Annotated in this window: 54 protein-coding genes, 1 tRNA gene and 4 pseudogenes (2 of these 59 cut by a window edge); 32 read left to right on the forward strand and 27 right to left on the reverse strand. The window is 69.8% G+C overall.

Annotated features, from left to right (window positions below):
• Both A0130_01990 and A0130_01995 read left to right on the forward strand, forming a co-directional pair.
• Positions 1-145, forward strand: partial view of a hypothetical protein gene (locus A0130_01990; protein ANF33257.1) — the final stretch only. The gene continues 581 nt to the left of window position 1, outside the view; only the last 145 of its 726 coding nucleotides appear in the window; the start codon falls outside the window, past its left edge; it ends in the stop codon at positions 143-145.
• A 45-nt stretch (positions 146-190) separates the two neighbouring features.
• The gene (locus A0130_01995) at positions 191-1,021 is read left to right on the forward strand and encodes an AMP nucleosidase (GenBank protein ANF30606.1); all 831 of its coding nucleotides are present in this window, start codon (positions 191-193) and stop codon (positions 1,019-1,021) included.
• Positions 1,022-1,044: 23 nt separating this feature from the next.
• Here the strand turns inward: A0130_01995 and A0130_02000 are convergent, their stop codons facing one another.
• The 6 genes and pseudogenes from A0130_02000 to A0130_02025 form a co-directional block, all read right to left on the reverse strand.
• Positions 1,045-4,434, reverse strand: coding sequence for an error-prone DNA polymerase (locus tag A0130_02000; GenBank protein ANF30607.1), 3,390 nt, complete (start codon positions 4,432-4,434; stop codon positions 1,045-1,047).
• Positions 4,434-5,999, reverse strand: a complete 1,566-nt coding sequence (locus A0130_02005; GenBank protein ANF30608.1) for a DNA polymerase — start codon at positions 5,997-5,999, stop codon at positions 4,434-4,436. The genes A0130_02000 and A0130_02005 overlap by 1 nt, the downstream gene beginning before the upstream one ends.
• Positions 6,000-6,692 (reverse strand): hypothetical protein, encoded by a 693-nt coding sequence (locus tag A0130_02010; GenBank protein ANF30609.1) that lies wholly within the window; start codon positions 6,690-6,692, stop codon positions 6,000-6,002.
• A 121-nt stretch (positions 6,693-6,813) separates the two neighbouring features.
• Positions 6,814-9,780, reverse strand: coding sequence for a hypothetical protein (locus tag A0130_02015; GenBank protein ANF30610.1), 2,967 nt, complete (start codon positions 9,778-9,780; stop codon positions 6,814-6,816).
• A 119-nt stretch (positions 9,781-9,899) separates the two neighbouring features.
• Positions 9,900-10,732, reverse strand: a pseudogene (locus A0130_02020) (hypothetical protein).
• A 67-nt stretch (positions 10,733-10,799) separates the two neighbouring features.
• Positions 10,800-11,090, reverse strand: coding sequence for a hypothetical protein (locus A0130_02025; GenBank protein ANF30611.1), 291 nt, complete (start codon positions 11,088-11,090; stop codon positions 10,800-10,802).
• Between the two features lie 101 nt (positions 11,091-11,191).
• Between A0130_02025 and A0130_02030 the strand changes: the two genes are divergently transcribed.
• Positions 11,192-11,683, forward strand: coding sequence for a hypothetical protein (locus A0130_02030; protein ANF30612.1), 492 nt, complete (start codon positions 11,192-11,194; stop codon positions 11,681-11,683).
• A gap of 9 nt (positions 11,684-11,692) precedes the next feature.
• Here the strand turns inward: A0130_02030 and A0130_02035 are convergent, their stop codons facing one another.
• The 4 genes from A0130_02035 to A0130_02050 form a co-directional block, all read right to left on the reverse strand.
• Entirely contained in the window at positions 11,693-12,781 is a 1,089-nt protein-coding gene (locus tag A0130_02035) for a rubrerythrin family protein (protein ID ANF30613.1), read from the reverse strand.
• Positions 12,782-12,791: 10 nt separating this feature from the next.
• Positions 12,792-13,793, reverse strand: a complete 1,002-nt coding sequence (locus tag A0130_02040; GenBank protein ID ANF30614.1) for a transcriptional regulator — start codon at positions 13,791-13,793, stop codon at positions 12,792-12,794.
• Between the two features lie 58 nt (positions 13,794-13,851).
• A complete protein-coding gene (locus A0130_02045; protein ANF33258.1) occupies positions 13,852-14,775 on the reverse strand; it encodes a cation diffusion facilitator family transporter in 924 nt (307 codons plus the stop codon).
• A 125-nt stretch (positions 14,776-14,900) separates the two neighbouring features.
• Positions 14,901-14,985, reverse strand: a tRNA-Leu gene (locus tag A0130_02050).
• Positions 14,986-15,118: 133 nt separating this feature from the next.
• Between A0130_02050 and A0130_02055 the strand changes: the two are divergent.
• A pseudogene (locus A0130_02055) lies at positions 15,119-16,437 on the forward strand (hypothetical protein).
• A gap of 43 nt (positions 16,438-16,480) precedes the next feature.
• Positions 16,481-17,344 carry a UDP-diphosphatase gene (locus A0130_02060; protein ID ANF30615.1) on the forward strand — a complete coding sequence of 288 codons (864 nt, stop codon included), beginning with the start codon at positions 16,481-16,483 and terminating at the stop codon, positions 17,342-17,344.
• Positions 17,345-17,356: 12 nt separating this feature from the next.
• Here A0130_02060 and A0130_02065 read toward each other — a convergent pair whose 3' ends face one another.
• Positions 17,357-18,292 carry a carboxylate--amine ligase gene (locus tag A0130_02065; protein ID ANF30616.1) on the reverse strand — a complete coding sequence of 312 codons (936 nt, stop codon included), beginning with the start codon at positions 18,290-18,292 and terminating at the stop codon, positions 17,357-17,359.
• A 171-nt stretch (positions 18,293-18,463) separates the two neighbouring features.
• On the opposite strand from A0130_02065, the gene A0130_02070 reads away from it, so the two are divergent.
• The 10 genes from A0130_02070 to A0130_02115 are packed head-to-tail and all read left to right on the forward strand — an operon-like array spanning position 18,464 to position 28,700.
• Entirely contained in the window at positions 18,464-19,108 is a 645-nt protein-coding gene (locus tag A0130_02070) for a hydrolase (protein ID ANF33259.1), read from the forward strand.
• On the forward strand, positions 19,105-20,148 hold the full coding sequence (locus tag A0130_02075; GenBank protein ANF30617.1) for an SAM-dependent methyltransferase: 1,044 nt from the start codon (positions 19,105-19,107) through the stop codon (positions 20,146-20,148). The genes A0130_02070 and A0130_02075 overlap by 4 nt, the downstream gene beginning before the upstream one ends.
• 43 nt (positions 20,149-20,191) lie before the next feature.
• The gene (locus tag A0130_02080; protein ID ANF30618.1) at positions 20,192-21,118 is read left to right on the forward strand and encodes a peptidylprolyl isomerase; all 927 of its coding nucleotides are present in this window, start codon (positions 20,192-20,194) and stop codon (positions 21,116-21,118) included.
• A gap of 22 nt (positions 21,119-21,140) precedes the next feature.
• A complete protein-coding gene (locus A0130_02085; GenBank protein ANF30619.1) occupies positions 21,141-22,196 on the forward strand; it encodes a WYL domain-containing protein in 1,056 nt (351 codons plus the stop codon).
• A complete protein-coding gene (locus A0130_02090) occupies positions 22,189-23,163 on the forward strand; it encodes a DNA-binding transcriptional regulator (protein ANF30620.1) in 975 nt (324 codons plus the stop codon). Before A0130_02085 ends, A0130_02090 begins: the two co-directional genes overlap by 8 nt.
• Positions 23,164-23,205: 42 nt before the next feature.
• On the forward strand, positions 23,206-23,565 hold the full coding sequence (locus tag A0130_02095; GenBank protein ID ANF30621.1) for a hypothetical protein: 360 nt from the start codon (positions 23,206-23,208) through the stop codon (positions 23,563-23,565).
• A 4-nt stretch (positions 23,566-23,569) separates the two neighbouring features.
• Positions 23,570-23,833 carry a preprotein translocase subunit TatA gene (locus A0130_02100; protein ID ANF30622.1) on the forward strand — a complete coding sequence of 88 codons (264 nt, stop codon included), beginning with the start codon at positions 23,570-23,572 and terminating at the stop codon, positions 23,831-23,833.
• 43 nt (positions 23,834-23,876) lie between these two features.
• Positions 23,877-24,629: a preprotein translocase subunit TatC gene (locus A0130_02105; GenBank protein ID ANF30623.1), complete on the forward strand. Its 753-nt coding sequence runs from the start codon at positions 23,877-23,879 to the stop codon at positions 24,627-24,629.
• A 36-nt stretch (positions 24,630-24,665) separates the two neighbouring features.
• Entirely contained in the window at positions 24,666-27,098 is a 2,433-nt protein-coding gene (locus tag A0130_02110; protein ANF30624.1) for an RNA helicase, read from the forward strand.
• 42 nt (positions 27,099-27,140) lie between these two features.
• Positions 27,141-28,700: an apolipoprotein N-acyltransferase gene (locus tag A0130_02115; protein ANF30625.1), complete on the forward strand. Its 1,560-nt coding sequence runs from the start codon at positions 27,141-27,143 to the stop codon at positions 28,698-28,700.
• Positions 28,701-28,748: 48 nt separating this feature from the next.
• Here the strand turns inward: A0130_02115 and A0130_02120 are convergent, their stop codons facing one another.
• The 4 genes from A0130_02120 to A0130_02135 all read right to left on the reverse strand — a co-directional run bounded on the left by A0130_02120 (position 28,749) and on the right by A0130_02135 (position 31,477).
• Complete coding sequence (locus A0130_02120) at positions 28,749-29,120, reverse strand: electron transporter (GenBank protein ID ANF30626.1); 372 nt, start codon at positions 29,118-29,120, stop codon at positions 28,749-28,751.
• 100 nt (positions 29,121-29,220) lie between these two features.
• A complete protein-coding gene (locus tag A0130_02125) occupies positions 29,221-29,970 on the reverse strand; it encodes a glycerophosphodiester phosphodiesterase (GenBank protein ANF30627.1) in 750 nt (249 codons plus the stop codon).
• Positions 29,967-30,986 carry a hypothetical protein gene (locus A0130_02130; protein ID ANF30628.1) on the reverse strand — a complete coding sequence of 340 codons (1,020 nt, stop codon included), beginning with the start codon at positions 30,984-30,986 and terminating at the stop codon, positions 29,967-29,969. Before A0130_02130 ends, A0130_02125 begins: the two co-directional genes overlap by 4 nt.
• The gene (locus tag A0130_02135) at positions 30,983-31,477 is read right to left on the reverse strand and encodes a hypothetical protein (GenBank protein ANF30629.1); all 495 of its coding nucleotides are present in this window, start codon (positions 31,475-31,477) and stop codon (positions 30,983-30,985) included. The genes A0130_02130 and A0130_02135 overlap by 4 nt, the downstream gene beginning before the upstream one ends.
• Positions 31,478-31,584: 107 nt before the next feature.
• Between A0130_02135 and A0130_02140 the strand changes: the two genes are divergently transcribed.
• Both A0130_02140 and A0130_02145 read left to right on the forward strand, forming a co-directional pair.
• Positions 31,585-32,382, forward strand: coding sequence for a short-chain dehydrogenase (locus tag A0130_02140; GenBank protein ID ANF30630.1), 798 nt, complete (start codon positions 31,585-31,587; stop codon positions 32,380-32,382).
• Positions 32,379-34,373 carry a peptidase S9 gene (locus tag A0130_02145; protein ID ANF30631.1) on the forward strand — a complete coding sequence of 665 codons (1,995 nt, stop codon included), beginning with the start codon at positions 32,379-32,381 and terminating at the stop codon, positions 34,371-34,373. The genes A0130_02140 and A0130_02145 overlap by 4 nt, the downstream gene beginning before the upstream one ends.
• Positions 34,374-34,430: 57 nt before the next feature.
• Here the strand turns inward: A0130_02145 and A0130_02150 are convergent, their stop codons facing one another.
• Positions 34,431-35,072, reverse strand: a complete 642-nt coding sequence (locus A0130_02150; GenBank protein ID ANF30632.1) for a hypothetical protein — start codon at positions 35,070-35,072, stop codon at positions 34,431-34,433.
• Positions 35,073-35,515: 443 nt separating this feature from the next.
• Between A0130_02150 and A0130_02155 the strand changes: the two genes are divergently transcribed.
• Positions 35,516-36,259 (forward strand): hypothetical protein, encoded by a 744-nt coding sequence (locus A0130_02155; protein ANF30633.1) that lies wholly within the window; start codon positions 35,516-35,518, stop codon positions 36,257-36,259.
• Between the two features lie 188 nt (positions 36,260-36,447).
• Here the strand turns inward: A0130_02155 and A0130_02160 are convergent, their stop codons facing one another.
• Positions 36,448-37,206 (reverse strand): hypothetical protein, encoded by a 759-nt coding sequence (locus tag A0130_02160; GenBank protein ANF30634.1) that lies wholly within the window; start codon positions 37,204-37,206, stop codon positions 36,448-36,450.
• Positions 37,203-37,982 carry a hypothetical protein gene (locus A0130_02165; protein ANF30635.1) on the reverse strand — a complete coding sequence of 260 codons (780 nt, stop codon included), beginning with the start codon at positions 37,980-37,982 and terminating at the stop codon, positions 37,203-37,205. Before A0130_02165 ends, A0130_02160 begins: the two co-directional genes overlap by 4 nt.
• Before the next feature lie 141 nt (positions 37,983-38,123).
• Here A0130_02165 and A0130_02170 point away from each other — a divergent pair.
• Positions 38,124-38,944 (forward strand): annotated as a pseudogene (locus A0130_02170) (oxidoreductase).
• Between the two features lie 21 nt (positions 38,945-38,965).
• On the opposite strand, the gene A0130_02175 reads toward A0130_02170, so the two are convergent.
• Positions 38,966-39,424, reverse strand: coding sequence for an activator of Hsp90 ATPase 1 family protein (locus A0130_02175; GenBank protein ID ANF30636.1), 459 nt, complete (start codon positions 39,422-39,424; stop codon positions 38,966-38,968).
• A 60-nt stretch (positions 39,425-39,484) separates the two neighbouring features.
• Between A0130_02175 and A0130_02180 the strand changes: the two genes are divergently transcribed.
• Complete coding sequence (locus A0130_02180) at positions 39,485-40,267, forward strand: hypothetical protein (GenBank protein ID ANF30637.1); 783 nt, start codon at positions 39,485-39,487, stop codon at positions 40,265-40,267.
• A 353-nt stretch (positions 40,268-40,620) separates the two neighbouring features.
• Here A0130_02180 and A0130_02185 read toward each other — a convergent pair whose 3' ends face one another.
• From A0130_02185 to A0130_02200, 4 genes are all read right to left on the reverse strand, one after another.
• Positions 40,621-41,049, reverse strand: coding sequence for a hypothetical protein (locus A0130_02185; protein ID ANF30638.1), 429 nt, complete (start codon positions 41,047-41,049; stop codon positions 40,621-40,623).
• Between the two features lie 1,430 nt (positions 41,050-42,479).
• On the reverse strand, positions 42,480-42,908 hold the full coding sequence (locus A0130_02190) for a hypothetical protein (GenBank protein ANF30639.1): 429 nt from the start codon (positions 42,906-42,908) through the stop codon (positions 42,480-42,482).
• Entirely contained in the window at positions 42,905-43,258 is a 354-nt protein-coding gene (locus A0130_02195) for a hypothetical protein (protein ID ANF30640.1), read from the reverse strand. The genes A0130_02190 and A0130_02195 overlap by 4 nt, the downstream gene beginning before the upstream one ends.
• 52 nt (positions 43,259-43,310) lie before the next feature.
• Positions 43,311-43,652, reverse strand: a complete 342-nt coding sequence (locus tag A0130_02200) for a hypothetical protein (GenBank protein ID ANF30641.1) — start codon at positions 43,650-43,652, stop codon at positions 43,311-43,313.
• Positions 43,653-43,752: 100 nt separating this feature from the next.
• Between A0130_02200 and A0130_02205 the strand changes: the two genes are divergently transcribed.
• Both A0130_02205 and A0130_02210 read left to right on the forward strand, forming a co-directional pair.
• Positions 43,753-45,033, forward strand: a complete 1,281-nt coding sequence (locus tag A0130_02205) for an MFS transporter (GenBank protein ID ANF33260.1) — start codon at positions 43,753-43,755, stop codon at positions 45,031-45,033.
• A 22-nt stretch (positions 45,034-45,055) separates the two neighbouring features.
• Positions 45,056-46,162 (forward strand): annotated as a pseudogene (locus tag A0130_02210) (phospho-N-acetylmuramoyl-pentapeptide-transferase).
• A gap of 349 nt (positions 46,163-46,511) precedes the next feature.
• On the opposite strand, the gene A0130_02215 reads toward A0130_02210, so the two are convergent.
• Positions 46,512-46,949 carry a hypothetical protein gene (locus A0130_02215; GenBank protein ANF30642.1) on the reverse strand — a complete coding sequence of 146 codons (438 nt, stop codon included), beginning with the start codon at positions 46,947-46,949 and terminating at the stop codon, positions 46,512-46,514.
• A gap of 183 nt (positions 46,950-47,132) precedes the next feature.
• On the opposite strand from A0130_02215, the gene A0130_02220 reads away from it, so the two are divergent.
• The 4 genes from A0130_02220 (at position 47,133) to A0130_02235 (ending at position 50,200) form a co-directional block, all read left to right on the forward strand.
• Positions 47,133-47,984, forward strand: coding sequence for a pterin-4-alpha-carbinolamine dehydratase (locus tag A0130_02220; GenBank protein ANF30643.1), 852 nt, complete (start codon positions 47,133-47,135; stop codon positions 47,982-47,984).
• 66 nt (positions 47,985-48,050) lie between these two features.
• Positions 48,051-48,173, forward strand: a complete 123-nt coding sequence (locus A0130_02225; GenBank protein ANF30644.1) for a 50S ribosomal protein L36 — start codon at positions 48,051-48,053, stop codon at positions 48,171-48,173.
• Positions 48,174-48,299: 126 nt separating this feature from the next.
• Entirely contained in the window at positions 48,300-49,772 is a 1,473-nt protein-coding gene (locus tag A0130_02230) for a cardiolipin synthase A (protein ID ANF30645.1), read from the forward strand.
• Positions 49,773-49,795: 23 nt separating this feature from the next.
• Complete coding sequence (locus A0130_02235) at positions 49,796-50,200, forward strand: hypothetical protein (protein ID ANF30646.1); 405 nt, start codon at positions 49,796-49,798, stop codon at positions 50,198-50,200.
• A gap of 15 nt (positions 50,201-50,215) precedes the next feature.
• On the opposite strand, the gene A0130_02240 is transcribed toward A0130_02235, so the two are convergent.
• Both A0130_02240 and A0130_02245 read right to left on the reverse strand, forming a co-directional pair.
• A complete protein-coding gene (locus A0130_02240; GenBank protein ID ANF30647.1) occupies positions 50,216-51,646 on the reverse strand; it encodes an FAD-dependent oxidoreductase in 1,431 nt (476 codons plus the stop codon).
• 98 nt (positions 51,647-51,744) lie between these two features.
• Entirely contained in the window at positions 51,745-52,341 is a 597-nt protein-coding gene (locus A0130_02245) for a TetR family transcriptional regulator (GenBank protein ID ANF30648.1), read from the reverse strand.
• A gap of 76 nt (positions 52,342-52,417) precedes the next feature.
• Here A0130_02245 and A0130_02250 point away from each other — a divergent pair, with 76 nt between their 5' ends.
• Positions 52,418-52,870 (forward strand): hypothetical protein, encoded by a 453-nt coding sequence (locus A0130_02250; protein ANF30649.1) that lies wholly within the window; start codon positions 52,418-52,420, stop codon positions 52,868-52,870.
• Here A0130_02250 and A0130_02255 read toward each other — a convergent pair whose 3' ends face one another.
• Positions 52,871-53,173: a hypothetical protein gene (locus A0130_02255; protein ID ANF30650.1), complete on the reverse strand. Its 303-nt coding sequence runs from the start codon at positions 53,171-53,173 to the stop codon at positions 52,871-52,873.
• Positions 53,174-53,340: 167 nt separating this feature from the next.
• On the opposite strand from A0130_02255, the gene A0130_02260 reads away from it, so the two are divergent.
• From A0130_02260 to A0130_02280, 5 genes are all read left to right on the forward strand, one after another.
• Positions 53,341-54,138: a cytochrome C oxidase assembly protein gene (locus A0130_02260; protein ANF33261.1), complete on the forward strand. Its 798-nt coding sequence runs from the start codon at positions 53,341-53,343 to the stop codon at positions 54,136-54,138.
• A gap of 111 nt (positions 54,139-54,249) precedes the next feature.
• Positions 54,250-54,582, forward strand: a complete 333-nt coding sequence (locus tag A0130_02265; protein ANF30651.1) for a PadR family transcriptional regulator — start codon at positions 54,250-54,252, stop codon at positions 54,580-54,582.
• A gap of 2 nt (positions 54,583-54,584) precedes the next feature.
• Positions 54,585-54,965 (forward strand): hypothetical protein, encoded by a 381-nt coding sequence (locus A0130_02270; GenBank protein ANF30652.1) that lies wholly within the window; start codon positions 54,585-54,587, stop codon positions 54,963-54,965.
• Entirely contained in the window at positions 54,962-55,753 is a 792-nt protein-coding gene (locus A0130_02275) for a glycosyl transferase family 8 (GenBank protein ID ANF30653.1), read from the forward strand. Before A0130_02270 ends, A0130_02275 begins: the two co-directional genes overlap by 4 nt.
• A protein-coding gene (locus A0130_02280; protein ANF30654.1) for an ABC transporter permease crosses the window boundary here: on the forward strand, positions 55,750-56,275 show its 5' portion. It continues 239 nt past the right edge of the window; the window shows 526 of its 765 coding nt (coding positions 1-526); its start codon is at positions 55,750-55,752; its stop codon lies beyond the right edge, outside the window. The genes A0130_02275 and A0130_02280 overlap by 4 nt, the downstream gene beginning before the upstream one ends.

Consider the following 56,275-nt stretch of genomic DNA (forward strand, 5'->3'; position numbering starts at 1 on the left):
CCTCGCGATCACCGGGTACATCGCCGCATGGATCGGCGGCAGCTCCCGCGGCCGCGCCATGATCCGGGTGGTGATCGGCGGCGCGCTGGCCCTCGCGGCGACGTTCCTCGTGGGGTCGCTCCTCGGAACGTCCGTCGCCGGGTAGCGTACGAGCAACGGCGCGTCGGCGCCCGAGAGGAGAGTTCCGGCCGTGGTGGATGCGGAGAACACGATCGACACGACGCCCGCTCCCTCCGAGCACGCGATGCGCGACAAGGCGGGGATCGTCCGGGACTGGCTGCCGCGTTACACCGGGACGCCTGTGGAGGAGTTCGGCGAGTACATCCTGCTGACGAACTTCGCCGACTACGTGCAGCGTTTCGCCGAGTGGTATGAGACGGACGTGCGCGGCCTCGACCGGTCGATGCCCAACGCGACCGCGGACGGCATCACGATGATCGACTTCGGCATGGGCAGCCCGAACGCGGCGACCGTGATGGATCTGCTGTCGGCGGTCTGCCCGAAGGCGGCGCTCTTCCTGGGCAAGTGCGGCGGGATCAAGCCGAAGAGCCGCGTCGGCGACCTGGTCCTGCCGATCGCGGCGATCCGCGGTGAGGGCACGTCGAACGACTACCTTCCGCCGGAGGTGCCCGCGCTGCCGGCGTTCCAGCTGCAGCGTGCTGTGTCGTCGACGATCCGCGACTTCAAGCAGGACTACTGGACCGGAACGGTCTACACGACGAACCGGCGCGTCTGGGAGCACGACGACACGTTCAAGGACTACCTGCGCCGCACGCGGTGCATGGCGGTGGACATGGAGACGGCGACGGTGTTCGCCGCTGGGTTCGCGAACCGCATCCCGAGCGGCGCGCTGCTGCTCGTGTCGGACCAGCCGATGACGCCGGAGGGTGTGAAGACGACCGAGAGCGATGCCGGGGTCACGCGCGACTACGTCGAGCGGCACATCCGCATCGGGGTGGAGGCGCTGCGGCTGGTGCGCCGCAACGGCCGCAGCGTGCGGCACCTGCGCTTCGACGAGTAGCGGCCCGCGCCGGGCGGCGCCGTTCACCGGAAGTCCCGCGAGACGGTGCGGATGCCGGTGTCGAGCGCTTCGAGCTTGTCGGCGACGATGTTGACGACGCCCTCCTCGCTGCGCTCCAGGATGCCGCGGACGATCATCGCCGGCGCCTGCCGCGCCACCCGGCGGTAGCGGTTCCAGACACCGACCGGGCAGATGACGTTGACCATCCCGGTCTCATCCTCGATGTTGAGGAAGGTCACCCCGGCCGCCGTCGCCGGCCGCTGCCGGTGGGTGACCACACCGCCGACCTCGATGCGGCGGCCCGACTCGCCGTGGATGAGCGTGTCGGCCGGGTAGACGCCGCGCGCGGAGAGCGCCGGGCGCAGGAACCGGATCGGATGGTCGTCCGTCGAGATGCCGGTCGACCAGAGGTCGCTGGCCAGCTGCTCGGCGGGGGAGAGCAGGGGCAGCAGCGGCGGCTGCACGGTGATCGCGGTGCCCGCCAGGTACTCGGGACGCTCCTGCGCGGCGTTGCCCGCCTCCCAGATCGCCTGGCGCCGGCTCAGGTCGAAGCCCTCGAACGCGCCGGCCGCGGCGAGCGCCTCGAGCTGGGCGGTGTTGAGCCCGGTGCGGCGGGCCAGGTCGGAGAGGTCGCGGTACGGGCCGTACGCCTCGCGCTCGGCGACGATCCGCTCCGCGAGCTTCTCGCCGATGGAGGTGACGCCCGCGAGCCCCAGCCGCACGGCGTGGCCTCCGTCGCGGCGGTGGGCGTCGACGTCGAGCGGGATACGCGGGTCGAACGGGTCGATCGGCGGCTGCTCGGGGTCGAGGCACGCGTCGGAACCGGTCGGCCCCGGGCGCGCCGCGTCGAGCGGCTCGAGCAGGGGAAAGACGCCCGAGCGCTGGATGTCCGGCCGCTGCACCACGACGCCGTGCCGGCGGGCGTCGGCGGTGAGGGTGCGCGGCGAGTAGAAGCCCATCGGCTGCGCCCGCAGCAGCCCGGCGAGGAACGCGCCGGGGTAGTGCAGCTTCATCCACGAGCTGACGTAGACGAGCAGGGCGAAGCTGATGGCGTGGCTCTCGGCGAAGCCGAAGCTCGCGAACGCCTCGATCTTGCCGTAGATCGCGTCGGCATCGTCGCCGGTGATGCCGTTGTGCGCCATGCCCTCGTAGAGCTTGGCTTTGAGGGCGTCGATCTTCTCGACACCGCGCTTCGATCCCATCGCGCGGCGCAGCTGGTCGGCGTCCTCGGCGGTGCAGTCGCCGACCGCGACGGCCATCTGCATCAGCTGCTCCTGGAACAGCGGGACCCCCATCGTCCGCTCCAGCACCGGCACCAGCGCCGGGTGCAGGTAGGTGACCTCTTCTTTGCCGAGCTTGCGGCGGATGTACGGGTGCACCGCGCCGCCCTGGATGGGGCCCGGGCGGATGAGCGCGATCTCGATCACGAGGTCGTAGAACCGGCGCGGCTGCAGCCTCGGCAGCGTGCCGATCTGGGCGCGGCTCTCGACCTGGAACACTCCGATGGAGTCGGCCCGGCAGAGCATGTCGTACACGCCCGCCTCTTCTTTCGGGATGGTCTCGAGCGTCCACTTCTCGCCGAGCGACGCCTCGATCGTGCGCATCGAGTAGTCGAGCGCCGACAGCATGCCGAGACCGAGCAGGTCGAACTTGACCAGGCCCATCCAGGCGCAGTCGTCCTTGTCCCACTGCAGCACCGTGCGGCCCTCCATGCGGGCGTGCTCGATCGGGCACACCTCGCCGACGGGCCGGTCGGTCAGCACCATCCCGCCGGAGTGGATGCCGAGGTGCCGCGGGAACTTCAGCACCTGCTGCGCGAGACCGACCACGTCGTCCGGGATGTCGTGGTCGTCGCTGGTCTGGACGCTGCCCCAGGAGTCGATCTGCTTGCTCCAGGCGTCCTGCTGGCCGGTGGAGTAGCCGAGGGCCTTCGCCATGTCGCGCACGGCGTTCTTGGGCCGGTAGGTGATGACGTTGGCGACCTGGGCGGCGTTGTGCCGGCCGTACTTCGCGTAGACGTACTGGATGACCTCTTCTCGCCGGTCGGAGTCGAAGTCGACGTCGATGTCGGGCTCCTCTTCTCGCATGCTGGAGAGGAACCGCTCGAACGGCAGGTCGTACTTGATCGAGTCGACGGCGGTGATGCCGAGCAGGTAGACCACCGCCGAGTTCGCCGCGGAGCCCCGGCCCTGGCAGAGGATGCCGCGGCTGCGGGCGAACCGGACGATGTCGTGGACGATGAGGAAGTAGCCGGGGAAGTCCTTGGCCTCGATCACGTCGAGTTCGCGCTCGATGCGCTCCCGCTTGGCGGGGTCGCGGTCGAGGTCGGGGTAGCGCTCGGCGGCGCCGCGCCAGGTGAGCTCGCGCAGCCAGCTCATCGGCGTGTGCCCCTCCGGGACGTCCTGCTTCGGCAGCCGCGGCCGGGCGCTCCGCAGCCGGAAGGCGAGGTCGTCGGCGATCCCGACCGTGCGCTCGACCGCGCCGGGGTAGCGCGCGAAGCGCCGGGCCATCTCGGCGCCGCTGCGGAGGTGCGCCGCGCCGGCCGCGGGCAGCCAGCCGTCGAGCTCGTCGAGGCTGCGCCGGGCGCGCACGGCCGCGACTGCGGTCGCCAGCGGGTACTGCCGGGGGCTCGCGTAGTGGACGTTGTTGGTCGCGACCGTCGGCAGGCCGAGGCGCCCGGCGATCCTGGTCAGGATGTCGTTGTCCGTGGAGTCGCGCGGGCCGCCCTGGTCGATCAGCTCGACGAGCACGTTGTCGTGCCCGAACAGCTCGGCCAGCCGGGCCACCTCGCGCTCCGCGGCCCGCTCGCCGTGCTCGGCGAGGGCGAGGCGCACGTCGCCCTTGCGGCAGCCCGTCAGGACCATCCACTCGCCGGCCGCGCGCTCGGACAGCTCCTCGAGCCGGTAGACCGGCCGCCCCTTCTCGTCTCCGGCGAGCTGCCCGTCGGTGATCGCGGCGGCGAGACGGTGGTAGCCCTCCTGCCGCCGGGCCAGCAGGACGAGGTGGCTGCCCTCCGGGTCGGGCTCGCCGTTCTGCGGCTTGGTGAGCGAGAGGGAGAGCTCGGCGCCGAAGACCGTCTTGACCCGGTCGTAGGCCTCCGCCGCCTCGGCCAGGTGCACGACGCCGTACATGCCGTCGTGGTCGGTCAGCGCGAGCGCGTGCAGATTCAGGCGCGTCGCCTCTTCGAGCAGCTCTTCCGGGGAGGAGGCGCCGTCGAGGAAGCTGAAGTTGCTGTGCGCGTGCAGCTCCGCGTACGGGACGGCGCCGTCGGCGGGCTCCTCCGGGATGGCCTGCGGGACGTACTTCTGCCGCTTGCGCGACGAGGGCCGCTCGTCGGTCTGCTGGCCGGTGCGTCGGCCCGAGAGCCGCCGCTCGAACTCGGCCCAGGGGATGGGCGGGTTGTCGAATCCCATCAGTCGTACCTCGCCTCTGCGAACCAGGCCTCGCCGGTGAGGGCGAGCAGCCACGCCGTGCCGTCGGCGTCGACCAGCTGGAAGCGGTGCAGAGCGCGGGCGAGGGAGGCGTCCCACCACCGCTCCTTCACCGGCCATGGACCTGCCCACGAGTCGACCGGACGTGCATCTGCGGGCCGGCCGGTGGGGGAGAACCGCGCGATCGGAGCCGTCACATCGCCGCGGTCGGTCACCTCGACCGTCGCGCCCTCGTCCGTCAGGACGGCGACGGGTCGGGGCACCTCGAACACGGTGGACGGCGCGGGCGCGGGCAGCGACCCGGGCCACGGCCGGTCGGCGCGGGCGACGCCCACCGGCCGGTCGCCCCACGGCACCAGCACCTGCCGCTCGGCGGGCGCCCGGCCTCCCGCGATCGTGGCCGTGACCACCGCCTCGTGCCCGAGCATGCTCTGCACGCGGGTGAGGCCGTGGTGGATGCGCTCGTCGGCTCCGCCGCCCCACAGTCCGTCTTCGTGGTGCCCGATGTCGTCGACCGCCACGGGCTCGAGCACGACGCGGGCGATCGGCGACGAGAGGCCGGAGTCGATCGCCCCCGCCCCCTGCAGCTGCCAGCGCACGCGGTCGACCACGTCGGGCGCCGAGAACAGCCGCGGGTGCAGCCAGGTGCGATCGCTCACCCGGCCGGTCTCGTCGGTCACCTCGACCCGCAGCGACGTGCAGACCAGCCCGGCTTTGGTGAGGGCGGCGACGAACTGCTCGGCGGTGCCCCGGACGGCGAAGGTCACCTGATCGACCCGGTCGAGCGGCGGCTCGAACTCGATGGCCCGCTCGAGCTGCGTCGGCGGCGTCCGCGGCACCACGGCCGCGCCGTCGAGCCCGCTGGCGAGGGTGTGCGCGTGCTCGCCCCGCTCGCCGAAGCGCTCGCGCATGTCGACCCTCGAGAGCGCGGCGATGTCGCCGAGGGTGTGCAGGCCCAGCCGGCGCAGCAGAGGCGTCAGGTCGGCGAGGCCCAGCTGGGACACCGGCTGCGGCGCCAGGAACGCGGGGGAGCCCCCGGCCGGGATGACGCGCACCCGGCCGCGGCCGGTCGAGCGGGCGGCCTGCTCCGCCGCGAACGGGCCGTCGGCGATGCCGACGCGCGCATCCGGCAGTCCGAGGCCCTCGAGGCAGCGGAGCAGCTCGGCGGCCGCCTCGTCCTCTCCGCCGTAGTAGCGGGCCGGCCCGCGCGCTCGGAGCACGCACGTGCCGGGACGCACCGGTTGGACACCGGGAGTGATCTCCTCGATCGCGGCGAGCACCGGCTCGAACGCGCGCGCATCCTGCACCGGGTCGTAGGGGACGACCTCCAGCTGCGGGCAGCGGGCCTGCGCCTCGCGCATCCGGAGGCCGCGCTTGACGCCGTCGGCGCGGGCCGCGTCGGAGCAGGCGAACACCAGCCCCTTGTCGACCAGCGCCAGCGGCAGGTCGGCGGGGAGGTCGAGCGCCTGCCGGGAGGCGATCACCGGCCAGTCCGGGCACCACACCACGATGGCGCGGGTGACGGCGGGGTCGTGCACGCCGGCCATTCAGCTCACCGCCTCGAGGCGGGTGGGGGCGGAGACGCGGAAGCTCTCGTCGACGGCCGGCAGCCAGAGGTCGGCGGTGCGGCGCGGGCCGGAGCCGCCGCGTGGGGCGGACTCCACCGTCACCCGCCGTGACGAGAGATAGCCGTCGCCCGCGCCGAGGCCCGCCCAGCCGCTGCGTGCGACGGTGAGGGTGGCCTCGACCTGCGGCCAGTCGCCCGCGACGATGAGGGTGGCCTCGCGCTGCCGCAGCCGGGCGGTGAGCCGGGCGACGTCGCCGTCCCGGGCGCGGGACGGCGGTGCGACCACCACCACGCTGAGCACGTCGACCACCGCAGCGGTCACGGTCAGCCAGTCGTCGCCGGGATGCGGCACCAGCACCAGCCGCTCGAGGTCGATACCGAACCGCCCGGCCGCCTCGGCGCCGAAGTCGGGCATGCCGACGACGCCGCACCAGGCACCGGCGGCGCTCGGGCCGGCCAGCATGGCCATCAGCAGCGTGGTCGACCCGCGGACCGAGTACGCCGCCCCCGCCTTGAGCGCTCCACCGGGGAGAAGCGGGGAGAGCGCGGGATGCGTCTGCAGCGCGCGGCTCTCGAGCTTGGTGGCCTGCATCTGCCGGATGCGGGTCTGCAGCTCGTGCACCTGCGCCCGGTCGGCGACCGGTTCGCTGAGGTGTTGGGCTGCGAGTGACACCCTCCTATTTTCGAACATATGTTCGAACAGTGCAAACGCAATTTGCCACCCCGAGAGAGGGGCAGAGGCCGTGCACGAACCCTACGCCGAGCCTCCGACACCGTTCATCACGCGGTGCCGATCACGCCAGTCGGCGGCGTCGGATCAGGGACCAGAGGGCGAACCCGACCGCCAGGACCAGCACACCGCCTCCCGCCAGCTGCAGGTGCTCCGCCCCCAGGCCGCCGGTCAGCGGGATCAGCGGGACCGGAGCCTGCCGGTTCACCACGTCGGGCAGGGTCACCGTGGACGAGGCCGCGGTGATCGTCACCGGGATCGGCGTCGGGTCGAGTCGGTAGCCCACCGGTGCCCGCGTCTCCGTCAGCCGGTAGGAGCCGACGCCGAGGTCCGTCACCCGGAACGCGCCGCCCAGAGGGTCGACGTCGGCGTCGGTGCAGGCGGCCGGCGACGCCGCTACGCAGTCGGTCACCGTCAGCGCGGTGCCGGTCGGCGCACCCGAACCGTCCACCCGGGTCAGCGTCCATTCCGCACCGGTGAGGATGTTGTGGGCGGCCGTGTCGTCGATCTTGCGCCAGACGAGCTCGGTCACCGCCACGACCACCGTCGCGGTGCACGCCCGATCGCTGGAGCCTGCGGCGCAGTTGCTCTGCGGCGACGCCGACACGACGGTGTTGACGAGCGTGCGGTCGCCGGCCGCTGGATCGTCGATGCGCAGCGAGTACGTGACGGTCGCCGCGGCGCCCCCTGTCAGCGCACCCGACCAGCTCAGCACCGGGGCGCTGTAGCCGACGGACCCACTCGACGCGGTCTGATCGCCGAGGAACGAGGCGTCTTTCAGGGCGTCGGTCAGGTCGTCGGAGAACAGTGCGGAGTCGTACGCCAGCGTCCCGGTGTTCTTCACCGCGATCGTGTACACGACCCGGTCTCCGGGATCTGCCGTCTGCACCGATGATGTCTTGGCGACGGACAGTCCGCATTGGGATGCCGTCGGCGTGACCGTGAAGGACGCGCGCCCGGTCGAGTTGCCGGGGGAGTCGGATGTGCTGCCGTAGCTCGTCACCGCCGTCGCCGAGTTCGAAATCGTCGACGGCGCCGCATCGCAGCTCATGGTCGGCACCGTGGTCTCGAAGCACATCTCCGGCGGCGCCCCCTGCCAGGCGATCCGCACCGCGCCGCCGGTCACCCCCGACGGCGTCGTCACGCCGTTGACCCGCACTGTGGCGGTGAGCGAGGAGACGCCTGCTTCGATCGTCGAGAGGTCCAACCCGCCGGCGGGCACGACCACCTCGGTGAAGCCGCTGAGCGTCGCGCCGCTCTGGTCTGCGAGGGTCACCGTCACATTCCGGTACGTGCCGGCCGTGAGCCCGGCGACCGTCAGCGTCCCCCACCGGGCGAACGACGCCGCCCCGCTTCCGCAGTAGCTCGCCACGGGATCGACGCGGACGTCGACGGTCGACGTGGCGGTGCAGGCGGCACCGGTCATCGCATCGAAGAAGCGGATCTGCCCGGTGTCCCCGGTCGCCACGAGGCAGTCCTGCGCGATGCCGGGCGTCTCGCGGACCGTGTAGTTGATCGAGTTGGCGACGTTCGCGAACCCCGCGCAGGGCGGCACAGCGCCTGTGCCCGACCAGCCGGCGAAGTCGCGGCATATGACCTGGTTCCCGTTGGACAGGTAGACCCTGGTGCCGCGCACGAGCACGTCCCCGGTTCCGTTGCCCCCGCCGATGTACTGCGCTGATGTGCCCGAGTACGCGTTCCCCGTGGGGGAGCCGGCCAGGTCGAAGCAGTTCGAGGACGAGTTCGGACCGTTGACGATGGTGCACACACCCGTCACCTGGCCCTCCGGCGAGAGCAGGGGCGCGAACGGCGTGCCGACCCCCACGATCGACCCGCCGGCGGACGAGTCCCTCGGCCAGCTCCCCGGGCACAGCGCGGATGTCCTGGTGTCGAAGCAGAAGGTCTGCCAGGTGCTGAAGTTGTTCTGCCCGACGCTGGCGAACACGAAGTCGCCGAAGGCCGCTGAGGTGAACGCGAACTCGTTGGTGACTCCCGAGTCGTAGAAGGTCGCTCCGGGACAGGCGGCGTTCGTCGACGTGAGGCAGACGAGGGCGGCCCTGCCGCCGCTGATCGCAGCGAAGTAGCGGTTGCCGTTGCGTGCGGGCATGCCTGTGCCTCCGATCTGCGCCGACCAGCTGCTGTTGTTGTTCGACTGCCCTGTGAGCGCGGTGTACCCGCAGCTGACGGGCGGCGTGACAGCGAGGTCGAGGCAGGCCATGCCGTTGCTGGAGTTGTCCAAGGGAGCGGCCAGCCAGTACAGGCGGTCCCCGACGAGCCAGGTTGCGCCTTGGATCGCCGTCTTTCCGGGGAACGACGTCCCGGTGCCGATCGCTGCGCCCACGGTCGCCGACCAGTACTGCACGTTGGCTCCTGGCGGCCATCCGGGGCAGATGCCGCCGTCGAAGCGGGCGCAGAAGACCACGGGGCCGGTGCGATGGTGATAGATCGTGTAGATCAGGCGCTTGTGCTCCACGACGCTGTAGCCGTCGCCGCCGGTGAGGGCGAGCGCGCCGACGGACGTCGGCGTCGGAAAGGTCGGCGACCGCTGCTCGGTCCCCGACGGCATGAGGCTCGACCGGTACCCGATGCCCGTGGGGGCGCTTCCGGCGGGCGGCGTACCGCTGGTCCATGCTCCGGTCGTCCGGTATTGCGGCACCAGGCTGCCCGTGCCCCCGCTGCGATCGGGCGGAAGCACGAGGGAGCCGGCTACATAAGCGCCGGCGGAGGTCAGCCCGTCGGTGAGGTCGACCGACGCGTCGCTCCCGGTCTCGTTCTGGTACGGCACCACCCACCTCACCGTGTCGCCGGGTGCCGCTGTCCCGGTGAGTGCGCCGCCCGGGGCATCAGACGAAGCCGCTCGTGAGCCGTTCTGGACGTCGGAGCCGGTGGTGGTGACGGTGGAGAACGCGGTGGTCGCCGCGTGCACCGACGACTGGGGCACGATCGCGAATGCGAGCAGCACCGCCGCGGCGGCGCCGGCGATCCACCCGACGACGGAACGTCGTGACGGATCGTCTTCGCGGTGGCGCATCGCCCGTGCCTCCCCGTGTGCAGAGTCGGAAGGGAGGCGATCGCCTCCACCCTCCTAGACGAGGTGGGAACGTGGTGTCTGACGTCAGCGGGGGGCCAATGACGTCATTACCTGTGACGTCAGTGCTCGGTGACGAAGTCGATGAGCTGCTCCACCCGGCCGAGCAGCTCCGGCTCGAGGTCGGAGTACGACCGCACCTGGCCGAGGATGCGCTTCCAGGCCCGGGCGATGTCCGCCTGCGTTTCGTGCGGAAGGCCGAGCGCTGCGCAGATCCCGTGCTTCCAGGGGACCGAGTGGGGGATCGTCGGCCACGCCTTCAACCCGACGCGCGCCGGCTTCACCGCCTGCCAGATGTCGACGTACGGGTGTCCGACCACCAGAACGTGCTGCCCGTACGGTCCGCGGGCCACCTGCTCGGCGATCCGGCTCTCCTTCGAGTTCGGCACCAGGTGGTCGACCAGTACCCCGATGCGGCGGTTCCGATCCGGCCGGAACTCCTTCACGATGGCGTCCAGGTCGTCCACGCCCTCGAGGTACTCGACCACGACACCCTCGACGCGCAGGTCGTCGCCCCACACCCGTTCGACGAGCTCCGCATCGTGCCGGCCCTCGACGAAGATGCGGCTCGCCCGCGCCACCCGGGCCTTCTGCTCGCCGACGCTGAACGAACCGGAGGCGGTCCGGGCGCGCCCGGCGGGAGCCGTCGACGGCGCGACCAGCCGGACCGGCTCGCCGTCGATCAGGAAGGACCCGCCCAGGGGAACACACGCTTCTTGCCGAAGTAGTCCTCCAGCTCGACGGTCTGCGCTTCGAGCCGGGTGACGGCTCCGCAGAACCCGGTCGCGGCCTCCTCGATGACGAGGTCCCTCACCGCTTCGACGGTCGGCACGGGCTTGCGCCCCGCGTTCCTCCAGTCACCGGCCAGCACATCGGATCCGTAGCGGTCGTCCATCACCCGAAGGAGGCTATGCGACCGGATGCGCGCCGCGTGGATGCCACGCGGACCGTTCGCGGAGCCGTCAGTCGAACACCCGCACCAGCCGCCACGACCGCTCCACCGCGTCGTGCCGGACGTCGAACACCAGCGCGGCGCCGTCGTCGCTGGTGCCCTGGAAGCGCCAGCCGCCGATCTCCCGCGGCAGGCTCCCGATCGCGTACCGGTGGGCGCCGAACGGACGCCACCAGGCGCAGACCTCCGCCCAGACCGTCGGCGTGTCCGAGACCCGGTACCGCGTCGCCCGCCAGACCAGCCTCGTCGGCACCCCGTCGTCGGTCGTCCACACGGCGACCGCCTCGTCGATCTCGGTCATGCAGCTCACCTCATCCATCGAACATATGTTCGAACACGAGTGTAGCCGCGAGCCGCCGACATCGCACCCCTCGGTCGCGCCGCGCTGCCATACTGACCTCTATGGCGGACTTCACGGATCCATCGAGCGCATCCCTGCGCCTCAGCAACGATGAGCGCGAGCGGGCTGTCGCAGCACTCCAGTCCCAGGCCGCGCAGGGGCGCCTCACCGACGAGGAGGCCCAGGCCCGCACGACGGCGGCGCGGGCGGCCGTCACTCGCGGCGACCTCGCTCCGCTCTTCGCGGACCTCCCCGGAGGCGTCCAGCTCGACCCGCACCCACGACCTCAGCTCCAGCCCGACCCGGCCGCGGCCTACCCCGGCCCGCAGCAGTACCCCGCACAACCGGATGCGCGGGCCTGGGACGGGAACGGACGCCGCGAGCCGGCCAGCCGTTGGGGACTGCTCGCGGTCTCGATCATCCCGTTCGTGTCGGTGATCCTGTTCTTCCTCACCGGGATGGTGTGGGGCTACCAGTACAGCTGGCTGTGGTTCCTGCTCATCCCGCTCGTCGGCGCGATCACCTACGGAACGGACGCCGGGCGCCGACGCTAGCGCCGGGCGTCAGCCGACGGTGGCGCCGAACAGCAGGCCGAGCAGGTACGTGGCCCCGGCCGCGCCGTAGCCGATCAGCAGCTGCCGGATCGCGCGCTTGAGCGGCGACGCCCCGGACAGGAGGCCGACGACGGCTCCGGTGCCGAGCAGCACGATGCCGACGAGCAGCGCAGAGACCACGATCGCCGCGGTGCCCGTGAGTCCGAACAGGAACGGCAGGATCGGGATGAGGGCCCCCGACGCGAAGAAGCAGAAGCTCGAGAGGGCCGCGCTCCAGCCCGTGCCGATCGCCTCGTGCTCGTCGTCGCCGTTCGTCGGCTGGATCGGGATGGGCGACGTCACCGCCTGGAGGCTCTGGAGCACCTCCCGCGCGTGCGACTCCGCCTCCTCGGTGGACATGCCGCGGGCGCGGTAGACCAGGGTGAGCTCGTTCGCGTCCACGTCGAGGTGGGGGAGTGCGGAGCCGGTGGCGGGGTTGGGCGTCGTCGCCTCGAGGAGTTCGCGCTGCGACCGCACCGAGACGTACTCGCCCGCACCCATAGACAGCGCCCCGGCGAGGAGGCCCGAGATGCCTGTGAGCAGGACCACGTGGGTCGGGACGCCGCTCGCGCTGATGCCGAGCACCAGGGCGAGGTTGCTGACCAGGCCGTCGTTGGCGCCGAAGACCGCAGCGCGGAAGTTGCCGGAGAGCCGCTGGCGGCCGCGGGCGGCGAGAGCGCGGACGACCTCCTCGTGCACCTGCTCGTCGGCGGCCATCTGCGGGGTGGCGTCGCGGTCGTCGGCGTAGGGGGAGCGCGCCTCCGCCCGCTGGGCCAGCGCCAGCACGAAGACGGAGCCGAAGCGGCGCGCGAGCCAGCCCAGCAGCCGGGTGCGGACGTCGCCGCGCAGCGGCTTGCCGGCCTGCGGCCCGAGGAGGTCGATCCAGTGCTGTTCGTGGCGACGCTCGGCCTCGGCCAGGGCCAGGAGGATGTCGCGTTCCTCGCCCTCGCGGCGGCTTGCGAGGTCGCGGTAGACCGCTGCCTCCGCGCGTTCGTCGGCGAGGTAGCGTCGCCACCTCTTGATGTCGGCGGGGCTCGGGGTGCGGGCTGCGATCGTCATCGACTCCAGTCTACCGGGGGTCGGGAAGCTGCACGTCGGCCGAGCCGTCGATGCCCAGCGCGGCAGCCGACCGCGTGAAGCGCTCGCCCCAGTCGGCTGCTGCGAGCACGGCCTCCTCGGGGCCGGAGATCCGGAAGGGGGCATCGACCGCTGCCAGGCCGAAGAGCGCCCACTCGGCGCTTTCGGCGGTGATCCGGACGGCGCTCGTGCCGTCGCCGTTGTCGTCGACCGTCGCCCAGCGGCCGAGCACGTCGACCACACGGTCGTGCGGGGCCTCGATCACCGCCTCGACGAGGAGCGGCTCGATGGCGGTGTGGAGGGACGCGCGAACGTACTCGGCCGCATCCTCGGCGGGGAGCGCGCGCGGGCGGAACCGGTGCCCGGTCGGCTTGGGCTCGGCGATGCGGTCGAGGCGGAAGCTGCGCCAGTCGAACCGGGTGAGATCGTAGGCGACGAGGTACCAGCGGCGTTCGATCGAGACCAGTCGGTGCGGCTCGACGGTGCGCGTGGAGGCCTGGCCGTCGCGTGCGACGTAGGCGAACTCGATCCGCTCCTCGTCGCGGCAGGCCTGCGCGAGCGCGGTGAGGACCCCCGCGTCGGCGGAGGGGCCGGGCCCGAGCGCGGTGGACAACGTGGTCATCCGGAGCGCGTCGACCCTGCGCCGCAGCCGTGGGGGCATCACCTGCACCACCTTGGCGAGCGCGCGCACGGAGGCCTCGTCGACGCCGGCGATCCCGCTCTGGGCCGCGGTGCGCAGCCCGACCGCGAGCGCGACGGCCTCGTCGTCGTCGACGACCAGGGGCGGCAGCGAGGCTCCGGCCGCCAGCTGGTAGCCGCCGGAGACGCCGCGCGTGGCGTCGACGGGATAGCCCAGGTCGCGCAGGCGCTCGACGTCGCGACGCAGGGTCCGCGGGGAGATGCCGAGCCGATCCGCGAGTTCGTGGCCGGGCCAGTAGCGGTGGTTCTGCAGGAGCGACAGGAGCTGGAGTGCTCGGGATCCGGTGCTTGCCATGGATCCATTGTGCCGGGCTTGCGGTCGGGTCCTGGCCGCTATGACCGCAATACCGGCATTACGGCGCGGACGCTGGTATCAGCGCTTCGGCACCTGGACGGGAGAGGGTCAGCACGGCTTCCATGATCCACGGCGACTCCTCCAGCGAGGCCTCAACGTCCCGGAGGTCGACCGCGACGTCGGCTTCGCGGTCGTTCCCGCGCAGGTCGATCGCGGCCACCAGGTAGAACCGCTCCGGCCCCACGTACTCGAGGTGCAGATACGTGACCTTCTCGACCTCGGGATGCTCGAGCAGCGCGGTCAGAGCCGCGTGCCACGCGCGGTCCGACCCGGGCTGGCCGACGAGGAACCGCCGGTTCCGCTCGATGAGCACGACGGCGACGACCGCGAGCAGCACCCCGACGAGGATGGAGCCCAGCGCATCCCAGAACGCGTTCCCGGTCAGCTCGTGCAGCAGCAGCCCGAGGAACGCGATCACCAGGCCGACGAGTGCCGCCGAGTCCTCGGCGAAGACGGCGCGCAGCGTCGGGTTCGAGGTCCGGAGGACGTGCTCGAACGTGTTCGTGCCCGCGTCTGACGCCTTCGCGTGCGCCTGCCGGTACGACTGGATGAACGAGACGCCCTCGAAGACGAAGGCGACGGCCAGCACGATGTAGCCGATGAGGTAGTTCGTGTCCTCCTCGTCGGAGGACAGGGCCGAGACGCCGTGCATGATCGACACGACCGCGCCGGCGGTGAAGAGCCCGACGGCCGCGAACAGGCTCCACACGTAGGCATCGCGTCCGTAGCCTCCCGGATGCGAGTCGTCCCGCGGCTTGGCGGCGGCGCGCTCGGCCTGGATGAGGAAGATCTCGTTGCCCGCGTCGGCCCACGAGTGCGCCGCCTCGGCCACGAGCGACGCCGAGCCGGTGATCACGGCGGCGAACGTCTTCGCGACGGCGACGAGGATGTTGGCGCCGAAGGCGAGCAGCACTGTGAACAGGCTGGACGACGAACGCTTCTCACCGGGCACAGCGACACCATAGCCCCGTCTCGCAAACGCAGCGCCGAGAACGCGGAAGGCCCCGGTCACTGTGAACTGATCACTGCGACCGGGGCCTTCGTCTGTGTCCGAGGGGGGACTTGAACCCCCACGCCCTATACGGGCACTAGCACCTCAAGCTAGCGCGTCTGCCATTTCCGCCACCCGGACAGGTGTTTCCGGCCTCCGGATCGCTCCAGCTGCCGAAGAAAGACGATAGCACGGTTTTCGCCCTCTCCCTCACTCCTCCACACACCCCGGGCGTGGCGGGGCGGGGGCGTGCGGCGCCCGGTAGCGTAAAGGGATGACCGACGAACTCCGTACTCCTGAGCCCGGGCTCGACGAGACCGCGATCATCGCGCGCGACCTCATCCGCTTCGACACCACCAACTACGGCGAAGGCCGGTCGAACGGCGAGGCGGACGCGGCGGAGTACGTCGAGGCGAAGCTGGCGGCGCTGGGGCTCGCGCCGCAGGTGTTCGAGTCCGATCCCGGCCGCGCGAGCGTGGTCGCCCGGGTCGAGGGCGCCGACCCCGGCAAGCCGGCCCTCGTGGTGCACGGACACCTCGACGTGGTGCCCGCCGACGCCCGCAACTGGACCGTCGACCCGTTCGGCGGCGAGATCAAGGACGGCCTGCTCTGGGGTCGCGGCGCGGTCGACATGAAGAACATGGACGCGATGATCCTGACCGCGGTCGGCGACATCCTGAGCGCGGGGAGCGGCCGGCGCGCGACCTCGTCGTGGCCTTCTTCGCCGACGAGGAGGACGGCGGCCGCCGCGGCTCGCACCACCTGGTGGACAACCATCCCGAGCTCTTCTCGGGTGCGACCGAGGCGATCAGCGAGGTCGGCGGCTATTCGATCGACCTGGCGGGGCGGCGCGCCTATCTGCTGCAGACCGGCGAGAAGTCGCTGGTCTGGATCAAGCTGATCGCGCGCGGACGCGCGGCGCACGGCTCCCGCCTGATCCGCGACAACGCGATCACGAAGCTCGCCGAGGCGGTCGTCACCATCGGTCGCGAGGAGTGGCCGATCCAGCTGACCGCGACCACGACGTGCCTCATCGGCGAGCTCGGCCGGCTCCTCGACGTCGACCCGCAGCGCGTCGGACCGGACGAGGTCGTGATCCGCACGGGCACCGCCGCGGGCTTCATACTGGCCACCTTGCGGACGACGACGAACCCCACGCTGCTGGAGGCCGGTTACAAGCACAACGTGATCCCGGACACCGCGGAGGCGCTCGTCGACATCCGCACGCTGCCGGGCGAGGAGGACGCAGTCCTCGCGCGCGTGCGGGAGCTCGTCGGAGACGACGTCGAGATCCAGGTCATGCATCGTGACATCGGCCTGGAGTCGGAGTTCGGCGGCGGCCTCGTCGACGCGATCACGAGTACCCTCAACCAGCACGACCCGGAGGCGCCGGTGCTGCCGTACCTGCTCTCCGGCGGTACGGACAACAAGGCGCTCAGCAAGCTCGGGATCACCGGCTACGGCTTCGCACCGCTGCGGCTACCCGCGGAGCTCGACTTCCCGGGCATGTTCCACGGTGTCGACGAGCGCGTGCCGCTCGACGCGCTAGTGTTCGGGAGGACCGTGCTGCGCGACCTCCTGCGCAGCTACTAGGCCCGCCCGTCCGCCACCGACCCCCGGGACCGACTACACGACCATGGAATTCATCAACGCCCTGATCCTCGGCTTCGTGCAGGGACTCACCGAGTTCCTCCCGATCTCGTCCTCTGCGCACATCCGCATCGTCGGGGAGCTGCTCGGCACCGGCGCCGACCCGGGCGCCCGCTTCACCGCGATCATCCAGCTCGGCACCGAGGCGGCCGTGCTGCTCTACTTCTGGCGCGACATCACGCGCATCGTCGCGCAGTGGTTCCGCGCGCTGTTCGGGCGCATCCCGCGCGACGACCCGGACGCCCGGATGGGCTGGCTCGTGATCGTGGGCAGCATCCCGATCGTGGTGCTCGGCCTGCTCTTCCAGAACCAGATCGAGACCGTCTTCCGCTCGCTGTGGATCGTCGCGACGACGCTGATCGTCTTCGGCATCCTCCTCGGCATCGCCGACTGGGTGGGCGCGAAGACGAAGCGGCTGCGGGAGCTGACCTGGGGCGACGGCATCATCTACGGCCTCGCCCAGTCGCTCGCGCTGATCCCGGGCGTGTCCCGGTCCGGAGGCACTATCACCGCCGGACTGTTCATGGGCTACCAGCGCCGCGCCGCCGCCCGGTACTCGTTCCTTCTGGCGCTGCCGGCGGTGTTCGGCAGCGGCCTCTACCAGCTGTACAAGGCGGTCAAGGAGCCGTGCACCCAGGCGCTCGCCCAGGCCGGCACCTGCACCGTCGAGGTGTTCGGACCGGTCGAGACGGCCGCGGCCACCGTCGTCGCGTTCGTGGTCGGGCTGCTCGTCATCGCCCTCTTCATGGGCTACATCTCGCGGCGCAGCTTCCTGCCGTTCGTCATCTACCGCATCGTGCTCGGTGTGGTGCTGATGATCCTGCTCGCCACCGGCGTGCTCCAGGCCTGAGCCGGGAGGGCGTCAGCCGCGGCGCGGGTCGTCGGGCGCGCGCCCGGCCGTCCCGCCGTCGCGGCCGTCGCCGCGCCGGCGCAGGTAGCGCTCGAACTCCTGCGCGATCGCCTCGCCGCTCGCCTCGGGCGAGTCGACGGTGTCGCGCGCCTGCTCCAGCTGCTGGATGTAGGACGCCATCTCCTCGTCGTCCGCGGCGAGCGCGTCGATCCCCGCCTCCCACGCGGCCGCCTCGTCCACGAGGGTCCCGCGGGGGATGGTCACGTCGACCAGCTCCTCCAGCTTGTCGATCAGCGCGAGCACCGCCTTGGGGCTCGGCGCGTTGTGCACGTAGTGGGGCACGGACGCCCAGATCATCATCGTGGGGATCCCCACGTCCTCCGCGCCCTCCGCGAGCGCGCTCAGGATGCCGACCGGCCCCTCGTAGGTCGACCGCTCCACGCCGAGCTCGGCGCGCACGGCGGCGTTGTCGCTGGAGGCGAAGACCGAGATCGGCCGCGTGTGCGGCACGTCGGCGAGCATCGCGCCGAGGAAGACGACCGCTCCGATGTCGGCGGCGAGCGCCACATCCATGATCTCGGCGGTGAAGCTGCGCCAGCTGCGGGACGGCTCGGTGCCGAGGAGCAGGAAGATGTTGCCCGCGTTGTCGCCGGTCACGGTGAGCTCCGCGTCGCCCGCGAGGTCCTCTCCCGTGCGCCCAGGAAGCGAGGGGCCGTACACGACGGCGGACGGCCAGATGAGCCGCCTGCGCCCGTCGTCGTCCGTCACCACGGGCCGGTTGAACTGGAAGTCGAAGTAGAGCTCGGGATCGACCTCGGCGATCGGCACCACCTCGAGTTGTTCCTTGAGCGTCTTCACCGCGCCGCTGGCCGCCTCACCGGCGTCGTTCCACCCCTCGAACGCCACCACGAGGATGCGGCCACCGAGGATGTTCTGTCCGTCAGTCACGAAGTCGTCCCTCGTCCTTCCCGGCGACCGGTCGGGCCGCCATCCCTCAAGGATAGGCCCGCCCCTGTCCCGATAGACTTGCCCGTTGTGACCGCGTCTTCCCCCCGCAGCGAACAGGCCCCCACGGTGTCCCATCCCGACGACGGCCTGCCCGCCGCCGTCCTCTGGGACATGGACGGCACCCTCGTCGACACCGAACCGTACTGGATGGCGTCCGAGCAGGAGCTCGTCGGCTCCTTCGGCGGCACCTGGACGCACGACGACGGTCTGCTGCTCGTGGGTCTCGGGCTGTGGAACTCCGCCGAGATCCTGCGTTCGCGCGGCGTCGCGATGGAGGCCGACGAGATCGTTCACTGGCTGACCGACCGCGTGCAGCGCAAGCTCGACGAGGAGGGCGTGCCCTGGCGTCCCGGTGCCCGGGAGCTCCTCGAGTCGCTGCGCGAGCGCGGCATCCGCACGGCGCTGGTGACCATGTCGGTGCGCCGGATGGCCGAGCAGATCGTGTCGCACATCCCGTTCGACGCGTTCGACGTGATCGTGAGCGGTGACGAGGTGGAGCAGCCGAAGCCGGCTCCGGAGCCGTACCTGCGCGCCGCCCGGCTGCTCGGGATCGATGCCGCCGACGCGGTCGCGATCGAGGACTCGCTGGTGGGCCTGGCGTCCGCCGTCGACTCCGGCGCCACCACGATCGGCGTGCCGCACATCGTCCCGCTGCCCGAGTCGGACGAGCACACCCTGTGGGAGTCGCTGGCGGGCCGCACCGCCGACGACGTGATCGCCGTGGCGCGGGCGCGCCGCGAGGAGGCCGGCCGATGAACGAGACGCGACGCAACTCCGGGCCGTTCCGCGTGGGCGACCGGGTGCAGCTCACCGGGCCGAAGGGCCGGATGAACACCATCACGCTCGAGCCGGGCAAGCTGTTCCACAGCCACCGCGGTGTGCTCGAGCACGACGCCATCATCGGGCTGCCCGACGGCTCGGTCGTCACGAACAACGCCGGCGTCGAGCACCTGGCGCTGCGTCCGCTGCTCACCGACTTCGTCATGTCGATGCCGCGCGGCGCCGCGATCGTCTACCCGAAAGACGCCGCCCAGATCCTCGCACTGGCCGACATCTTCCCGGGCGCGACCGTCGTGGAGGCGGGCGTCGGCTCCGGCGCGCTCTCCCTCTGGCTGCTGCGCGCGATCGGTCCGGAGGGCCGGCTGCTGTCGTTCGAGCGGCGCGAGGAGTTCGCCGACGTCGCCCGCGGCAACGCGGCCACCTTCCTCGGGGCCGATCCGGAGAACTGGACGCTGACGGTCGGCGACCTGCAGGACGCGCTCCCCGCGGCGGTCGAGCCCGGCTCGGTCGACCGCGTCGTCCTCGACATGCTCGCTCCGTGGGAGACGCTGGATGCGGTGACGACCGCCCTCAAACCGGGCGGCGTGGTCATCTGCTACGTCGCGACCGTGACCCAGCTGTCGCGCGTCGCCGAGGCCATCCGCGCGTCCGGCCACTACACGCACCCGCAGTCGAACGAGACGATGGTCCGCGGCTGGCACGTCGAGGGACTCGCGGTGCGCCCGGATCACCGCATGATCGCGCACACCGGATTCCTGCTCACCGCGCGCCGGCTGGCTCCGGACACGGTGCTCCCCGAGCTCAAGCGCCGGCCGTCCAAGTCCGACTACTCGGACGAGGACGTCGAGGCCTGGACGCCGGGCGCGCTGGGGGAGCGGCAGTCCAGCCCCAAGAGCCTGCGAAAGCGGATGCGCGAGGCCGCCGCGAGCGCCGATCTCGCCCGCGGGCGCGACGCGGATCACGACTCGGTCTCGGACTCCCCGGAGGCGGGCGAGGACACATCCGGCGTCCGTTAGCATGAACTGGCCGATCGCCAAGCCCCCGACTGAAAGAGAACCCGTGCGCAGAGTCACCATCGGAAGAACGTCCGCCGTCGTGGTCGCCGTCGGCCTGGTGGCCGCCGCGCTCACGGGATGCTCGTCCAACCCGAACGCGGACTGCGGCACGGCGCTCCCGTCGGGCGGCGCCTCCCAGCTCGTGGAGGCGACCGGCAAGATCGGCTCGAAGCCGGACATCACAGTGCCCGCCCCCGTCGACACGACGAAGTCGGAGCGGACCATCATCAGCGAGGGCACGGGCGAGCCGGTCCACAAGGGGCAGGTCGTCGAGATCCAGTACACGCTGCTGGACGGCAAGACCGGCGAGGTCCAGCAGAGCTCGGTCGGCACCGGCGACTCCTACCCGCTGGCGCTCAGTTCGAGCAACAGCACGGTCGCGACGCTGAGCAAGGGTCTGCAGTGCGCTCCTGTCGGCTCGCGTGTCGCGGTCGTCATCTCCCCGAAGGACGCGGGCGGCGATGCGACCGGCAGCTCCGGCATCTTCGTGGTCGACATCCTGAAGGCCTACCTGTCGCAGGCGAACGGCGCCGTGCGTCCCTCCGCTTCGGGCTTCCCGACCGTCGTCCTCGCGCCGACCGGCCAGCCGGGCATCACCATCCCGTCGTCCGGGTCGGCGCCGAAGTCGATCCGCAGCGAGGAGCTGAAGGCGGGCGACGGCGCGACGGTCACCGCCAAGTCCGACGCGATCCTGCACTACACCGCCGTCGGCTGGGAGAACAAGAACGTCGTGCTGTCGAGCTGGCAGTCCGGCTCGCCCGACCTCGTGTCCATCGGCACCGGTCAGAGCCAGCTCAACCAGGCGCTGCCGCAGAGCGTGCTGAAGCAGCTGGTGGGCAAGAAGGTCGGCTCGCAGGTCGTCGTCGAGGCGCCCGCCGACGGGCAGGTCCCCGCCGCCGCCTGGGTGGTCGACATCCTGGGGATCCGCTAGCCGCTCGGACTAGGATGGACGGGTGTCCCGTTCCTCCTCCTCGCCCGCGCGCGTCCCGGTCGAGGAGCGCCTGTTCAGCCTGGTGCTGGCGCTGCTCGCGACCGAGAACGGGCTGACCAAGAGCGAGATCCTCTCGACGGTCCAGGGCTACCGCCAGCGGTACGAGCCGCACGGCGACAACAGCAGTCTCGAGCGCCAGTTCGAGCGCGACAAGGACGACATCCGCGAACTCGGCGTCCCGCTCGAGACGGTGGAGGCGCCCGAGGCGGCGGGCAACAACCAGCTGCTGCGCTATCGCATTCCCAAGGGGGCATACGACCTCCCGTCCGACGTCAGCTTCTCGCCCGAGGAGCTCACGCTCCTGGGGCTCGCCGCCGCCGTCTGGCGCGAGGGGTCGCTGTCGGGGGAGTCGCGCCGTGCGCTCATGAAGCTGCGTTCGCTCGGCGTCGAGGCCGACGACCCGGTGGTCGGCTATGCGCCCCGCCTGCGCGTGCGCGAGAGCGCGTTCGAGCCGCTCAGCCAGGCGCTGGAGCGGCACGTCATGGTGCAGTTCCCGTACCTCAAGCCCGGCGAGAGGGACTCCCGGCAGCGCACGGTCGCGCCGCTCGCGCTCGTCCAGCACCAGGGCCGTTGGCACCTGCAGGGCATCGACCAGGAGGCCGGCGCGTCTCGCACCTTCCTGCTGTCGCGCATCGTCGGCGCGGTCAAGCTGACCTCGCGCGTGTTCGACCCGGAGCAGTACCGGGTCGCGGGTGAGGCGTTCGCCGAGCGGGCGCTGCTGGAGCTCGAGCGCATCTGGGAGTCGAACGTCGCCACGATCGAGGTCACCGCGGGCACGGACGCGGCCACGCGGCTCGGCAAGCGGTACGGCGACGCGGTGCCCGTCGGCGCAGAGGGCGAGCCGGTGCGGCTCACCGTGAACTTCTCCGACAGCAACATCCTCGCCGACCAACTGGCGTCGTTCGGGCCCGAGGTGCTGGTCATCGCACCGCCGGAGCTCCGCGAGCAGGTGCTGCAGCGGCTGGAGGCCGTGGTCGTCGCGCACGGCGGTACCGATGTCGAGGAGTCCCATGGCTGAGCGCCGCAAGCCGATGCAGGCGCAGGACAAGCTGGCGTTCCTGCTCGCGCTCGTCCCGTACCTGATGGACCGCGACCGCGTGAGCGTCGCCGAGGCCGCCGAGCACTTCGGCGTGGAGCAGGAGCAGCTGCGCGACGCCGTGCGGCTGATCGCCGTGTCCGGCATCCCGGGCGAGACCAACGCGTACCAGCCCGGCGACCTGTTCGACATCGCCTGGGACGATTTCGAGGACAACGACCAGATCGTGCTGACGCACCAGGTCGCGATCGACGATTCGCCGCGCTTCTCGGCCCGTGAGGCGGCAGCGCTGATCGCCGGCCTCCAGTACCTCACGGCGCTGCCCGAGAACGCGGACCGCGACGCGATCGGCTCCCTCATGGCCAAGCTCGCCCGCGGGGCGTCGGCCGCGCCGAGCCAGCTCGCGGTCGCCCGCTCGGAGACGGACGACGCGCTCGCGACCATCCGCGACGCCGTCATAGCGGGCGTCCAGGTGGAGTTCGACTACCTCAGCTCGCGCGGCGAGCGGGAGCGGCGCCGCGTCGACCCGTTGCGCATCGAGTCCGTCGACCAGGACTGGTACCTGCGCGGCTGGGACCACCTGCGCACCGCCATCCGCACCTTCCGGCTGGACCGCATCGACGACCTCGTCGCCACCGCCGAGCCGATCACGTACCGGCCGGGCGACGTCAAGCTGCCCGAGACGCTGTTCACCGGAACCGACGAGGACCAGCTGGTGACGGTCGAGGTGTCGGCGTCGGCCATCCCGCTCATCGAGGACTACATCCCCGAGGGAGCGGCACGCGAGGAGCGCGGGGGAGTGATCCGCACCAGCGTGCGCGTCGCCCACTTCCACGGGCTGAAGCGCCTGGTCGCCGGTCTCTCCGGTGTGCTCACCGTGCTCGACCCGCCCGAGGCGCGGCAGGTCGTGGCCGGCTGGGCGCAGGCCGGCGTCGACCGCTACCGCTGACCCCTGCGGCGGCCCGCGGCACGCGCCCGCTAGGCTGGGCGCATGCCCTGGTGGTCGTGGCTGGTGATCTGGACCGTGCTCGTGCTCGGTCTGCTGGGCATGCTCGCGTTCTTCGCGTGGTGGCTGTTCCGCAAGGTGGTCGCCGCGGGTCGCGAGGCCGCCGCCCTCATGGAGAAGGCCGAAGTGCTGTCGCGCCGCGCCGACGAGCTGCACGAGCGCTTCGAGCCGGCCGTCCTGGCCGATGCCGACGAGCTCCGCGCCGAGCGCGAGGACGAGCGCACCCGGCGCGCCTATGCCCGGCAAGCTCGCAGGGATGCGCGGGTCCGGCGCGGTAGACTACTGGTCGATGTGGATCCGGCGACGGTTCCGGATCGCTTCGCCCACCTTTTGAGAAGGACCTGATCTCATGTTCGCAGGACTGACCGGATGGCATCTGCTCATCATCCTCGCCGTGATCCTGCTGCTCTTCGGTGCGCCCAAGCTCCCGGCCCTCGCCAAGAGCATCGGCCAGTCGATGCGCATCTTCAAGGGCGAGGTCGACGAGCTGAAGAAGGACGGCAAGGACAACGCGTCCGACACGCCCGCCGACGGCACCCAGAACGCGACGCCGGCCCCCACGGTCGCTCCCGCGCCGGTCGACCCCTCGACCGAGCCCAAGCCGAAGTCCTAACGCCGTGGCCTCCACAAAGCGAGGCAAGAACCGCGAAGGACGGATGACGCTCGCCGAGCATTTCGTCGAGCTTCGCAAACGCCTCTTCCGCTCCGCCCTGGCGCTGCTGGTCGGCTCCGTCGTCGGCTGGTTCCTGAGCGGCTACGTGATGGATGCCCTGCGCGGCCCCATCACCGAGATCGCGAAGCAGCAGGACCGCGTCGCGACGCTGAACTATGACAGCATCACGGGCGCGTTCGACCTGAAGATGCAGGTCGCGATCACCATCGGCGCGATCATCTCGAGCCCGGTCTGGCTGTACCAGATATGGGCGTTCTTCGTCCCCGCGCTGACGCGGAGGGAGCTCAAGTACGGCTTCGGGTTCTTCTTCACCGCCGTGCCGCTGTTCATCGCGGGAGGCGTGACCGGCTGGCTCCTGGTGCCGCACATCGTGACCCTGCTGACGAGCTTCGCTCCCGCCCCGGACACCGCGATCATCGGGGCAAAGACCTATTTCGACTTCATCCTGAAGCTGGTGATCGCGGTCGGGATCGCGTTCGTTCTCCCGGTGTTCCTCGTGCTGCTGAACTTCGTCGGGGTGCTGAGCGCGAAATCGATCATCGCGTCCTGGCGCTGGGCGCTCATCCTGATCGCCCTGTTCACCGCGATCGCGACCCCGGCCGCCGACGTACTGTCGATGTTCCTGCTCGCGATACCGATGGTGGGGCTGTACTTCGCGGCCTACGGCGTCGCGTGGGTACACGACCGTCGCGCCGCCAAGGCCGCGAACCGGCTGGAGGCCGAGCTCGCCGCCTGATGCGGGCCCCGCTGACGACAGGCATAGGCTGGTGGGGTGACCGACCAGACGCTCTCGCCGGCGGAGCGGTACGCCGCCTCCCGCGACCGGGCCCGCCAGCCCCTGCTCGAGACCTTCCGCGAGGGCCTGCGGTTCGATCTCGACCCGTTCCAGCGTGAGGCGTGCGCCTCCCTCGAACGCGGACGCAGCGTCCTCGTCGCCGCTCCCACCGGCGCGGGCAAGACGATCGTCGCCGAGTTCGCCGTGTTCCTGGCGATGCGCGAGGCGAATGCGAAGGTCTTCTACACGACGCCGATGAAGGCGCTCAGCAACCAGAAGTTCCAGGAGTTCGTCGAGGCGTACGGACCCGAGTCCGTCGGCTTGCTCACCGGCGACACCAATATCAACTCGCACGCCCGTATCGTCGTCATGACGACCGAGGTGCTGCGCAACATGCTCTACGCCGACTCCGACCTCCTCGGCGACCTCGCCTACGTGGTCATGGACGAAGTGCACTACCTGGCCGACCGGTTCCGCGGGGCGGTGTGGGAGGAGGTCATCATCCACCTGCCGTCGGAGGTGCGGATGGTGTCCCTCAGCGCCACCGTGTCCAACGCGGAGGAGTTCGGCGACTGGCTGCAGGCGGTTCGCGGTGACACCGACGTGGTGGTGTCGGAGGAGCGTCCCGTGCCGCTCGAGCAGCACATCCTGATGCGCTCCAAGCTGATCGACCTGTTCGACTCGTCGGGGCTCGCGGCCACGAACCGCGTCAATCCGGAGCTGGTGCAGATGGCGCGCTACGGCGGCCGCGTGCTGAGCAGCCGCCAGATGCGGGATGTGGGCCGCTACCACTCGAAGGGCGGTCGGCCCGACAGCTTTCGGATGAACCGCGCCGACCTCGTCGCGCTGCTCGACGACCGCAATCTGCTGCCCGCCATTTTCTTCATCTTCAGCCGCAACGGTTGCGACGCCGCGGTCAACCAGGTCCTGCGCGCCGGCGTGCGGCTGACCGAGCAGCACGAGCGCGAGGAGATCCGCGCCATCGTGGAGGAGCGCTGCCGCACCCTCCTCGACGAAGACCTGGCCGTACTCGGCTACTGGGAGTGGCTGGAGGGCCTGGAGCGCGGGGTCGCCGCCCATCACGCGGGGCTGCTGCCGGCCTTCAAGGAGGTCGTGGAGGAGCTGTTCCGGCGCAAGCTCGTCAAGGTCGTGTTCGCGACCGAGACCCTGGCGCTCGGCATCAACATGCCCGCGCGCACGGTCGTGCTCGAGAAGCTGGAGAAGTTCAACGGCGAGGCGCGGGTCCCGATCACGCCGGGGGAGTACACGCAGCTCACCGGACGCGCGGGGCGGCGCGGCATCGACGTCGAGGGGCACTCGGTCATCCAGTGGGAGGACGGGCTCGACCCGCAGTCGGTCGCCTCGCTGGCCTCCCGTCGCAGCTACCCCCTGAACTCGAGCTTCCGACCGACGTACAACATGGCGGTCAACCTGATCGACCAGTTCGGCCGGGTTCGGACCCGCGAGATCCTGGAGTCGTCGTTCGCGCAGTTCCAGGCCGACCGCGCGGTGGTCGACCTCGCCCGGAAGGCGATGCAGCAGGAGCAGTCGCTCGCCGGGTACGAAGAGGCGATGACCTGCCACCTCGGCGACTTCAAGGAGTACTTCGCGATCCGCCGCGAGCTGACCGACCTGGAGCGCAAGGGCTCCCGCATCGAGTCGGCGTCCAACGAGGAGCGCGAGAAGCGGCAGCGTCAGCTGGCCGCTCTGCGCAAGCGGATGAAGGACCACCCGTGCCACCGCTGCACCGAGCGCGAACAGCATGCCCGCTGGGCCGAGCGCTGGTGGAAGCTGAAGCGCGACACCGACCGGTTGCGGGCGCAGATCCAGTCCCGTACCGGGGCCGTCGCGAAGGTGTTCGACCGCGTCTCCGACGTGCTCCTCGAACTCGGCTATCTGACCGAGGAGGACGGCGAGACGGCGCTCACCGTGCACGGCCGCACCCTCAAGCGCATCTACGGCGAGCGGGACCTCCTCGTCGCCGAGTGCCTGCGCCGGGGCGTCTGGAAGGACCTGGATGCGCCCGGCCTCGCGGCGATGGCGTGCGCGCTGGTATTCGAGCCGCGCCGCGATGAGGGGCTGGCCAGCGAGCGCACGCTGCCGCGCGGCGCGTTCCGTCCGGCACTGGAGAAGACCACCACCCTCTGGAGCAAGCTGGACGACCTGGAGCAGGACCACCGCCTCCCGGGCAGCGAGCCGCCGTCGACCGCCATCTCCCTCGCCATGTGGATGTGGTCGCGCGGCTCCGGGCTGGACGCGGTGCTCCGCGAGGCGGACATGGCGGCCGGCGATTTCGTCCGCTGGACCAAGCAGACGATCGACCTTCTCGACCAGCTCTCGCTCGTAGCGCAGGGCAACGTGGGTCGCGTCGCGCGGCAGGCGCTGGAGTCGATCCGGCGCGGCATCGTCGCCTACTCGTCCGTGGCGTAGCCTGAGCGGCGCCCACGGCCGGATGCCATAAGCTCTCCCTTCGTGCACATCCTCCCGCGAGCCCCGCTTCCGCTCTGGCTCGCGGTGATCGTGGCCGCGACCGCCGGGCCGGTGCTCGATGCGGGATTCCCGGCGCTCGACTGGTGGCCGTTCACCTTCATCGGGATCGCGATGGTGCTGCTGGCCCAGCGCGGGCGGCGGGCGGGTTCGGCGTTCCTTGTCGGGTTCGTCGCGGGCGAGGCGTTCTACCTGGTCCACGTCGCCTGGACGGCGCTGTACCTCGGCCCGCTGCCGTGGATCGCGCTCTCCACCCTGGAGGCGCTGTTCTGGGGCGTCGGCGGCATCCTGATCACCCTCGCGTACCGCTGGGTCCCGCGCGCGTTCCCGACCCGGCTCGGGAGGCTCGGACTGCTGCCGGTGGTCATCGCCGGGCTCTGGGTGCTGCGGGAGTTCGTGACCGGCACCTGGCCGTACGGCGGGTTCTCGTGGGGACGCGTGGCCGAGTCCCAGTCGACGAGTCCGCTCGCGCCCCTGGTCGCGTGGCTGGGCATCTCGGGCCTCAGCTTTACCATGGTCTGGCTGGTGGCGTTCCTGATCGAGCTCGACGGAACTGTGGATGTTCGCAGGAGCTCCCGTGCTTTCCTCGCCGGTATCGCCATCGTCCTGCTGTTCGCCATCCCGGCGTGGCCTGCGACGACGAACGGCACGACGCGCATCGCGGCCGTGCAGGGCAACGGGCCGGCCGGGTACTTCGACAACGCTCCGCCCGGCGCCGTCTTCGACACCCAGGTGACCGAGACGCTGCGGATCCCGGCGGCGCAGACGACCGGCGGCAAGAAGGTCGACATGGTGGTGTGGCCCGAGGGATCGGCGCTGCCCGACCCGACGCGCGACCCCGACACCGCCGCCATCCTGGATGCCCTCAGCCGCAAGCTCGGCGCTCCCTTCATCGTCGGCACGATCACCCAGCGCGACGACAGGCTCTACAACACCTCGCTGCAGTGGGAGGCCGGGAAGGGGGCCGTCGACTACTACGACAAGAAGCATCCCGTGCCGTTCGGCGAGTACGTGCCGGACCGCGCGTTCTGGCGGCCCTTCGCTCCCGACCTCATCGACCTGATCGGCCGCGACTACACGCCGGGGACGCGGGACAACGTCTTCGACGTGGGCGGCGTGCGCGCCGGCATCTCGATCTGCTTCGACATCGTCGACGACCAGCTGCTCACCGACATGATGCACGGGGGAGCGCAGGTCATCCTGGCGCAGACCAACAACGCCGACTTCGGACAGACGGACGAGAACCAGCAGCAGCTCGCGATCGCGCGGCTGCGCGCCATCGAGTCGGGGCGGTCGCTGGTGAACATCTCGACGGTCGGCAGCAGCCAGATCGTCGGACCGGACGGGCGGACGATCACCGCGATCGCGCCGTTCAAGCCGGGGCACATGGTCGCGGATGTGCCGCTGGGGACGACCACCACGCCGGCGACCCTGCTCAGCCGGGGGATCGAATTCCTCGTCGCCGGCCTCGGCCTGTTCGGGCTCCTGGTCGCGTTCACCGGGCGGCGCGGGACGCCGGCGTCTCCGGTTCCGCCGCTGGAATGAGAAAGCCGCCCTCACCCGGAGGTGAGGACGGCTTCCCGGTGCAGCGGCTCAGGCGCTGTGCTTGCGCTCGCTGGTGCCGCGACGGGCCCGCAGGTACTGGAGGCGCTCCTCCAGGAGCTCCTCGAGCTCGGCGCGGGTACGGCGCTCGAGCAGCATGTCCCAGTGGCTGCGCGGCGTCTTGACGTCGGTGTGGTCGACCTCGACGGGGGTGTCGTTGACCAGAAGGCGGGCCTCATGCCCGCAGTGCTTGCACTCCCAGGTGTCGGGTGCCTCGGCCTCTGCGGAGAAGACCATTTCGGTCTCCTGCCCGCAGACGGTGCACAGGTAGGTGTAACGGGAACGCGGAGAGTAGACGACGCCTTCTTCGCTCTGTAGGCTCTGGGCGCCGAGTCTCATTCCGCGCAAGCTGCGATCTGCCATTGTGTGGTTCTCCTCTATGCGCGCGAATCCTCACAGTTATAAACCGTCAAGCTGGGGATTCTCTTTCCGGAGGAGCCGTTCTCCCAGTGGCCTCACAGAGTCAGCGGCGGGCGTCCACGACCCGGCGCAGCACGTCGCAGCGGTCGGTCACGATGCCGTCGACGCCGAGATCGAGCAGGCGGATCATGTCGTTCGGCTCGTTCACCGTCCACACGTGCACCTCGGCCCCGGCGGCGTGGATGCGGTCCACCGTGAGTCGGGTGACGATCCGCAGAGGCCCGCGCCGCTCGGGCACCTGCACGGCCACGAAGCCGCGCAGCGCGTGCCGGACGGCCGGGTTCACACCGGTCTTGGCCCCCAGCAGCACTGGCACGAACTCCGAGACAGCGGGGGAGGAAGCGACGCCGGGGAGCTGATCCGTCACGGCCTTCCTCCGTTCAGAGGAGAAGCTGGTGATGAGCACCCGGTCGGTGGCCCTCACGGCTCGGATGACATCGACGGCCGGGGCGGCGGCGCGCGCGTCCTTCACGTCGATGTTGAAGCGCGCCTGCGGAAACGCGTCGAGGGCCTCTGCGAGCGAGCAGAAGCCCTGCCCGTGGCCGAGCTCGATGCGTCGCAGCTCCGGCATCGTCAGCTGCGCGACCGGGACGCTGCGCCCAGCCACCCGCGCGAGGTCAGGGTCGTGCGCGATCACCGCCACCCCGTCGGCCGAGGCCTGGATGTCGGTCTCGACGTGCGTCGCACCGGCCGTCAGGGCGCGCGCGAACGCCAGTAGCGTGTTCTCGGGCGCTTCGAGTGCCAGACCGCGGTGCGCGATGATGCGCGGCGGCCGTCCGTCCAGGAAACTCACGGAGTCGGTGCGGAGGCGGGTGGTGTCGGCGGTGCGGGAGGAGCGGGCGGCGCGGCGGTCTCGGCATCATCGGCCGGAGCCGCAGCCGCCGCATCGACCGGTCCGCCGGTGCGAGGCGCCCCGGCCTGGCCGAACGCCGTCCCGATGCCCTTCAGCGCCTCCGTCAGCTCGCTCGGGATGATCCACAGCTTGTTCGCCGGGCCTTCCGCGAGCTTCGGGAGCGTCTGCAGGTACTGGTACGCGAGCAGAAGGTTGTCCGGATTGCCCTGGTGGATGGCGCCGAACACCGTCGTGATCGCCTGCGCCTCGCCCTCGGCGCGCAGCACCTGGGCCTTCGCGTCGCCCTCCGCGCTCAGGATCGCGGCCTGCCGACGACCCTCCGCGTTGAGGATCTCGGACTGCTTGGTGCCCTCGGCCGTCAGGATCACGGCGCGGCGATCACGCTCGGCGCGCATCTGCTTCTCCATCGAGTCCTGGATGGAGAGCGGCGGTTCGATCGCCTTGAGCTCGACGCGCGCCACCCGGATGCCCCACTTGCCGGTGGCCTCGTCGAGGACGACGCGCAACTGCCCGTTGATGTTGTCGCGGCTCGTCAGGGCCTCTTCGAGGTTGAGCCCGCCGACCACGTTGCGGAGCGTGGTGGTGGTGAGCTGCTCGACCGCGCCGAGGTAGTTGGCGATCTCGTAGGTCGCGGCGCGCGCGTCGTTCACCTGGAAATAGACGACCGTGTCGATCGAGACGACGAGGTTGTCCTCGGTGATCACGGGCTGCGGCGGGAAGGAGACCACCTGCTCGCGCATGTCGATGAGAGGGCGGACCTTGTCGATGAACGGCACCACGACGTTGAGGCCCGGCATGAGCGTCCTGTGGTACCGGCCGAGCCGCTCCACCACCCCGGCGCGAGCCTGCGGGATGATCCGGATGGAACGGAACAGTGTGACCAGCACGAAGATCGCGATGATCAGGATGATCACGCTGACGACGATGGTCAGGACGAGCTGGCTCGTATCGTTCACGGTGCGATCCTCTCGGTCAGGCCGTCGGCGCCTGCGGAGACCGGCGCGGGCGCGACGACGGCGGTCGCGCCCTCGATCGAGACGACGACCACGTGCTCGCCGGGGACCAGCTCCGGGGGAGCGGCGGAGGCGATGCGCGCGGTCCAGGTCTCGCCGACCTGCAGCTTGACCAGCCCCGAGGTGCGGGTGACCGTCGAGACGACCACCCCGCCCATCCCGATCAGCCGGTCGACGTTGCTCTTGGCCGGGTCGCCGCCGCGCTTCAGCGCGTGCAGCAACGGCGGCCGGATGAAGAAGATGAGGACGACCGAGAGGATGGCCGCGATGAGCAGCTGCAGCCACCAGGGCGCCCCGAAGAGGCCGGAGAGCAGCCCGCCGAGGCTGCCGACGGCGATCATCAGGAAGACGAAGTCGAGCGTCAGCATCTCGATGATCACGAAGATCAGAATGAGGACCAGCCAGACGATCCAGGCGAAGGACGTGATGTCCATGACGTCCCCCTTTCGCTCCTTGGTATGACCGTACCAGCGTCCGCCGACGCCGCGTCGGACGCACTTGGTAGTCTCAGGATGCTAGACATCGACGCCGAGGAGTTTTCGTGGCCAACCCCCCTTTCCCTGGTTCGCTGACGGGCAAGCGCGCCCTCGTGACCGGTTCGTCCCGCGGTATCGGCGCCGACACCGCGCAGTACCTCGCAGAGGCCGGCGCGAGCGTCGTCATCAACTACCGCAACAAAGAGGCGCGGGCGCAGAAGCTCGTGGCCGCCATCGAGGAGCAGGGCGGGACGGCCCTCGCCGTCGGCGCCGACTTGACCGACCCCGAGTCGGTTGCGGCCATGTTCCGGACGGTCGAGCAGGCCTGGGGCGGGCTCGACATCCTCGTGCTCAACGCTTCCGGCGGCATGGAGTCGGGCATGGCCGAGGACTACGCCATGCAGCTCAACCGTGACGCGCAGGTGAACACGCTGACCGCCGCCCTCCCGCTGCTCGGCGAGGGCTCGCGTGTGGTGTTCGTCACCAGCCACCAGGCGCACTTCATCAAGACGACCCCGACGATGCCCGAGTACGAGGCCGTCGCGGTGAGCAAGCGGGCCGGCGAGGACGCGCTGCGCGCCCTCCTGCCGACGCTCGCCGAGAAGGGCGTCGAGTTCGTCGTCGTCTCGGGCGACATGATCGAGGGCACCATCACGGCGACCCTCCTCAACCGACTGAACCCGGGCGCGATCGACGCGCGCAAGGAGGCCGCGGGCCGTCTGTATAACGTGAGCGAGTTCGCCGCCGAGGTGGCCGCGGCGGCGGTGGAGCCGGTGCCGGCCGACCACACCCGTCTCGTCGGCGACGTGTCCAGCTTCACGCCGATCGTGGAGTCGGAGCTGACGGAGGGTCGCGGCGAGTGAAGGCCGCCGACCTCGACCTGCTCGTCGGCGTCTCCACGCCGACCGTCCACCCCGGAGGCGGCCGCGCCGTCGTGTCCATCACGCATCCGTCGCTGTCCGCGGACGCCGCGGTCGGGCAGTTGTGGACCATCCCGCTCGGCGGCCACGCGGCGCCCAAGCTGCTGACCCGCGGCTTCCGCGACACCGCACCGCGCTTCTCGCCGGACGGCCGTCTGCTGGCGTTCCTCCGTGCCGAGCCGAAGCGGCCGCCGCAGCTCCACGTCGTCGACGCCGCCGGCGGAGAGCCGGTCGCGGTCACCGACCGCACGCTGGGCGTGACCGAGTTCGACTGGGCGCCGGACGGGCGCAGCCTCGCGTTCGTCAGCCGGGAGCCCGAGCAGGGCCGCTACGGCACGGTCGAGGGGATCGACCCGAACGGGGAGCCTCCACGTCGGATCGACACCCTGAAATATCAGGCCAACGGTCTCGGCTACACGATCGACCGGCACGCGCACGTGTTCGTGGTCGCCGTCCCGGATGTGTGGTCGGCGCCGACACCGGCTCCGGTCCCGCTGCCCGACGGGTCCAGCGACCCGGCACCGACGGTCGCCGAGCCGCGGCAGCTGACCGATGGACCGTACGACGACGGCTCGATCTCGTTCTCGCCGGACGGCAGCAGGATCGCGTTCGTGTCGGCGCGGCACGCCAGCCGCGACGCCGACCTGCGCTCGAACGTCTTCACCGTTCCCGTCGAGGGCGGGGAGCCGCGCGACCTGACCGGCCCGCACGGCTCGTACAGCGTCGTCGACGCGCAGTATGCGAAGAACGGCGTCCTGTTCTTCACCGCGCAGGACGTGGGGGAGAGCGGCCGCGACTTCGTCGCCCGCAACACCGCGCTGTACGTCATCGACGGCGAGGGCGCCGTGCCGCGCATCCTGACCGACCCCGAGACGGTGGACTTCACCGAGTCCGGCATCGCCGCCTACGGCGACGACGCCGTGCTCCTGGTCGACCGCCGCCGCGGCGCTCTCGTGCTCACCGAGGTGGACGCGTCGGGCGCGCTGCGCACGCTGACCGACGACCAGACCGTGGTGGGCGGCGCGGGCGTCGCGGACGACACCATCGTCGTGAACTTCGCCGACGCCCGCACCGCGGGCGACGTCGCCCTCGTCGACGGCGACCGCCTGCACCGGCTCACCGACCTGTCGGCGCCGCTTCGCGGCAAGGGCGTCCTCCCTCCTCAGGAGCTGACGGTCACCGGCCGCGACGGCTACCCGATCCACGGCTGGGTCGTGGTGCCGGAGGGGGAGGGGCCGCATCCCGTGCTCCTCAACATCCACGGCGGACCGTTCGCGTCGTACACCGGTGCGTTGTTCGACGAGGCGCAGGTCTACGCCGCCGCGGGCTACGCCGTGGTCATGTCCAACCCGCGCGGCTCGGCCGGCTACGGGCAGGAGCACGGCCGGGTCATCCGCCAGAAGATGGGAACCGTCGACCTGAACGACGTGCTCGACTTCCTCGACGGCTCCATCCAGCAGGTCGCGGGTCTCGACGGCGAGCGGGTCGGCATCATGGGCGGCTCGTACGGCGGCTACCTCACCGCGTGGACGATCGCGCACGACCACCGGTTCGCGGGCGCGATCGTGGAGCGCGGCTTCCTCGACCCCGACGCCTTCGTCGGCACGAGCGACATCGGCAGCTTCTTCGGCGACGAGTACACCGGCACCGATCCGGAGCTCATGCGCTCGCAGAGCCCGCAGGCCGTGGTCGACCAGGTGCGCACGCCGACGCTGGTGCTCCACTCGTCCGCCGATCTGCGCTGCCCGCTGGGCCAGGCCGAGCGCTACTACGCGGCGCTCAAGCGGCGGGGCGTCGAGACCGAGCTCGTGATCTTCCCGGGCGAGGACCACGAGCTGAGCCGGAGCGGCCGGCCGCGGCACCGCAAGCAGCGGTTCGACATCATCCTGGCCTGGTGGGCCGACCACCTGCCCAGCCGCAGCAACCACCGCTGAACCGCGGAACGGCCCCGCTCGAGTCATTCGAGCGGGGCCGTTCCGGTTGCCGGGGCGTTACGCGACGCGCTGCGCCGCCGGGGCGGAGTCCGTCGCCTTCAGCGCGTCACGTCCGAACGTGAACGCGCGGACGATGCCGATGATGCCGAGCACGATGAGCGCGATCGCGGCGAACAGCAGCAGCACCGCCGCGGACGACACCGGCAGGAACAGCACGACGATGCCGGCGAGGATGCTCAGGATGCCGAACGCGATCGACCATCCCGAGTTGGGGGAGCGGCCGGCCTCGGCCAGCGCCATGACGCCCTCGATGATCCATCCGACGCCGATGAACGCGACGGCGAAGATCACCAGCGTGACCGCGGCGGTCGTGACGTTCTTGAGGGCGAGCACGCCGACGAAGATCAGCAGCACGCCGAGGATGATGTTGAGCGCCCGCGAGCCGCCGCTCATCCCTCGGCTGAAGATGCCGACGCCGAGACGCAGAACGCCGGCGACGAGGAAGTAGATCCCGAGGAAGATCGCGAGCACGGCGATGGTCTTCTCGGGCCAGAACAGAAGCACGATCCCCAGAATCAGTCCGACGGCGCCGCTGATGCCCAGCGCCGTGCGGATCGCGTTGATAGCGGAGCGCGTCATGTGACGGGCATCCAGGGAGAACTCGTGCAGCATCGGATCGGTGGGGTCGGTGGCGCTCATGGCTTCATCCCTTCGCGATGGCGGCCGCCGAGGTGGCGGCTGCTGCTGACATTAGCGCCCGGGGAGGCCCGCTGTCAGGATGCTTCCTGGGATGCTGTGTAGATGCCACCCTGGGGGCCCGACCAGCCCGTCTGCACTCGTGTCGTGGTCACCCCGTCTCTGTCCGAACAAGCTTTCACTGATACAGACGGGCGAAAGGCAGATGCCTGACGCGGTTCGGCAGCAATGCACGTGAAGCCAGCGCGCACCGCCGAGCTGTGTCGAAGGCATGTATAGGTCGTCGTTCCGCGGCACGATCCGCGTCGACGTCACTCCCTAAGAGTGGAGCGAACGCTCGAACGAAGAGGAGTGAAGCAGGTATGAGATCAACACGACGAACGGGTGTGTCCGCACGGCGCCGACGCCGGCTCGCAGGCAGGGGGGCCTCCGCGGTGGTGGTTGCCATGGCGATCGCTCTCGGCGTCGCCGGTCCCGCGCACGCGGACGCACCCTGGACCTGGAACACGGCGACGCATCCCGCCGGTTCGGGATCCATCGGCCCGCTGGGCTGGGGGTCGACCGGCGGCGGCGTGTGGCGTCAGCGCGGGGTCTACTTCGTGCCGGGCGCGGGCCATATCGATTCGCCCCTCGGCAACTGGAGGGACGAGCAGGTGACCGGATCGGGGAGCGTCGGCAGGGTCGCCTACACCACGTATGCGAACGGCGCGTCCGGCTATCCCGACATCGGAATGATCTCCACCGGTACGCAGCCCATCGCGCCCAAGATCCGGGTGTCCGACGGATGGCAGGACGCCATCGTCATGGATGTCGCGCATCCCGGGGACATCGTCGCCGGCGCGTCGCTGTGCCATTCCGGCACGTCGCCTCAGACTGCGGCTTCGGCCGGATACCGATGCGGACAGGCGCTACAGACGTGTTCGCCGCCGAGCGCCCTGTGCTCGTTCACGGCGAAGGTGTCCGGCGGCGACTCCGGCGGTCCGGTGTGGTGGTACAGCGCGGGCGGTGTAAAACTCTACGGTTGGATCCACGGATACGACGGCACCTCGGGCAACGGCTACTTCGTCCCGGTCTGGGCGCTGCAAGACCACGTGTGGACGGCGAGCGAGTCATGGAGCTCGTGGGGCTACCCGGCCGGCATCGACACGACGGGATGCTTCGTGACGTACACCGGATGCGTCCGGTCCTGAGGCAGGGGTGCCAGGCGGCCGTTCGGAGGAAGGGGGAGCCTCCGAACGGCCGGGCGTGCTTCCAGTGTGCGAGCGGTCGCCCGGGGTCGAGAGGCACCGATCGAAAGCATCGAGCTGTCAGAAGTGTGCGACCCAAGCCCGCAGGACGTTGTACACGCCGGAGGCGATGAGTCCCGCCCCGGTGGCGATCAACAGCGCGACGCCGAGGGGACCGTCGACAGCGACTCGAACGCGCCGTAGAGCCCGGAGGCCTCGTCGGGGCGGACTGTGACCGCTGCTACCACGAAGAGCGTTCCGGCGACGCCGAGCACGAAGCCCTTCGCGGCGTAGCCGAGGACGCCGAGCACCGTGAGCGTCGTCCCGGCAGCCGGGAGATCGGGGATGTCGATGTCGCGGAGGAACCGCCGGCGCACGCCCTTGATCAGCAGGAACACGCCGATGCCGATCACGACCAGGCCGACCAGCACCAGGAGTACCACGCCGCCCGGAAGGGCGAGGATCTGACCGCTGAGCGTGCGCGTCGAGGAGCTGGCATCGCTCGGGTGGCCCTGCACGACCGCGAGTGCGGTCAGGGCGAGGGCCGCATAGGCGATCGCCTTTCCGGCGTTCTGGAGCCGCCGCCCCCAGCGCTTCATGGGCGTGCCGGCGCGCATCAGGGCGGCCTCGATGAGCAGCCACACCGCCAACGACAGCAGACCGATCATGCTCACCCAGAGCAGCACGAAGCCGCCGGGAAGCTGACCCAGCTGCTCCATCGCACCCGACTGGTCCGCGTCGGCGAAGTGGTTGATCCCGAGCTGGATGGCCAGCGCCCCGAGGAGCACCTGCACCAGGCCGCTCGCCGCGAAGCCGATCCGGGCGAGAACATGCAGCACCGTGCTGTCCCGCGCCGTCCGGGCCGCATCCCGAACCTTGTCACCGGCGTCGGCCGTCCCGTGGGAGGTCATGTGCCGTCCACCTGCGGCTGCGACAGCTCGCCCTCGACCTTCTCGCCCTCGACCCGCACAGTACGTCGGGTGTCGAGCGCGATCACTCCGCCGAGGACCGCCAGCGACAGGGCGACGGAGCCGGTGGTGTCGCTGATCCAGTGGTAGCCGAGGTAGAGGCGGCTGGCCACCTGGAGGACGATCAGGGCTGCGGCGACCGCGAAGGCCACGACGGTGAACCACGGCTTCTGGATGCGGCTCGCCAGCAGGAACGCGAGGATGAGGAAGAAGTCGGATGCCCCGAGCACGTGCCCGGAGGGGAACGAGAAGGTGTGGTCCGGCGCCATCAGCATGAGCGACAGCGGAGGTCGCGGGTGCTGGATGATCGGCGCGAGGATCTGCGCGAGCACCACGCCGGTCAGCATGCCGGCGGCGAGGAGGAACGGCCGCCACAGGTGCCGCGCCAGGAGGGCCCAGACGATGACGGTGATGAGCACGATGAACGGCATGGCCACGGGCCCGAAGATGATCGCGAGCACGGTCATGAAACCGGTCGCCTCCGTGGACCGTTGGGCGTTGAACCAGCGCTCCACCGGCACATCGAGCCGCTCGTAGCCGGTGTGGGTGATCACGTTCGTGGCGAGCAGCACGAAGGCGGTCAGGCCGACCACCACGAGGACGACCGACGTCAGGTAGAGGCGGCGGCGCGTCTCGGCCGGAAGATAGCGTTCTTCGACGATGAACCGCTTGTTCCAGTCGGACAGGCGGCTCGTTCGGAGGTCAGCGGCTGCGGGCACTGGTTGGAGCCTTTCGGGACGGCGAGCAACGGCGACCCGTGGGGCGGGCGTCATGCACTGTACGCGGAAAAGCGACGACTCTCCATTCCGTGCGGCTGCCGACCGCCGCGGCGTATCGTCCGAGTCGACGGAAGAAGCAGCATGGAACTCATAGAACCGACCCGGTCCCGCCTCGGCCAGGGCACGTGGTACCTGGGCGAGAGTCCGTCCCGCCACGACACCGAAGTGGATGCGCTGCGAACCGGCATCGACGTCGGCCTGACCACCATCGACACCGCCGAGATGTACGGCGACGGCGCCTCCGAGCGCCTGGTGGGTGAGGCCATCGCCGGGCGCCGCGACGATGTCTTCCTGATCAGCAAGGTGCTGCCGAGCAACGCCGACCGCCGCGGGATGGGGGAGTCGTGCCGAGCGAGTCTCCGGCGGCTGGGCACCGACCGCCTCGACCTCTACCTGTTGCACTGGCGGGGGCGCCATCCGCTGGCCGAAACCGTCGAGGGGTTCGAGGATCTGATCCGGGAGGGCCTCATCCGCTCGTGGGCGTCAGCAACTTCGACACTGACGACCTGGACGAGCTCGTCGCCGTGCTGGGCGGAGACCGCGTCGCCACCGACCAGGTGCTCTACAACCTCGAAACCCGTGGTCCTGAGATCGACCTGCTTCCGTGGTGCCGGAAGGCCGGCATCCCGTTGATGTCGTATTCGCCGATCGGCCACGGCAGCCTCCTGCGGACGCCGCTGCTCACGTCGCTGGCGGCAGCGAAAGGTCTCACGCCCGCGCAGATCGCCATCGCCTGGGTGCTGCGCCATCCCGACCTCGCCGTCGCGGCCAAGGCATCGACCCGTGAGCACGTCCTCGAGAACCGAGCCGCGCTGGACGTGACGTTCACGCCCGACGAGCTGGCCGCTCTCGACCGACTGTTCCCGCGACCGCCTCGAAAGGTGCCGCTCGAGGTGCTGTGATCGGCGTTCGCCCGGTCGGTGTCAGGAGACCAGTCGCGCGAGGTTGTCGAGTTCGTTGGCGCGGCCAGCGAGGAGGCGCTCGGTCCAGACGTCGTCGTGCAGTTCCTCCACCTGCATCACCACGCGGGTCCCCTCGCTGGACGGTTCCAGATCGACCACGGTGAGCTGCTCATACGGCTCGTGGTCGGGCACGAAGTCGATGACCGACCGGTAGGCGATGCGCGTCGGGCGGCGGAGCTCGGTGAAGATCTTCCGCGCTCGGGTGCGCAGGGGCAGGCCGTTCTGCTCGAGGAACGAGACTTGGGCAGGATCTTCCGCGGTCATCGTGTAGATCAGCTCGCCGTCCGGGCGCGCGTCGATGAGGTCGACGTCGGTGCGGAAGCCGTCCGGCGCCCACCAGCGGGAGATGCCGTCGGCGGTGGTCCAGAGTTCCCATACGGCTTCGGGCGAGGCGGGAATGGTGCGCTCGAGGGTTTCCATGGTCGTGTCATCTCGTCGAGTTGTGTCGCGATGAGGCAGACGATATATTCGTTCTGACGAATGTGTCAAGAGGGAGTCGACATGGATATTCAGCAGGCGCTGGCCGCGATGGGGGAGCCGACCCGGTTCCGCATCCTGAGCCTGCTGGCAACGGGGCCGCGCACGGTCTCGGAGGTGGCCACCTCGCTCGGCGCGTTGCAGCCGCAGACCACCAAGCACCTGCAGTTGCTCGAGTCGGTCGGGGTCGTCACCATCGAGCGACTGGGTCGGCGCCGTCTCGCGCGGCTCGACCGGGATGCCGTCCGCGAGCTCGCCGACTGGTTGGGCGGAATGGCGACCGCCACGCCTGACGACGACGCCCTGCAGCAGTACTCGTCCGCGGTGCGCTCCGCCGAGACGACGGCGGACATCCTGCTCGAGCGCACGCTCGCTGCGCCGCCGGACGTCGTGTGGCGGGCCTGGACGGATGCCGCGGAGGCCGCGCGCTGGTGGGCTCCACGGCACTTCCAGGTCGTCCGCTGCGCGGTGTCGCCGCAGCCCGGCGCTGCGGTCGAGCTCGTACTGCGGGAGGCCGACGGCGCGGAGTACGCGTCGGCCGGAACGGTGCGCTCGGTGGACGCCGGCCGCGCCATCGTCTTCGAGTTGTCGCCGGTCGACCCCGACGGGCGGCCATACTTCGACGTTGTCGTCGATGCAGCGCTCGAGCCCTCCGGCGACGGCACGGCGCTGCGCGTGCATATCACCGCAGAGGGGGCCGACGTCGACGCAGCGCCGATGCTCGCCGGCCTCGAGCCCGGCTGGAGTCAGCAGCTCGACCGCCTGCAGGAACTCATGTCGGGGTGAGTGCTCTGGAGGTGACGTGAGTTGGCGGTTTTCCGACGATCAGCAAGCACTGATAATGCACATTATGTCAGTACGAAGACGCATGTCCGCCGTAGACGCGAATACGCTGCCGTTCACGGACTCCCCTGCTTGCGTGTTCTAACTCCTGGCTGATTTCCGCAACGATGCCGGCGCGGTATCAGGAAGACGCCTGGCGTAGCGGTGCAATATGGCCGCTGATTTGCCATCTAGATCCAATCAACAAAACCACTAAACAGCTTCGCCACAACGTTTGATTGAGCTTCATTTCCAGCGCCCCTAATGAGGCAGTGATGCCCCGGAAGCTCGCTCAACCGGAGCACCTTACAAAGCTGTCAGAGCCGCGAGGCGAGGCTGTGGACCTCGTTAAGCCAGGCACGGAGCTCCTGAGGATCCTCTGCAAGGAGTTCACGGAGCTCTGAGGTTTCCGGCGAGCCAGTGACGCGGTCAACGAGCGCCTGTAGCTCAGCAGTCGGGACCGCGCCCAGGTCGAGGCCCTCGAGCCCCTCCGGCAATGAGACCGAGCCTGCCCAACGTGAACCGGCGACCAACGCGAGAGCAGCGACGACTTGGCTGCCAGCAGAGGCGTCCAGATAGCCGAGGACCGTCAGCCGGCCGATCAAGCTTGCGATTGTTTCGTCGCCGTCCTTCAGCGCGCCCAGGAAATCCAGTGCGTCGTCGTTGTCGAACGGACCATATCCCCAGGCGCCCATTAGAAAGGTCCCGAGCTTGGGCGGCGCCCCTTGCGGGGAGGGAATGACCACTTTTCCGGATGACGAACCTGCGATCGGAAGGCTGTATCGAAGACGTTAGAACCCGCGATTCCTATCTCTGGGAAATCCAAAGTTACTAATGGGTCGATTGGCTCGATGTTGCGACAATCTCCGATTCCCAGGGATTCAAGGTTCAGTTCGAGCAGGCTCTCAGCGGAAGTGACTTTCCCAATGTCGGAAAGTCCGAGTGTGCGAAGTGTCCTCCGGTAGGTCCGGAGGCCGCTCAGGTCAAGTTCAGCACAGCCGTTCATTCGTAGCCAGCGAAGCGCGCTTGAGCTCTTGAGTTGCGGCACTTCCGTTATCGGTCGGGCGTGCCAGAGTTCCAACTCTTCCAGCGGCGCCTCGAATTCTTCAACGAGTTCCCACGGCATGCGCGTGGTCTCAAACGAGCGCAAAGTGCCAACGCTCAGAACGGACTCGAAGTTTCGGAACCTCCCCGCGTAGGACCGCAAGTGAGGAAGTCGAGTCAGATCGACCGAGAACTTCGACTTTGCGGCTTGAACATGCAGTCGCTCGAGCCTGGTGAAGGATTCGAGTACGCGTAAGTCGGTTGCCAGGCCGGCGTCCACGTAGAGGTCCCGCACCACGGGCGCAGCGATCTCGATTGAGGCGAAATCCGCAACGTCCAACGGTATGAACGTTAGGCGCCCACCGAGCGCCTCGATTACAGGAAGATCGGCTTCGGTGATGCGCATGCCATAGCCAATGCGCTCCACCCGCGGCGGAAGCTTGGTTAGATCACGAACCACTTGCATTCCTCCGATTCAGAAGCCGACTATTCGCCGAGTCACGTAACCAGCAGCCGGGTGAGCTAGGAATCGGACGACGGACATTGCGTTGATCTTATTGACAGTCTTGCCGCCGGGGCCCGCGCCTCCGGCACGCAAGATCATCATCTGTTCTGCACGCGCAAGGTCTATCGCGTCTAGTAGACCGCAATGACTTGACCGCGTTTCTGATTCTCCTCCGTGAGACGACCGGCAGCTCTGTGTTCCGCCAGTGTAGGTCGAGGGCACGGTGGCCGGTCCGTCGCCGAGCGTGTCCGCGAGAACTCGTCCGGCTTGTGAGCGAATCTGGGTATCGCAGACGGCTCCCTGATTGTTCGGGAACGCCCAGGCGAGCGATTGGATGGCGCCGGCCGGTGTGCGAGTCCAGTTCCCGGTGACGCCTGTTCCTGCCGCCCCCGGCCCTGCTGGGTAGGTCACGCTGGCAAGCTCCCCGTTGGTGTATGCGGGGACGGCGAGCAGATTCCCGGAGAGGTCTTTGACGCTGGTGATGCGGCCGTCGTCGTCGTAGGTGAACTGCTGCCCCTGGGGCCAGAGGGCGTCTCATCGACCTCGCTTCCACGACGAATACGCCGCTCACGAATACGCACTCTCACCACTCGAGGAGCGCGGCCGGCCTTCGTAGCGCACCGCGCCTCACCTCACGAGGCTCTCCCGAATCCGGCGCAGCACGTCCGTCGTCTGCGCCAGCTCCTCCGCCGAGCTGACACGGGCCGTCTCGTCCGCCCACGCGCGCCTCAGCGGGCGGATGCGCTCCAGTGTCGCGCGTCCTTCTGCGGTGAGGTGCACGAGCGGCGCGCGCGCGTCGTCCGGATCCGGCTCCCGCGTGACCAGACCAGCGCGCTCGAGGGCGGCGACGCTCTCGGCGGCGGACTGCCGGCGCAAACCGCGGCGGCGAGCGATTCCTGCCACGCTCATCGGTCCGTGAGCGATCGCACCGAGCGTCAGCCAGCGGGAGGCGGTCAGCTGCTCCCCCGCGACCAGTCGATCCCCGGCCGTCGCGAACGCGTCGGCCAGTCGGAACACCTCGTCGACGAGGGCAGTAAGCTCCCGGCCGCCGTTCACGTCGACTCCACGAGGCAGACGACGTGACCGTCCGCGTCGCGCACGACGGCCATCCGCTCCCCCCACGGCTGCGTGGCCGGCGGATCGACCACCACTCCCCCGGCGGCGGTCCATCGAGCGGCCACGACGTCCAGGCCGTCGACGGTGAATGTGAGGGCGACGGCCGCGTCAGAGGCGGATGACGGCCGTTCATGGAACATCAGCTCCACGCCGTCGCCAGTGCGCATCCGGGCGAAACCCTCGTCCCGTCTTTCCACCGCGAACCCGAGGCCATGCGCGTAGACGGGCAGAGCCACCTGGAGTGACCGTACCGAGATGACCGCACGACTCAGAACCGCGATCGATGACATACCGCCATCATGACCCATTGACAGGAGCCTGTCAATCAACGCGGTCGCGCAGTCAACTCCCCCGGAGCAATCGCGCCAGCGCCAACCCGGCCGCAGATACCAGCGGGGCCGCAGCGATGATGACGGCGACCGGGTTCGGGCGGAACACCGGGCCACGGGGCCCGCCGATGTAGGCGCCGATCGGCATGGCGTAGCCGCCGCCACCGCCGCCACTCCCCTCGCCGCGATCGCCGCCGCCCGCCTCCTCGCCGGACCCCTCGCCGCCTCCGAAGCCGAAGACGACGATCGCGACGGGGAGGACGTCGTGTCCGTCGAGCGTCGTCGTGTCGCCGTATGCGAGCCGGGCGCCCCAGGCGGGCACGGAGTCGGCCATTCTCTCGATGAGCTTCGTCATGGCCGAACGCTACGCGCGTCGGCGGTCCGCGACCACCCTGTCGCACGGATCGCCGGCGGACGATTATGTTGTCCGTGATGGCTCCACCTTGGTCGACCCCATGACCCCCTCCGCGCGACGGGTCCAGCGCGTCTATCTGACCCTCATGCTCGGCAACACCCTGGCCGCGGCGTTCATCTGGGGCATCAACACGCTGTTCCTCCTTGACGCCGGACTCACCAACTTCGAGGCGTTCGCCGCGAACGCTTTCTTCACCGCCGGCATGGTCGTCTTCGAAATCCCGACAGGGGTCGTCGCCGACACGATCGGGCGGCGCGCGTCCTACCTCCTGGGGACGATCACCCTCTCGCTCTCGACCGCGCTGTATTGGCTGCTCTGGGTGTGGCACTCCCCCTTCGTCTGGTGGGCGCTCGCCTCCGTGCTGCTCGGTCTGGGATTCACGTTCTTCTCGGGCGCCGTCGACGCCTGGCTCGTGGATGCGCTGGGCGCGACCGGCTACACCGGGAGCCTCGAGGCGGTCTTCGGGCGCGGCCTGGTGGTGACGGGGATCGCGACCTTCGTCGGCTCGGTCCTCGGCGGGGTCATCGCCCAGGTGACGAACCTCGGCGTGCCGTTCCTCCTGCGGGCGGCGGTCCTGATCCTCATGTTCGTCTTCGCGTTCGTCGCGATGCACGACCTCGGCTTCACACCCGACAAGTCGATGGGGCCTCTGAGGGCGACCAGGAACGTCTTGAACCAGTCGATCGAGCACGGGATGCGCAAGCGCTCGGTGCGGTACGTCATCCTCTCCGCACCCTTCGCGTCGGGCGTCGGCATTTACGCCTTCTACGCCTTGCAGCCGTACCTCCTCGTGCTCTACGGCGACCCGAACGCGTACTCGATCGCGGGTCTGGCGGCGGCCATCCTCTCGCTCGCCCAGGTGGCGGGCGGGATCCTCGCTCCGCGACTCCGGAGGATGTTCGCCAAGCGGACGACGATGGTGATCGCGGCGTCGCTGACCAGCATCGTCGTTCTGGTGCTGCTGGGACTGACGGCGTTCTTCTGGTTCGCGTTGGTGCTCCTGGTGCTGTGGGGCTTCGTCTTCGCCGTCGCCGGTCCCGTGCGGCAGGCGTATCTCAACGACATGATCCCGTCGAAGCAGCGCGCGACCGTCCTCTCGTTCGATTCGCTGTTCGGGAGCCTCGGCGGCGTCGTCATCCAGCCGGCGCTCGGACGCGCGGCCGACCTCTGGGGCTACGGCACCTCGCTCGTCATCGGCGGTGCGATCGAACTCATCGGGATCCCCTTCCTCGTCGCCAGCCGCCGCCAGCGCGACCCTGCCGACACGGCGGGCGTGCCGGGCGCCCCAGGCGCCACCGGCGAGGGTGCCCGGATTCCCTGAGGACCGATGAGAGGATTCCCCGGTGGGGACCCTTCTGACCGCCGGCAGCCTTGCCCTCGTGTTCTCACTGGCTCTGACTCCGGCCTTCATCCGCCTGTTCCGGCGGCTCGACCTGGGCCAGTTCATCCGCGACGACGGGCCGGAGAGCCACCACGTCAAGCGCGGGACGCCCACCATGGGCGGGATCGTCTTCATCCTGGCGACCCTGTTCGGCTTCTTCACGGCCGCCTGGCTGAACGGCGGTGAGGCGATCACCCCGTCATCCCTGCTCGTGCTCTTCATGCTGGTCGGGATGGCGGTCGTCGGCTTCCTCGACGACTACCTCAAAGTGCGCAACCAGCGCAGTCTCGGGCTCGGCGGCTGGTCCAAGATCGCCGGCCAGCTCGCCGTGGGCACGGCATACGCCATCCTGGCGCTTCAACTGCCGAATGCGAACGGCCTCACACCGGCCTAGACGGCGATCTCGGCCGTGCGTGACATCCCCTGTCTGGATCTCGCGCGCATCGCCACCGCCGTCCCCGCCGTCGGGGTCATCCTCTACCTGCTCTGGGTCAACCTCCTCGCCGCCGCTTCGACCAACGGCGTGAACCTCGCGGACGGCCTCGACGGTCTCGCGACCGGCGCGTCCATCCTCTCCATCGGGGCGTTCGCCTTCATCGGGTTCTGGCAGTTCAGCCAGGCCTGCGGCGGCGGCCGGGTGCAGCCGGACAACATATCGCGCTGCTATCCCACCGCCGACCCTCTGTCGCTCGCGATCGTCGCGGCCGCCATCTGCGGGGCCCTCATCGGCTTCCTCTGGTGGAACACCAACCCGGCGAAGATCATCATGGGCGACACCGGATCCCTGGGGCTGGGCGGCGCTATGTGCGCGCTCGCCATCGAGACGCACACCGAGCTGCTGCTCCTGCTCATCGGCGGTCTCTTCGTCATCGAAGCGGGATCGGTGATCGTCCAGCGCGCGTACTTCAAGGCCACCGGAGGCAGGCGCCTGTTCCTGATGACGCCCATCCACCACACGTTCGAGCTCATGAACTGGCGCGAAGTGACGATCGTCGTGCGGCTGTGGATCGTGACCGGCATCCTCGTGGCGTTGGGTCTCGGGGTCTTCTACGCGGAGTGGCTGGGCTGAGTTCGCTGGATCAGGCCGGTTGCCGCCGCTGACGGCGACGGAAACGCGCTGGCGTCTCCCCCGGTCCGTCGCGAAAGGCCCGCGTGAACGCCGACTCGGAGCGGTAGCCCACCCGGGATGCGATCTGAGCGATCGTGTCGCCGCTGTCGACCAGCAGCTCGGCCGCGTGCATCAGGCGCGCCCGGAGGAGGAAGCGTCCGAAGGTCGTTCCCGTGGCCGCAGGGTCGTGAACGCCCGGGCGGTCCTGCTCCGGACGACGAGCGGGACAGTATGCCTCGGCGGAAGGGCGTGCCAGCCCTTGTCTAGGAGGTGATGGGTGGGGAGGGGTGGGGAGGGGTGGTCCCCCGGGTCAGAGGATCTGCGTTCGTTCGTTCCAGGGACGCATCAAGGGGTCCCTGCCGATGCCAATGAGCGACTGGGCCGTCTGTGCCTGGTCGTAACGATCGGCTCGTAAGCAGAACGAGGCTGTCGGGGGCACGTTGATCTGGGGGCCCATCCTTATGCCGACTTCGGGAGCGGAGATCCGCATGTCAGCGAGTAGGAAGCCGTTGACGGTCATGCGCCCCGGATGAATGTCAATTGTCACTCTGTTGCGTCGGAGTTGAGCTCGCTCGATGACTACCCGGTTGGGGACGTCGAAGGTCACCGCAAGCTTGATGTCTCCTGGCCCAGACCGAATAGTGAGCTTCTGTCCGACGAGCGTCGCGTCCCAGCTATTGAGGCCAACGGTGAGCACATTGTGATGAATCGCAAGGATCGGATAGTTCCACTCGTCCCGGTCCTCCATGTAGAGGGCGAAGGTGGACTCGAAGTGCGCCCTGATGGCGTCCTCGATCTTCTTCAGCGTCGCAGCGCGATGTGCCCCAGGCGAACGCGGCCCCTCTCCCCGCCTCGATGACTCTGGTGCGATTCTGAGAATCCATACATACTCGAACGCATCGAAACCGCTACGAGATCCAAAGGGGGATCTATGCGCAAGAGAATCTTGGCCGGTGCCATCGCGTTGGCCGCATTCGCGGGACTGATGACCGGCGCACCCGCCGTCGCCAGTACCGGAGGCACGCCCGACGGGAACACCCACCCCGACGTCGGCCTGATCCTGTTCTACGACGCCGACGGTCGCTTCCGATGCTCGGCGACGCTGGTGTCGCCGACGGTCGTTGTGACCGCCGCGCACTGCACGTCCGGCACGCTGGGCAAGACGCTCGTCACCTTCGACTCGGTGATCGCGGAGCAGCCGCCGACGCCGTTCCCGGTCGCGGCCGACCCGAGCGCCGGTTACACGTCGGCGGAGATCACGGCCGCCGGCTACTACTCCGGGACTGCGTACACGCATCCCGACTACTCCGACTTCACCGACAAGGACAACTGGAACGATGTCGGCGTGATCGTGCTCGACCAGCCCCTCCCCTCGTTCGGTTCGGGCTACCCGCAGATCGCGCCCGTCGGCACGCTGGATGCGATCAAGACCAGCAACCTGTCGAAGACGCTGTTCACGGGGGTGGGATACGGCACCGAGGTCCGCAAGCCGGAGTCCGGGCCGCAGAAGCCGCAGCCGATGACCTACCCGCTCCTCCGGCGCTACGTCGAGATGCCCGGACAGAAGCTCACGCCGCAGATCCTGCAGACCAACGGCAACCCCAACGACACCCGCGGAACCGGCGGGACCTGCTTCGGCGACTCGGGCGGACCCGTCCTCCTCGATGGCCGGATCGTCGCGGTGACGAGCTACGGCTACACGGCGAACTGCCGGTACCTGGGCGGGTACCAGCGCCTGGACATCCCGGTCGTGGATGCCTGGCTCGCCACCTTCGGCGTGTGATCGCCGGAGAATAAATCGCGGCCCTCCCGTGTTGTTGAGAATAGGTTTCAATAAGGGAGGTCCGCCATGAAGGTACGCAACTCGTTGAGTTCGCTCAAGTCGATGCCGGGTGCGCAGGTCGTGCGCCGTCGGGGTCGGACGTTCATCATCAACAAGAAGAACCCGCGGATGAAGGCCCGCCAAGGCTGAGCGGCACGCGGTAGGAAGGGCGCAGGGTCACCGACCCTGCGCCCTTCGTCGTACAACCGCCGCCTTCCCGAGCCGTCCGCTCGCCTGACATACTCGCCACCACCATCCGCACGGGAAGGCGGTCGCATGAACCTGCAGCAGTTCCCGATCCTCGGCGGCATCCTGATCGTCGCCGACCTCGCCATCCGGATCGCCGCTCTCATCATCGTGCCGCGCGACCGCAAGCCGACCGCGGCCATGGCGTGGCTGCTCGCGATCTTCCTCATCCCGTTCATCGGCATCATCCTTTTCCTGGTGATCGGCAACGTGCGGTTGCCGCGGAAGCGGCGCGAAAAGCAGCACGAGCTCAACCGGATCATCACCGACCGCGCGGAGGGCATCCCGCCGATCGGCGACCGCGGCGACTTCCCCGACTGGTTCGCCTCGCTGGCGCACCAGAACCGCGCGAACGGAGCCCTGCCGGCCGTCGCGGGCAACACCGCCACCCTGATCGGCGACTATCGCTCGTCGATCGACGCGATGACCGCCGACATCGAGACGGCCAGGGCGTTCGTGCACGTCGAGTTCTTCATCGTGTCCTGGGATGCGACGACGAAGCCGTTCTTCGCGGCGATGGAGCGGGCGGTGCAGCGCGGCGTGACCGTGCGGCTGCTCGCTGACTACGTCGCCTCCCGGCGTGCGGTCGACAGCGAGAAGACGTTCGCCGAGCTCGACCGCATCGGCGTGAAGTGGAGTTGGATGCTGCCCGTCCGGCCGTTCTCGGGCGAATACCAACGGCCGGACCTCCGGAACCACCGCAAGCTCGTCGTGGTGGACGGTCTCGTCGCGCACATGGGCTCGCAGAACCTGATCGACCGCAGCTACAACACGCCCAAGAACCTCAAACGCGGGCTGCAGTGGCAGGAGCTGATGGCGCGCATCACGGGCCCGGTCGTCGCCGAGACGAACGCCGTCTTCCTCTCCGACTGGTACCTCGAGACCGGCGAGCTGCTCGGCGCCGACGCCCAGGTGCCCGCCGTGGACGTGCCGGCCGATCCCTCCCCGGACGCGCTCGTCTGCCAGGTGGTCCCGAGCGGCCCGGGCTACGACGGGGAGAACAACCTCCGCCAGTTCCTCACGCTCGTCACCTCCGCTCAGCGGAAGGTGATCATCACCAGCCCGTACTTCGTGCCGGATGAGGCGATGATGTACGCGATCACGTCCGCGTGCCAGCGCGGGTTGGAGGTGCAGCTCTTCGTCTCGGAGATCGGCGACCAGGGGGCGGTGTGGCACGCGCAGCGGTCGTACTACGAGCCGCTGCTCCGTGCGGGCGTGCAGATCTGGCTGTACCCGGCGCCGTTCATCCTGCACTCGAAGCACCTGTCGATCGACGACGACGTCGCGGTGGTCGGGTCGAGCAACATGGACATCCGCTCCTTCGCGCTCAACTCGGAGGTGACGCTGCTCGTCTACGGCCGCTCGTTCGTCGACCAAATGCGGGCTGCGGAGCAGGGATACCGGGATGCGGGCCGGCAGCTGACGCTCGAGGAGTGGCTGCGGGAGCCGAGATCGGCGACCTTCCTCGACGGCGTGGCACGGCTCACCTCGGCGCTCCAGTAGCCCTCTCCCCTAGACTCGCAGGCATGGCCCTCGTCGACCACCTCGGAATGACCGTTGCCGACTTGCCCTCCGCGATCGCCCAGTTCGACCCGGTGCTCACCGCACTCGGGTACACCCGGCGCGATGCCGACGGATCGGTCTCCTGGGACTTCGGCACCGAGACCGAGCTGATCCTGTTCCCCGAGCGGGAGCCGGGCTCCGGCCCGCACCGCCACGGACGCGTCGGCTGGCAGCACCTCGCCTTCGACATCGCCACGCCGGACGAGGTCGACCGGCTGCACGCGATCGCCCTCGGCGCCGGATGGGCGTCCGTGCGCGACCCGAAGCCGTATCCGCGGTTCAACGAGCGGTACTACGCGGCGTTCGTCGAGGACGACAACGGCATCCGCTTCGAGTTCGCGTACAACCCGCCGCGTACGAGCGCGTGAGTACGGACTGGGCGCTCATGCGTCCGGCACGCCCAACCAGCGGCGGAGTGCGGCGTCGAGCCCGTCCGCGTCGTCGCCCAGCCATACGACGTGACCGTCGGGCCGGAGCAGCAGCGCGGGCGCAGGCAGCTCGTCCGGGGGCGCCGTGACGACGTCGACGCGGCCGGCCCAGCCGTCCGCCGACAACGCGCCGGTGCCGTCGAGTAGGATGCCGCGGCCGTCATGCATCCGCTCGTACAGGCGCCCGTCGCCGAGCGGGAGGTCGCGCAGACGGCTCCCGAGCAGCTTCGGCCCGTCCCCGACGTCGTAGCGGATGGCGGTCCCCCCCACCTTCTCGGCCAGGTACGTCGTCACGTCGTCGAACTCCATCAGCTCGGCCAGCACCCGTCGCACGGCCTGCGGGCCGGGTTCCGGCGAGGTGAGGACCGCCTGGGCGCGGGTCGACGTCAGCACGGCCTCGGCGACCGGGTGCCGCTCGCTGCCGTAGCTGTCGAGCAGCCCGGCGGGGGCCCATCCGGAGACCTCGGCGGCCAGCTTCCAGCCGAGGTTCACCGCGTCCTGGATCCCGAGGTTGAGGCCCTGCCCGCCGAGCGGTGGATGCACATGCGCGGCGTCCCCGGCGAGCAGCACGCGGCCGTCCCGGTACCGTTCGGCCAGCCGGGTCGCGTCGGTGAAGCGCGTGAGGGAGCGCGGCGAGTGGACGCCGAAGTCGGTCCCGGCGACGTGACGCAGCCGCGCGGCGAACTCCTCCAGGGTCGGCGCGACGGACCGGTCGTCGGCTACGGCGGCGGCCGGGACGACGGCGCGCACGAGCCCGTCCGGGGTGGGGCCGATCCCGAAGCCGCGCTCCGTCTCGCGGACCCGCGCGGTGACGGCGGCCATCTCCTCGGGCGATGCGGTCGCCTGCACCTCGCCGAGTATCCACTCGATCTGCGCCGGCTCTCCGGGGAAGTCGATGCCCGCGAGCTTGCGGACGAGGCTGCGGCCGCCGTCAGCGCCGACCAGCCATCGGCCCCTCTCGGCCGAGCCGTCGGCGAGCGACACGGTGACGCCGTCAACGTCCTGTGTGAAGCCGACCACCTCGGCTCCGCGACGCACGTGGGCCCCGAGCGCGACGGCCTGCTCGAACAGAATGCGGTCGGTGACCGGCTGCGGGATGCCGAGCACGTACGCGTGCGAGCTGTCCAGGCGCACGGGGTGCGGGCTCGGGATGCCGGCGAAGTGCCCGATGGCCTGCGGATACGGTGTGCCGACGGCGAGGAAGCGGTCCAGCAGGCCCCGCATGTCGAGGATCTCGATGCTGCGCGGGTGCAGGCCGAGCGAGCGCACCAGCGGTGTCGGCTCGGCATCCCGTTCCAGCACCAGCACGTCGACATTGTGGAGCCGGAGCTCGGCCGCCAGCATCGTTCCTGTCGGGCCGCCCCCGCTGATGATCACGTCGTGCACATTGCTCCCCTCATTCTGTGGAGCGACCATTCTGGTGCCTCACCGGGGCCTTGCAGCAAGCCCCCACCCGGCCGGTATCCTGGAAATGCGGGAGGGGATCAGAGCAGCTGCGACGTGAGCACGCCGTGCAGCCAGCGCTCGAACTGCTCCGGTGTCCATCCCGACGCCACGACCAGTTCCTGGTAGACCCCGGCCGCCGCCATCGCGCGATAGACGGACTGCGCCTCGACCACTGGGACGGCCAGGACCGGTTCGACGGACGCGATGAGGCTGTCCATCACCCGGTTCCGTCCGCGCAGCTTCGACCGGAGCAGCTCCTGCGTCTCGCGGTCCTCGTCCTGGGCGGCGTCGAGGATGCGCACCACGTCGAAGTCGGTCGAGTACAGCACGGTCAGCCAGTGCGCGGCGCCGGCGAGCCGGGCCAGCGGGTCCGCCTCCTCGAGCACCTCTTTCGCGAGGTCCCGTGCGCGTGCGCGTTCGAGCCAGCGCTCGCAGATCAGGTTGAGGATCTCGCGCTTCGCCCCGAAAGCGGCGTACACCGTGCGGGTGGCCACCCCGGCCTCCCGTGCGATGGCCTCGATGCTCGTCACGGCGTAGCCGTCACGGGCGAAGAGGCGCTGAGCCGCCCAGGCGATCCGCTGGCGCGTCTCGAGCGCCTGCTCCTGACGATATGTGCTCTTGACCTCCGCGTCCACGGGAGTGATACTAGCGGTGTATTCAGTGCAGTGTCACTGCATCGAGTACAGCGACAATGCAGACGAAGGAGTCATCATGATCACCGAGCGAGCGGGATCCACCGCTCTGCACATCATCGAGCGCATGCTCGACGAGGGGTTCTCCGGCGGCCGTCTCGAGGTCGTCGACGAGCTCTGCTCCCCCGACATCGTCGAGCACCAGTTCGGCATGGCCGGCCGCGGCGCGGAGGCCATCGAGTACATCAAGAAGTGCATGTCCGACGTGCACACCGCCTTTCCCGACCTGCGGTTCACCGTGCAGGACTGGGTCGAACGGGACGACACCGTCTGGGTGCGGGCCGAGGGCGTCGGCACCAACACCGGCCCGTTCGCCGGACCGCCCACCGGGCTGCCGATGCGGCTCACGGTGTTCGACGTGGCGCGTGTGCGCGACGGACGCATCGTCGAGCACTGGGGCGTACCCGACCGGTTCGAGATCCTCGTGCGGCTGGGGCGCATCCCCGCTTCCGCGGTGCCGTCCGCAGCCTGACTACGGGCGAACCGGCGTCGTCGCCGACTCCCCCAGCGCCGTCTTCCACTCGCGCGCCGTCCATGCCGTGACGAGTCCGTGGGCGACGTAGGGGTCGGCGTCGGCGAAGCGCTCCGCGGCTCCCACCGCGTCATCGCCCTGGAAGATGAGCAACCCGTCGAACGGGCCGTCGCCGAGCACGCCGCCGAGCAGCAGTTCGCCTCTCTCGACAGCCTCCCAGCCGAGCGCGAGGTGGGCGGGCCGTAGCGCCTCGCGGGCCGTCAGGTAGTCGTCGGCGTAGGTGTACTGGAGAGCGGCGTGCATACCTCCAGCCTAGGAGCATCCAGCGACGGCACAGAAGCGCAGGAGGAGGATGCGGTCGTCCCGAGATTCGAATGGAGCCGACCACGCCACCCCTCGCCGTCCTCCTCACCACCTGGTCGTTCGACCCGGCGGCTGCGGCCGTGCTCGTCGCCGCGGGAGCCTTCTACATCGGCGGCGTGGTCCGGTTGCGGCGACGCGGCCACCGCTGGCCGGCCCGGCTGACCGCCGCGTTCCTGCTGCTCGGCCTCGGGTCGTACGCGGTGGTGTCGTTCGGCTTCCTCGGCGCCGAGAGCACGGATCTGCGATGGGCGTTCACGACTCGGATCGCCCTTCTGCTGTTCGTCGTGCCTGCGCTGGTCAGTCTCGGCCGTCCGATCGCGCTCGCGCGGGCGGCACTCGGGCCCGCGGGCCGTCGCCGCACCGATCGCTTCATGCGTTCGCGGCCCGTCCGCATCGTGGGCAGCGCAGCCTTCGCGCCCGTGTTCGCCTGCGCCGTGTTCCTGGTCTTCCTCACGCCGGTCGCCGCCATCCTGCGCGATTCGCTCTGGTCCGAGTGGACGATCTCGGTGGTGACCCCGCTCGCCGGCCTGCTGCTCGTGCTGCCGATCGCGGCGCACTCCGTCCTGCGCACCGGCTTCTTCGTCACCGTGGAGTTCCTGCTGGCCTTCGTCGAACTGGTGCTGGACGCGATTCCCGGCCTCCTGCTACGGCTCAACGACGGCATCCTCGACCACGCACCCGCAATCGCCGGCCGACTGCCGCTCTGGTTCCCCACTCCCCTGCACGACCAGCACCTGTCCGGCGACCTGCTCTGGTTCATCGCCGAGCTCGCGGACGTACCGGTGCTGGTCATCCTCTTCGTGCGGTGGATGCGCCTCGACCGGCACGAGAGCCGGCGCCTCGACGAGCTGAGCGACGAGCAGATGGCCGAGTTGACGCGGCATCACCTCGAAGGACGGCGCTAGGCGGGGCCTTCTGATCCGCTCAGAAAAATCTTGCTAATCGGTGTTGCTAAGTACCGGTACTCGGTGTTACTTTGTACCGGTAGTCAACATCACTGAGTAGGAGGTGACCCGATGGCCAGCCAGATGACGGAGATGCTCAAGGGCACCCTCGAGGGAATGGTCCTCGCGATCCTCGCCGACCGTCCCGCATACGGATACGAGATCACCACGCGATTGCGCGACCAGGGCTTCACCGACCTCGTCGAGGGCACGGTGTACGCCCTCCTGGTCCGCATCGAGCAGCGGGGGTTCGTGGACGTCGAGAAGGTGCCCTCCGAGAAAGGACCGCCACGAAAGGTCTTCTCGCTCAACACGCAGGGGCGCGAACAGCTCGCAGAGTTCTGGAGGACATGGAGCTTCCTCGCGGAACGGATCGAACAGCTCCACACCGAAGGGAACGATTGATCATGGCAGCGAAGTGGATCGAGGCCCTCACCGGGTCGCTCGAGCAGAAGAAGCAGTACCGGCAGGCCGTCGCCCGTGTGGACGCCCTCCCCGAGCCCTACCGCTCGGCGGCGAAGGCGTTCCACCGGTACTTCCTGTACCAGGGCGGCCTTGTCGACGGTGACGTGCTCGTCACGATGTTCGGCGACTTCGCCGACCTGTGGGAGCGCGCAGCCGCCGACGGCACCCCGATCCGTGAGATCACCGGCGACGACCCGGCCGAGTTCGCGGAGACGTTCGCCGAGGCCTACACGGGCAAGCGGTGGATGGACAAGGAGCGCGACCGGCTCGACCAGGCGGTCGCAACGGCCGCAGAACAGCAAGAAGGGGGAACACCGTCATGACCGCCACCACGCTCGACCCGGCCATCCGGGTGCAGGGCATCACCAAGTCCTTCAAGGAGCTGGAGGTGCTGCGCGGCGTCGACTTCGACGTGGCCGCCGGCAGCATCTTCGCCCTCCTCGGCTCCAACGGGGCCGGCAAGACCACGCTCGTGCGCATCCTCGCCACCCTGCTGAAGGCGGACGGCGGCAGCGCCAGCGTCCAGGGGTTCGATGTGGCGTCGGCTCCGGCCGACGTGCGCCGGTCGCTCAGCCTGACCGGGCAGTTCGCGGCGGTCGACGAAGTGCTCACCGGGCGCGAGAACCTCGTGCTGGTCGCGAAGCTCCGGCACCTGAAGGACCCGGGCCAGGTGGCCGACCGGATGCTCGCCCGCTTCTCGCTCAGCGACGCGGGAGACCGCAAGGCGGGCACCTACTCCGGCGGGATGCGGCGCCGGCTCGACATCGCGATGAGCCTGATCGGCGACCCGCCGGTCATCTTCCTCGACGAGCCGACCACCGGCCTCGACCCGCAGGCGCGCATCGAGGTGTGGGACACCGTCCGCGAGCTGGCCCGCACCGGCACGACCGTGCTGCTCACCACGCAGTATCTCGACGAGGCCGAGCAGCTCGCCGACCGGATCGCGATCCTGCACAAGGGCACCATCATCCAGAACGGCACCCTCGCCGAGCTGAAGAAGCTCCTTCCCGCGGCCACGGTCGAGTACGTGGAGAAGCAGCCGACGCTCGAAGAGGTCTTCCTCGCCCTCGTCGGCGACGACGACGCGGCGAACGAAAGGAGCGAACGATGAGCACCTACGTCCTCAGCGACACGCGCACCCTCACCGGGCGGTCGCTGCGTCACATCCTCCGCAGCCCGGACACGATCATCACCACCGCGATCACCCCGATCGCCCTGATGCTCCTGTTCGTGTACGTGCTCGGCGGGGCGATCCGGATCGGCACGGGCCAGTCGTACATCGACTACATGCTGCCGGGCATCCTCCTCATCACCATCGCGTCGGGGATCGCGTACACGGCCTACCGGCTGTTCCTCGACCTGCAGGGCGGGATCTTCGAGCGCTTCCAGTCGATGCCGATCGCGCGGTCGTCGGTGCTGTGGGCGCACGTGCTCACCTCGCTCGTCGCGAACCTGGTCTCGGTCGCGCTGGTGATCGGCGTCGCGCTGATCATGGGCTTCCGCACCGGTGCCTCGGTCGGGGCGTGGCTCGCGGTCGCGGGCATCCTCATCCTGTTCACCCTGGCGCTCACCTGGATCGCCGTGATCGCGGGGCTGTCGGCCAAGACGGTGGACGGGGCGAGTGCGTTCAGCT

The sequence above is a fragment of the Leifsonia xyli genome, from assembly GCA_001647635.1.
GTDB classification, from domain to species: Bacteria; Actinomycetota; Actinomycetes; order Actinomycetales; family Microbacteriaceae; genus Leifsonia; species Leifsonia xyli_A.

What these genes read in the sequence shown, in the direction of transcription:
- A0130_02180 (ANF30637.1), top strand. Translation starts at nt 39,485, where the DNA reads ATGTGTCAAGAGGGAGTCGACATGGATATTCAGCAGGCGCTGGCCGCG.
- A0130_02225 (ANF30644.1), top strand. Translation starts at nt 48,051, where the DNA reads ATGAAGGTACGCAACTCGTTGAGTTCGCTCAAGTCGATGCCGGGTGCG.
- A0130_02255 (ANF30650.1), bottom strand. Translation starts at nt 53,173, where the DNA reads ATGCACGCCGCTCTCCAGTACACCTACGCCGACGACTACCTGACGGCC.
- A0130_02000 (ANF30607.1), bottom strand. Translation starts at nt 4,434, where the DNA reads ATGGGATTCGACAACCCGCCCATCCCCTGGGCCGAGTTCGAGCGGCGG.
- A0130_02230 (ANF30645.1), top strand. Translation starts at nt 48,300, where the DNA reads ATGAACCTGCAGCAGTTCCCGATCCTCGGCGGCATCCTGATCGTCGCC.
- A0130_02105 (ANF30623.1), top strand. Translation starts at nt 23,877, where the DNA reads ATGACGCTCGCCGAGCATTTCGTCGAGCTTCGCAAACGCCTCTTCCGC.
- A0130_02035 (ANF30613.1), bottom strand. Translation starts at nt 12,781, where the DNA reads ATGACGATCGCAGCCCGCACCCCGAGCCCCGCCGACATCAAGAGGTGG.
- A0130_02100 (ANF30622.1), top strand. Translation starts at nt 23,570, where the DNA reads ATGTTCGCAGGACTGACCGGATGGCATCTGCTCATCATCCTCGCCGTG.
- A0130_02040 (ANF30614.1), bottom strand. Translation starts at nt 13,793, where the DNA reads ATGGCAAGCACCGGATCCCGAGCACTCCAGCTCCTGTCGCTCCTGCAG.
- A0130_02265 (ANF30651.1), top strand. Translation starts at nt 54,250, where the DNA reads ATGGCCAGCCAGATGACGGAGATGCTCAAGGGCACCCTCGAGGGAATG.
- A0130_02160 (ANF30634.1), bottom strand. Translation starts at nt 37,206, where the DNA reads ATGACCTCCCACGGGACGGCCGACGCCGGTGACAAGGTTCGGGATGCG.
- A0130_02235 (ANF30646.1), top strand. Translation starts at nt 49,796, where the DNA reads ATGGCCCTCGTCGACCACCTCGGAATGACCGTTGCCGACTTGCCCTCC.
- A0130_02150 (ANF30632.1), bottom strand. Translation starts at nt 35,072, where the DNA reads ATGAGCGCCACCGACCCCACCGATCCGATGCTGCACGAGTTCTCCCTG.
- A0130_02095 (ANF30621.1), top strand. Translation starts at nt 23,206, where the DNA reads ATGCCCTGGTGGTCGTGGCTGGTGATCTGGACCGTGCTCGTGCTCGGT.
- A0130_02215 (ANF30642.1), bottom strand. Translation starts at nt 46,949, where the DNA reads ATGGAGGACCGGGACGAGTGGAACTATCCGATCCTTGCGATTCATCAC.
- A0130_02135 (ANF30629.1), bottom strand. Translation starts at nt 31,477, where the DNA reads ATGGACATCACGTCCTTCGCCTGGATCGTCTGGCTGGTCCTCATTCTG.
- A0130_02270 (ANF30652.1), top strand. Translation starts at nt 54,585, where the DNA reads ATGGCAGCGAAGTGGATCGAGGCCCTCACCGGGTCGCTCGAGCAGAAG.
- A0130_02090 (ANF30620.1), top strand. Translation starts at nt 22,189, where the DNA reads ATGGCTGAGCGCCGCAAGCCGATGCAGGCGCAGGACAAGCTGGCGTTC.
- A0130_02015 (ANF30610.1), bottom strand. Translation starts at nt 9,780, where the DNA reads ATGCGCCACCGCGAAGACGATCCGTCACGACGTTCCGTCGTCGGGTGG.
- A0130_02120 (ANF30626.1), bottom strand. Translation starts at nt 29,120, where the DNA reads ATGGCAGATCGCAGCTTGCGCGGAATGAGACTCGGCGCCCAGAGCCTA.
- A0130_02005 (ANF30608.1), bottom strand. Translation starts at nt 5,999, where the DNA reads ATGGCCGGCGTGCACGACCCCGCCGTCACCCGCGCCATCGTGGTGTGG.
- A0130_02155 (ANF30633.1), top strand. Translation starts at nt 35,516, where the DNA reads ATGGCGATCGCTCTCGGCGTCGCCGGTCCCGCGCACGCGGACGCACCC.
- A0130_02175 (ANF30636.1), bottom strand. Translation starts at nt 39,424, where the DNA reads ATGGAAACCCTCGAGCGCACCATTCCCGCCTCGCCCGAAGCCGTATGG.
- A0130_02275 (ANF30653.1), top strand. Translation starts at nt 54,962, where the DNA reads ATGACCGCCACCACGCTCGACCCGGCCATCCGGGTGCAGGGCATCACC.
- A0130_02030 (ANF30612.1), top strand. Translation starts at nt 11,192, where the DNA reads ATGGCGGACTTCACGGATCCATCGAGCGCATCCCTGCGCCTCAGCAAC.
- A0130_02070 (ANF33259.1), top strand. Translation starts at nt 18,464, where the DNA reads ATGGACGGCACCCTCGTCGACACCGAACCGTACTGGATGGCGTCCGAG.
- A0130_02220 (ANF30643.1), top strand. Translation starts at nt 47,133, where the DNA reads ATGCGCAAGAGAATCTTGGCCGGTGCCATCGCGTTGGCCGCATTCGCG.
- A0130_02025 (ANF30611.1), bottom strand. Translation starts at nt 11,090, where the DNA reads ATGACCGAGATCGACGAGGCGGTCGCCGTGTGGACGACCGACGACGGG.
- A0130_02200 (ANF30641.1), bottom strand. Translation starts at nt 43,652, where the DNA reads ATGACGAAGCTCATCGAGAGAATGGCCGACTCCGTGCCCGCCTGGGGC.
- A0130_02060 (ANF30615.1), top strand. Translation starts at nt 16,481, where the DNA reads ATGGAATTCATCAACGCCCTGATCCTCGGCTTCGTGCAGGGACTCACC.
- A0130_02250 (ANF30649.1), top strand. Translation starts at nt 52,418, where the DNA reads ATGATCACCGAGCGAGCGGGATCCACCGCTCTGCACATCATCGAGCGC.
- A0130_02195 (ANF30640.1), bottom strand. Translation starts at nt 43,258, where the DNA reads ATGTCATCGATCGCGGTTCTGAGTCGTGCGGTCATCTCGGTACGGTCA.
- A0130_02075 (ANF30617.1), top strand. Translation starts at nt 19,105, where the DNA reads ATGAACGAGACGCGACGCAACTCCGGGCCGTTCCGCGTGGGCGACCGG.
- A0130_02205 (ANF33260.1), top strand. Translation starts at nt 43,753, where the DNA reads ATGACCCCCTCCGCGCGACGGGTCCAGCGCGTCTATCTGACCCTCATG.